This window comes from Funiculus sociatus GB2-C1 (genome assembly GCF_039962115.1).
Lineage (GTDB): Bacteria > Cyanobacteriota > Cyanobacteriia > Cyanobacteriales > FACHB-T130 > Funiculus > Funiculus sociatus.
In genome coordinates this window covers 1-56,596 of sequence record NZ_JAMPKJ010000035.1, presented here as the reverse complement: position 1 = coordinate 56,596, position 56,596 = coordinate 1, and the positions used below count along the sequence as shown (strand labels likewise).

Below are 56,596 nucleotides of genomic sequence, written 5' to 3'. Positions count from 1 at the left end.
GATGTTGCCAGAGACGTTGGCGGCGATTCAGGCGGGGAATGCGCCAAAAGGGGATGTCTTAGGAACCGCGAGACTGGCGGGAATTATGGCAGCAAAACAGACTTCAGGGCTAATCCCCCTGTGCCATCCCTTACCCATCAGTAAAGTAGAAGTGCATCTGACACCAGACCCCCAACTGCCGGGATATCAGATTCGGGCAGAAGTCGTAACAAAAGCTGAAACAGGCGTGGAAATGGAAGCCCTGACAGCAGTTTCCGTCGCCGCGCTTACACTGTACGACATGGCAAAAGCCCTGGAAAAGGGGATGATAATTGAATCAATTCGCCTAGTGAGTAAAACTGGCGGCAAGTCGGGAGATTATCAACGTCCGGAAGATGCCACTTAGAGCTTTAAAATGAAGTTAGTTGTTAGAAATGACAACTCATAACTCCTAACTCAGAACTTCAAATGCCTCCTCGTTGGCCTCGCAAACCCGACCGTAACGACCCCGCCTATCGTCGCCTTGATGACCGGATGAATTTTGCTATGCACGTAGCGATTTTTGCCGCCTGTAATTCTGGCTTGTGGTTTTTCCACAATTTGCAGAATGCTACATGGCCTTGGGCTAAATGGGTGACAGGAATCTGGGCAACGGTCATATTGATTCACATGATTTATATCTTTGGAGTGGCAGATTACTCCACTCCTGTAGTCGAATCTGTAGCCGCAACTCCTCAAGGGTTCCAACCAAAACCCAAAGAGAAGACAAAAAAAACAACCAAGAAAACTACCAAAAGATAGACCATAGGTTCTGCTTTTCGTTGATGCAAACTCCGAGGGGATCGATTGCAATTAAGGCAAGTAGATTCCCATTCACAAAAAGAGAGTAGATGTTATGGCTAAAGCGAACACCAGCGAAGCAATCGAAGCACTCGCCGCTGAAATTGGCGAAAACATTTACATTGACATTGCTAAATGGCATCTCTATTTACGGGATGCTCATTTGCACAGTGTCTTGGCAGAACAGCTGTATCCCATGCTGGTTAATGATTCCTTACAAGAAGACCGGGTGCTGCAAGTTCTGGAAAATATCCCCGTGAAGTTAGGCGGAGGAAAACGGGAAGTTCCTCTGATAGACTTGCTGCCTATGCAGTGCCAAGTTAATTTGATGGATCTTTTAGAAGAGTATCAGCGCAACTTTTAAAAAGTTGTTAAATAAGAGCTTTGCCGTTGGCATCTGGGTGAGATAAATTGCGATCGCGCACGGGCGATCGCATAGTCTTCTCTCAGGGTAGGGCTACACTTGTTTATTGGCTCAAAAGCGCCATCAGTAACGGCTTTCTTCAATAGCGAGAGGTTTTTAAGGATTTGCGACGATAAGCGTATTGACCATGAATATTGACAAGATAAGGCATTAGATAGGTAAGAGATCCGGCAATCCAGCGATCGCGAGTCATTTCTCCTCGGAAGAAGGCAAGACCGTGATTGATCAAAAATAAAACAGAGCCTACGAATAGAGCAGTCCGTAAGCCTGTCGGGATCAATTCTTTGTCAAATAGACTGGCTAGATATCCTTTGAAGGCCTTCATTGGTTGCCTTTGTTATTAAGCTAACGAGCCAAGTTTCAAGACTCATCTCGGCTTAATATTTAGATATCACACCTTCCTGCCAGACTTTGGTAGTGTTGCATACGGTTGAGTGAGTGCGTTTGCTTCACGCCCCCTTGCCATCTTTATCTCACAAAGCGCTGGCGAATGCGGGAGACAAAAATATCCACTTCTGGCAAATTCAGCCGCGTGGCAAATAAGGCATAAACCCCTAAGCCGACTAATCCAGCTAAACTTAGCTGCAACAACTGCAACAGCAAACTGTTGCTGCCTAAAAATTCCTGAAAACCCCGACTAACGCCCCAGGTAGCTAACCCAGCCACAAAGCTAGCGCCAGTTAAACTGAGGATAGGTAAGCACCACTCCCGCCAAGGTAAGCCGTGAAGCTTGCGATCTAACAACCACACCAGCGCTATTGTTGAAGTAATATTCACCCCCACCGTTGCCAGAATCAAACCGGGTGCGCCGAAACGTTGGACAAGAATATAGTCGAGTATGGCATTCAGAAAGATATTCACGATACTGATGCGAAACGGTGTTTCGCCATCCCCCAAAGCATAAAAGACGCGCACCAGCACGTCACGCGCCAAGTAGACAAACATCCCAATGCTGTAAGCAATTAGCACTGAGGAAACTAGCTGGGATGCCCTTTGGTCGAAAGCATAACGCTCATAAACCACGCGCACAATTGGCACTGCCAGAGTTACCATTAAGGCACTCAAAGGCAGCATGGTAACGGCAGTGAGGAGTATTCCCTGACGAATTCGCGCCTTGAGTTCAGTCCAATTTTCCGGGGCAGCCAGCCGCGAAAATATGGGCAGTAGCGGCACTAAAATTACATTGGAAATAATTCCCAGCGGCGTTTGCACTAAAAGCCCTGCATAGGTCATGGCTGCTGCTGCTTGGGGAATATAAGAAGCGAAAAATAAATCGGTGTAGAGGTTAATTTGCAGCATTCCAGAGGAAAGGGTTGCTGGCCCCATCACCTTGAGGACATCCTTAACTCCAGGCTGGTGCCAGTCAAAGCGCAGGCGTAATGTGCCCAAGCCAGCCCGCCATTGTGCCGACAGCTGGATTAACCACTGTAAGATCGCACCAGCAAGGGTTCCCCCAGCTAAAACTAATCCTCCTAGCTTGGCGTATTGGGGGGCGTTGATTTGGTCGCCGAGTTGCAGCGCTAAGATGCCGAGTCCGCCAATGACTGTAATGCTGGAGAATAAGGGACTAACGGAGGGCAACCAGTACATATCAGCGGCGTTGAGGGTGCCAAAGCCAATGCCGATGAGTCCAGCAAGGATTGCCATCGGAGCCATTATCTGTAATTGATCGATGGCGATCGCTTTCACTTGTATCCCGTAGGCTGTCTCGCTTAAACCCGGTGCGACCAGGTTAATGAAGACTCCGGCAAATACAATTAAAACGATGGTGACGATGAAGAGTATCCCTCCCACCAGTGTTGTAATGGTTTCCACCAAAGGTGCGGCTTCCGATTTGTCGCGCTTGGCTAAGACGCTGACAATGGCACTATGAAAAGGGCCATTGATGCCGCCCAGTAAGATCAACAAAAAGCCAGGGATGACATAGGCGTAGTTGTAGGCATCGGCGGTGACACCCACACCAAAAGCAGCTGCGATCGCTTGCTGGCGCACTAACCCAAAAACTTTACTAATCAGTGTGGCAATTGCCACAATCCCAGCAATTCCAGCTAGGGAACGAGCGGTTTTTTGCTTTTCAGTCACAAATGCTTAAAGATACCTCAAGAGACTCATTTTATTTAAACGCAAAGAATGCAAAGGTTAACGGTTTAGGTAGCAAAGGTTTGTCTGACTCTGCGATCGCCTAAGATTACCTTTGCGTTACTCTGCATTAAAAAACTACTATGGATTGGCTTTACCAATATCCAACTCTGTATCCGGGTGTCCTACTCAAACGTTATAAGCGGTTTTTTGCCGATATTGAGCTGGCGACTGGGGAAGTAATCACCGCCCACTGTCCTAATACTGGCCCAATGACGGCGGTTTCTACGCCTGGGAGTCCGGTGCAGGTGTCCTTCAGTGATAATCCTAACCGCAAGTTGCCTTATACCTGGGAAATGATTCAGGTTTGCGATACTGAACCAGCCTGGGTAGGAGTGAATACAGCTTTGCCAAATCGGGTGATTAAGTTGGCGTTGGAGAAGTTCCTGTTTCCATTAGGTAAATACAGTCTAATTCGCTTTGAAGTACCTTACGGGAAAGAGAAAAGCCGGGTAGATTTTTTGCTGACTGGCGATGAGTCTGACAGACCGATTTATCTGGAAGTCAAAAGTACAACTTGGGCGCAAGGTAAACTGGTGCTATTTCCCGATACGGTCACGACGAGGGGACAAAAGCACCTGCGAGAACTAACGGCGCTAATTCCCCAAGCGCGGGCGGTGATGCTTTATTTTATTAATCGTGGCGACTGTAACCAGTTTGCGCCCGGAGACATTGCCGATCCTTTGTATGGGGAGTTGTTGCGCGATGCTGTTTCCTTGGGCTTGGAGGTGTTACCTTGCCGTTTTGAAATTAACCCAGAGGGAATTCGCTACTTGGGGTTAGCTGATTTTATCCCATCAATGCCCAGCCCTGTCTAATTGTCGCTAAAAGAACATTACGAGGAGGAGTACCCTAGCTTAAGATAGGGAGGCGATCGCCCAAACGCAAAAATAAGCAAGCGCGATCGCGCTCTATAGGTTTAGGGTAAATAATCAGTGGAGCTGAAAAACGTTATTATTGCTCACAAAGCGGGAGATCCCCTAAGCCGCAGTTGGGCAGAAAAATGCGCTAGGCAACTGGAAAAACGCAATTGCCATGTTTTAATGGGGCCAAGTGGGGCGAAGGATAATCCCTATCCGGTTTTTTTGGCTTCCGCAATGCACCGCATCGATCTGGCGCTGGTGCTGGGTGGTGACGGGACAGCATTGGCAGCAGTTCGGCATCTATCTCCAGAGAGAATCCCTATTTTAGCGGTGAATGTCGGGGGACATCTGGGATTTTTAACTCAGCCATTTGAGGAATTTCAAGACACTGAGAGGGTTTGGGACAGGTTAGAGGAAGATCGCTATGCTATCGAACGCCGGATGATGTTGCAGGCGGCGTTATTTGAGGGCGATCGCACGAATATGGAACCGGTGAGCGATCGCTTCCTCGCACTGAATGAAATGTGCATCAAACCCGCCTCCGCCGACCGCATGATTACCTCGATATTAGAAATGGAAATTGACGGCGAGGTGGTCGATCAATATCAAGGGGATGGGCTGATTGTCGCAACGCCCACTGGTTCCACCTGCTACACCATCTCTGCAAACGGCCCCATCGTCCATTCTGGCATGGAAGCTATTACCGTCACCCCAATCTGCCCTTTGAGTCTCTCCAGTCGCCCAATTGTCATCCCCTCCGGTTCTGTGGTGAGCGTCTGGCCTTTAGCTGACTACGAATTAAACACTAAACTATGGATGGATGGGGTGATGGCAACTGCAATTTGGCCCGGACAGCGGGTAGACATCCGCATGGCAAATTGTCTGGCTAAGTTTATTATTTTGCGCGAAAACTATTCCTATTACCAAACGTTACGAGAAAAACTCCAGTGGGCAGGAGCTAGGATTCGGTATAGTAACAATCACCGCAATTAAATTATTGTGGCGTTTGTAAAAGCAGAAATAGGAATAGTGAATCGCTTTCACTCCATACAAACTGCATCAGCCTCTACCTCAATTAACATTGCCGGCTCAACGAGGGATTTTACTTCTATCATCGTTGAAGCTGGAGGATTTTCTCCAAAAAATTCTTTGTGCGCCTCACCAAATTCTCTCCAGCGAGAAATGTCTGTGACATACATCCGAGTTCGCACAACACAGCTACAATCAGTACCCAGATCCTGCAAGGCTTTTTGGATTATTTCAAAGCAGCGCTTTGCTTGAGCATATGCATTTTCTGGAGCAAACACTGCACCAATCTCATCGACAGGCGCAGTGCCAGAAACATAAATGATATTTCCTACTTTTACAGCGCGACAGTAGCCGACTTGGGACTCCCAAGAAGCTCCAGAAAACACCCGATGGACTTGCATACTCAGGCACTCCTAACGCTGATTAGCCAATTTTACCTGTAATAACGTTGCTCGATCCACGAACGCACCTCAGCTTCTGAGCCAAGATAGCTAGAGCGACCACTAACAGGATCGTAAGCACGCCAATAAGTATGTCCGTGACCATCAGAAACCTGCCAAACACGCAATTCTGAAGTGTTAACAAGGAATCTGACAAAGCCTTGCCAAATTCTATTTAGAGTCAATAACACCGCTGAGGTTTTCATAACTAAAGTACCGAATCAGAGTAATTATCAGAGTACGATTGGCAGTAACTAACGTACTTCATCCGCCTGAGTTACCCGATTGGATGATTTTTGACTAATTCCAAGATTGGGTTAAACTTGGGAAACCGGGATGCTGCTACTTCAAAATATCTATCAATAGATAGATTGACCAACATAGAAAATATTTATGCGAAATTTGAGCCTGCCTAAGACTTGGTTTGGTTTTTTTCTTATCCTCGTGTTGGTACTCGGCGTTTTTTTTCGCTTTGTTAATCTGGACAAAAAAGTTTATTGGCACGATGAAGCTTATACTTCATTGCGAATTTCTGGCTATACCAGTGCAGAAGTGAATCAGCAACTCTTTAATGGTCAAGTAATTGGCATCGAAGATTTACAAAAGTATCAGCGCCCTAATTCTGAAAAAGGCTTAATTGATACTATTAAAGCTTTGGCAATCGATGATGCTCAACATCCGCCACTTTATTACATATTAGTAAGATTTTGGGTGCAGTTGTTTGGTAATTCGGTAGCAGTCACGAGAAGCTTGTCGGTGCTGTTTAGCTTGCTGGTATTCCCTTGTGTCTATTGGCTATGCCTAGAATTATTTGAGTCGCCGCTAGTGGGATGGATAGCGATCGCTCTAATTGCTGTCTCACCTTTCCATGTTTTGTACGCCCAGGAAGCGCGGGAATATAGCCTATGGACCGTGACTATTTTGTTATCAAGTGCTACATTGCTGCGAGCTTTGCGACTAACCACAGAAGATGGAAATAAAACTTACCATATTCGGGCATGGGGAATTTATGCCGCAACTTTAGCATTAAGTATCTATACATTCCCATTTTCTGTATTTGTGGGAATCGGACATGGAATTTATGTAATTGTAATTGAAGGCTTCCGCTTTACTAAAACAGTAGCTGCCTTCGTACTAGCATCCCTAACGGCGGTGCTATTGTTTTCTCCGTGGTTGGTAATTGCGATCGCTACTTGGTCGGAAACAGGAGCAAACTGGACGGCTGTACCCATTCCCTTAATAGCTTGGCTAAAAACGTGGGGAATTCACATTAATCGTGCTTTTATTTTAACCCAAGGCGACTTTGGCTTTGATACTCTATTAACCTATTTAACCTTACCTATTTTTTTAATTTTGGTTAGCTACTCAATTTATTTTATCTGCAAAAATACCAAAAAGGAAGTTTGGTTATTTGTCCTAACTTTGATGGGAACCTTAACTTTAGCTTTAGTGCTTCCGGATTTAATTTTAGGAGGACAACGCTCAACTTCTAGTCGGTATATAGTCCCTTTTTATTTGGGTATTCAGCTATCAATTGCTTATCTACTTGCCACTGGGGTTACATCAGCTAGATTTTTAGAACAAAAATTTTGGCAGATAGTGATGGCTGCACTGATTTGGGCAGGTGTTGTTTCTTGTGCAATTAATTCTCAAGCTGAGACGGCTTGGAATAAAGTAGTTAGCTATCACAATTATCAAGTTTCAGAAATAGTCAATGAAGCAAAGGCTCCTCTTTTAATTACGAATTCTTTTGGGATTAATTTCGGTAATTCCCTAGCTCTTAGCTATCTATTGGAGGAAAAAGTACGCCTTATGGTAGTTCCTGGTAATAAACAGCCAGACTTTATGAATATTCCTAATATTCCTCAAGGTTTTAGCGATGTGTTTTTATTAAATCTTTCGGAGCAATTTCAGGAGAAAATCAAGAAAGAGTCAAATTTTAAAATAGAGCCTCTTTACAATGACAATTTTCTCTGGCTCTCAAAACTGGTAAAACCCTAAACTTTAGAGACAGCGATCGCGCTTATTCCTCGATTTCTATCAAACAACACTCGCGGACGCAGCAAAATTTTGAAAATTAGCAACAGAGAACTAATTTCACCGGGCGTATCCCGACGCTTCCACTGACCAGGACGGCAAAACAACATTTCTACTAATCGCCGATGTTCAGAGAGACTCAACTGCTCAAATGTCACTTGCACTGTAGGAAATTCATCAGTGAAACCAGTAGAAATAATTTGTCCTTCTAGATATATTTCTTCCTCCATAATTGCCAGCGTTACGGGCAATGGTTCATTTGAAGAAATCGGTGGCAATTGGGTCATAATTACTTGAGCACCAGCTTCTGAAATTATCTTAGTAATTCCCCAATAATTCTGCCCTGCCACATTTATCTGCACCACTCGCCTCAAATCAAACCATTCATACAGATCGGGTTTGGGAACATCCAGCAAGATTAACAACGTGATGCCAATCATCAGCAAATTATAACCACTCCAAACCCAACCCAAGTTGATACCTTTGTATACCTCAGCTGTGCCATTAGTCATCATGCACATTCCCAAATTCCGCCACAAACTGACCGATGTTGCTAGGAATAAGATAATCAAAGGCCATGCTAAACGCCAGTTGAAAGCATAGCGATCGCGTGATATCCCTTTTGGCGTTACTTTAAAGCCTTTTGAGAAGGGATTTAGCATTACTTGAAATACAGTCAGTGCTAGGGGGAAACACAGCACTAAAGTATAAATATCCGATAACAAAGCTGAGCGCGAACGGTAATTTAGCCAGGAGAAAACAGACAGTTGCACCACATAGTAAGGTACAAAGAAATACAACAATTCAGCAGATGTAGCCCGGATGGGAATAACGCCTAAAAATGAATAGGCTAATGGCATCAACAGAAAATAGACCCGCGCCCAACTGGTGAACCAATGCAGCAATCCTTCTGAATGAGCCAGTCTTTGTAAGGGGCTTAGTCCGGGAATTGTTAACGGATTCGACTCAATAAAAAATCCTTGTAAAGTACCCCGCGCCCATCGCAGCCTCTGGGTAGCATGAGCAGCAATATTTTCTGCGGCTAATCCGGCACTCAATTTTTCATCTAAATAAATTAATCGGTAGCCTTGGGCAGATAAACGAATTCCTGTAAAGTAATCTTCACTGAGGGAATCTGTTACAAAACCACCAGCTTCTTCCAAAGCGCTGCGTCTGACAATAAAAGAAGTACCAGAACAAATTACGCTGCCTGCTGCATCCCGAATTGGCTGAATTTGCCGATAAAAAACTTCTTCTTCTGGTGTTAAAATGTGTTCTAAGCCTAAATTATGGGCAATCGGATCAGAATTATAAAAGCTTTGAGGTGTCTGTACCAGGGCAACTTTTTCATCTTGAAAGAAGCCTACCGTCCGGGTAAGAAAGTTTTTAGTGGGAATAAAATCAGCATCGAATACAACAATTAGTTCGGCTTTGGTTTGAGGAAAGGCATGATTGAGATTTCCCGCTTTAGCATGACTATTATCTGCTCTTGTTTTATACTCGCATCCCAGTTCTTCAGCCAATTGTTGCATTTCTGGGCGCTTAGTATCATCGAGCAAATAAATCTTTTTGTTGGCATAATCTAAAGCTTGGCAGCCTATGATTGTGCGCCGTAAAATAAAAACTGATTCGTTGTAAGTGGGAATGAAAATATCTACAAATGGTGTAAAAGTGCCGTTGAGGACATTCTTAGAAAGCTGGTCAGCTTCTTTCCTTCGGTCTTTCACGTTTAGCATCAAAAACAACTGAATAATGCTACTAGCTAGCATTAACATTTCCATGCCAAATAACCCCAGGCTAAAAATACCATTTAGGGGATCAGCAAGATTCAGGGTAGAAAGCGATCGCCAGACAATATACCGACCCGTCAGCCCCAGCAAAATTCCCACCACAAAAAACCGCGATTTGGCATTAGGTAGCGGGGAAATTTTCATCACTGTTAAGACAGTAAGCAGCAAAGCAATCGTGGGAACTAGCAGATATTTGCCAGCAACCATTGGCGCTTCCACCCACATAGGCGGCTTTTCTTGCCATTTTTGTAGTTCGGCAAACAGGTAACTAATCGTCCCTTCACCAGCAAACCATGCCGCAGCGATCGCGCCCGCAAAAGCAACAATCCCCACCATGATTAGCGTTGCGACCCGAAGCCGAAACACGCGCTTCAGAATACGGCGCTTTGACATTTGCTTATTAATCTGTGAAGTCGTCATTCCTGTTAATTCCTCAAAGTTATGTTGGTATTCAATTTTTCTAAATTAATCTCCCAATAGTCTGAATAAATTAAATTTAACTTGGCTATCAAATTGGATTGTAACTCAATATATTTTTGGTTTCGGTGTAATGGTTGCATACAAGCCGCTTCAAACAATCCACGGACAGGATTAGAATGTTAGAGAACTAACATATACTAAAAAAAATAGTAGGTTGGACTGGTATTAGCAACGTTACATATAATAATAGTTTTTTTCACCCATGTGTCAATAGAGCAAAAAATGATAAGGGGCTGAAATCATTACTAAGTCTTACATGGACTCAAACTAATACTATGTTAATCTCTAGTTATAGCAATCCCATTTAACTTGTGAACGAGTATTCTGCTTGTAGGGACACGGCAACGCCTTGTCCCTACAGGGTTTCACGAATCATTTAGGATTGCTATAGCAGATATATATTTAAGCGTTTTCCCGCCAATTTCTCAGGAAAAACTCATCTTTCGATGTCAACATTAAGGGTAGATTGTCAGTAAAAATGATGTAGAGGAAGATGAGGTTATGAAGTTGAAGATAGCAATAGTGTGTGCCGTTGCCCTTTTGACTGTTGGCTGTACCAAAGAGGTAAGTTCCAATCAAGCAACTACCCAAGCTGAGGCATCAATAACCCCAGAAGCTAAGTCAGTTGCACAAGTACCCCTATTTGGAAAGTTTGTAGCGGCAGAACACCCTACTATGGGAATGGTTAGCGTGGTGACAGAAAATGGGAAAAACTATATAGAGTTAGATGAAGCTTTTAAAACCAGTAATGGCCCGGATTTATTTGTTATCTTGCATCGTTCCAAAAAACCGCCAGTATCAGGTATAAAAGAAGAAGATTATGTAAGCATTGGTCGCTTGCAAAAAGTGAGCGGTACTCAACGCTATGCTATCCCTGCTAATGTAAATCCCGCAGACTTTCGTTCAGTGGCGATTTGGTGTCGCCAATTCAATGCTACTTTTGGTTTTGCTTTGTTGAGTAGCTAGTGAATTAACCCATACTGAGGTTGTTATGGAAATTGCAGATTGGACAGCTTTAATTCATCCCGCGATCGCAGTTACATTCGTCTTCCCGCTGATTGGCATTGTCGTTCACTTCGCTTGGCAAACTCGTCAACGCCGTTTGCAAAATAAAGAAGGGAAAAGCAAAATTTCTCCAGTTGTTGGTAAAGAACACGTTCAAATCGGGAAATGGCTTTCAGCTGCGGTAGTTGGAGTTGCTTTGATAGGACTTGCTTACCCAATCTTTGGACATATTTTGGAAAATAATATTGGAAGCAAAAACCCTTTTCAAGTTGTTTTCATCGTACTAATGTTTGCAGCTACTATTGCCTCGTTAATATTCCTATACAAAGCAAGACAGCGACTTTGGCGAGGAGTTTTTGCTACTTTAACAGGTGCAGGTTTAGTTATTCTGGGGTTCCAAGAAGGCGTTTTTCGACGAGATAATGAGTGGTACTGGTCGCACTATTACATCGGCATTGCAGCTGCAATGTTGATGATTTTCTCGTTAGCAATTATTGAGGATATCTATAAAGACAAATCAAATCGCTGGCGCAATGTTCACATCATTTTGAACTGCATCGCACTTTTACTATTTCTAGGACAAGGTATGACCGGGACGCGAGACTTGCTAGAAATTCCTTTAAGCTGGCAGAAACCTACCATCTATCAGTGTGATTTTGCTAATAAAACTTGTCCTCCTCCTGCACCACCGAAAAGTTAATATTTAAACGCAATTCTCTTGTTCCCATCATAGAATTTCACTTTATATTGGCAATAAATGGATCTGTTGCGGATATAAAGTGAAATTCTATAAAAAAAACAAATGACGGGATTAATTACCTTTAAAGGATGTTTTAATAAGATTTACGCATTTTTGGGTAGGAGAGTCTGCGCTTGCTACAGAGAAAGCGATCGCGCCTAAAACTCCTAGTCCCAGCACCAAGAGAACTTGGCATAAATAGCGATCGCTACCAAGGCAAAAAATATGTCTATCAGCTTAAATATAAAGTCTCGTAAGGCGCTATTGCTTTTTTAACTTATGTTTACAGGTATGATTTTGGGCGATCGCTATTAATTTTTCATCCAACTCGCTATTACATTCCTGTCCGGTAAAGAAAATTATACCCGCATGAGCAGCCGCCGTCAGTTTATCGAAACAGTTGCCAAAAGCGCGATCGCTACCCTCATAGCTTCTCCCTTAAAATCAGGAAAAGCCGCAACTCCCCCAATTTTAAAACCCGCCCGTTTAAAACCCGGTTCTATTGTGGGAATTGTCAGTCCCGCTAGTGCAACATTTCTCCGGGAAGAACTCGATATCGTCATAGATGTAGTGCGGGGACTGGGAATGGTTCCCAAACTTGCTCCCCATATCCTCGACAGATATGGTTATTTAGGGGGCAAAGATAAAGACCGCGCCGCAGACATTAATCAGTTTTTTGCTGACCCGAAAGTAACAGCTATTCTCCCAATGCGTGGCGGCTGGGGTTGCAGTCGGATACTACCATACTTAGATTACCAACTCATCCGCAAAAATGCCAAAATTATTGTCGGTTTCAGCGATATCACAGCGTTAATTTTGGGAATTAACGCTAAAACTAACTTAGTTACATTTCACGGCCCCAACGGTTTGACATCTTGGCGAACAAAACAAACTGATTCTTTCCGCCGCGTCTTAGAATCTGCCGAAACCGTGACTTTTCAAAACCTAAAAGATGACGGCGATGAAAATCGATTGATGCAGCTAAAATATCGCCAACAAACTATAACACCCGGTCGAGCGCAAGGCAAGCTTATTGGCGGCAATCTTTCAGTTTTTTCTGGAATTGTGGGTTCTCCTTATATGCCCGATTTGAATGGTGCTATCTTATTTTTAGAAGAAATTAATGAAAATATTTACCGCATCGACCGTTTGATGACTCACCTAAAAATTGCCGGAGTATTTAATAAATTAGCTGGTTTTATTTTCGGGCAGTGTAAAGGATGTTCACCTGATGCTGATTATGGTTCTCTCACCCTTGAAGAAGTAGTTTGGGATCATATTCAACCATTAGGAATTCCCTCTTGGTACGGCGCGATGATTGGTCACATTGAACCGATAGTTACGCTTCCTATTGGTTTAGATGTGGAGATTGATGCCACTGCTGGCACTATTAGAATGTTAGAACCAGCGGTGGTTTAAATGGCTATCGTGAAAACCTTAAATTGCGTTGGCTAACTCTTTAAATTTACTTATTTTAAATGTATTTTTCTTCAAAAGTATGACATCATTGCAATCTGCGGTTTTTTCACATTATGCGCCAGGTATTTACTCTGTCCGTTTCAACAAAATACCCTTCAGTCCCGCAGCTTTTGCTCCCTGATAATCTTCCTGATGACTGTCGCCAATGTGCCATACGTCCTCAGCTTTTGCCTGATGTTTTTGCAACGCGACGGCGAAAATCTGTGGATCGGGTTTAGCAGCACCAACCTCAGAGCAAATAGTTACGGAAGTGAAATATTGTATCAAATTTAAAGATTGCAAAACCGAATAAATCCGAGAATCGAAATTTGACACCACACCCAGTTCAATTCCCATTTTGCGCCACTTTTCCAAGGATGCAGGGACATCTGAATAAACAAACCAAGGTTCAGGGGTGGAAAAGTGGTTGTAGAGTTCGTCAAAAAAACTGGCAAAATTGGAAAACTTTTCGAGAACACCAGCTTTGTGAAAAGTGGAAAGTGCGATCGCACGCCACCAATCAGACTCGCAATCGGGAATTTTTTGGGGTTCTGTACCTGGAAAAACTGGCGGCGGCGAAGCTTTAAAACTCTCGTAGAAAGCTTTTTGCAAGTCTTCTGGCGACACTTCCACACCAAACCGACGCGCGATCGCGCCATACACCTCGCCTATACTACCCCGCACCCCAAACATAGTGCCAACAGCATCGACAAAAATCACTTTGGGACGCTTCCGGCTATTTTCGTTTTCCATCTCTAGATTGCAAACCCTACAACACCACCCAGTATATTCATTATCATGTCATCGAGCGTATCCCAATAGGAAGCTGCAAACTGCCTATTCAGAATGAAGCCATAGCGCGATCGCCAGATATTAAGGCAAACTCATTGAGGTTTCTGAGTAAACAAACTAACCCCATGATAAAAATTAGATTTTGCCTCCAGTTCAAGCTTCTCCAGCTATTTTGATAAACTGGCAAATGCTCAAACAAAATGCTCTAGGCGATTCAGCAATAACCAAGAGTAAGGGATGACATTTTTATCAATCATCCATTTTATCCGAGTTTCAAATATCGGATAATTTTAATGGTACTTAAATAAACTTTTTGTTCTTTATTGCTTCTAATTTAATCAATTTAAAAATAAACAATAACCCAAAGCCTATAATAACTAAAAACAGCTTAGGAAATACCGCTAAATACAACCCTATAAAAAATGCGGTCTATAAAAGCCATAACCCGTCTTCTTAAAAAATTTAAGCATTTTTTGCTGATTAATAAGCAAGTCAAAATATGGTGGTTAATACCCAACTTATAACTATAGCAATTCAAGGCTTGTTACGATACATCTGTAGGGACATGGCATTGCCATGTCCCTACAAAACGTCGCAATTTTCGAGATTTTCTTGGATTGTATGAAACCACCTTGCTTCTGAAGATCCAACCGGGGCTTGGCAGGGGGCTGAAAGCTACTTAGACAAAAAATCAACCAAAGGTTGAGTAATCCAATTCAAGCCGACTTTCAGCTGATGATTTAGCGATGGCATCCGATACAGATAGGCAAGACGGCGAAGAATGTAAGCCGGAGTACCATCCAGTTTGATTCCCAAACCTGTCAGCGTGGCGTTATCGGTTCCCAACGTCATCATCTCCCCTAATTGCTGATAGCGGAAGGGAAGCAAAGGACGACCGCTCAGCGATGCCCAAATATTCCAGGCGGCAAAATCAGACTGCTGGAACGCAGACTGCGCCGTTGCTGGGATAGCTTGTCCCGTGACATCGTGACAATCCGCAAGGTCGCCGAGAGCAAAGATATCTGGATGGTCAACCAGTTGCAGAGTCGGCGTAGTCGTCAATTGACCGCGTTGATTTTGTTTGACAGGGAGGCTTCGCACCGCATCCGCCATGCCCACTCCCACCGTCCACAGCACCAAATCCACCGGAATTGGGTCTACCTGTCCTTTATAGACCAGCGAGATTGTTGTCGGTGACATCGACTCAACCGACGTATCCAAATCAATCCAAACACCTCGGTCTTCTAAAGCTTTCCGCGCTGCATCCCGGTTAAAGTCGGTTGAAGTTCGCAGAATCATATCGCTTAGTTCAATCAAGCGTATCCTACCGCGATCGCCAAGACGGTCAGCCAACTTACAAGCCAACTCTACCCCGCAGTAACCAGCACCCGCGATCGCTATGCGAATCTTATCAGCTTCCGACTCTTCCAAAATTCTCAGGCGTTCTTCCAGACGATAGGCATCAGCCATAGTGCGGAAACCAAAAGCATACTCAGCAGCTCCCGGTACCATGTCTAGGGGAGTTTCCCCACCCAACGCCAACACCAAGCGATCGTAGGCAAAATCTTGACCATCGTGCAAATGTACTAGATGTTCCTCGATATCAATTCCAGCCACGACACCCTGACAGAAGCGTACACCCGTGTTAGCCAGAATTTCTTGAAACGGTGGGGCAATTTCCCAGGTTTGCAGTTCCCCGGTAAGCAGTTCATACAGTAGCGGCGTGAACAAAAAGCGGTCATCCCGATCGACTAAGACAATTTCGGGACGTTCCGACCTTTCCCACGGCAGTTCGCTCAAGCGCAGAGCGGTGTAAAGACCACCAAAGCCGCCACCGAGTATACAGATACGTGCAGGTTGCTGGGTCATAGTTGGATGCGCGGACACTTCTAGCTGGGCAACTACTTTCAGTCTACTGATTCTGCCGTTCTATAGCCATCAGCCAGGGATCTAAATATTTCCCCTCGTGGAGTTTATCTAATTGTGTCAGCCTTCTCACATTCGGCGAATGGCGATTTCGTCTTTTTGAAGGAGAGTAAATGCGCCGCTCATTCTTGACTCCCCTGTTCAGGTCTAAACTCTGCGATCGCTTCTATCTTACCCACAATATTACTGTTGAACTGAGGCAAATCCTCCGCAGGTATCCAATACTCCTGATGTTGAGAACTCCCCACAGTCTGCACCTCGTACCGCACCATAAATTCCGTTTTCACCTGAAATTTGGTGACATAGCCAACATAGCCAGAAGCTGCGTCTTTTGTGTTCCAATCTCTGGCAATTTGCACAGCATAAGCCTCCGTTAGTACCGGATAAAAGATTGGTTGATAGGGAAGCCGAGGCGGAAACTCAGTGTAGCCGCTTTCTGCGACCAAATCCCACTCTTTTTGTCCAACCGGACGAAATAGAACTCTAGTCTCATTCATCTGTCAATCTCAGGATTAATTCCCATTGCACGTAATTGTTCAGCTAAACGTTCAGCTCGTTGTTGTTGTTTAGCCGCCTCTTCTTCAGGAATCGGCACTAACATCCCCTTAAATCCCTACTTACCAAGTCACGCGATCGCGTAATTTTTCCAACAAACTTGGGCCAACTCCTGGCACTTGATCCAAATCTTGTAACGAAGTAAAAGGTTTCTGTTGACGCGCCTCAATAATACGCCCAGCCAGCTTTGGCCCAACACCCGGCAAAGCCTCTATTTCTTCTATACTTGCTGTATTGAGATTAACTTTTTGAGTAATTTGATTTTCGCTTTTTTCAGATAGTTTAGAAGCTGGAATAATTCCAGTTTTTCCCTCACCCCCAGCTCCTCTCCCAGAACGGGAGAGGGGAGAAGGAGTTACAATGGGTTGCGCTCCTGAAGCATTTTTTACGGGACGACATTGTTTTTCCTGAGCATTTATTTTTTGTAAAATCCTATCAGGAACACCCAACAGTGCATTAGCATAAAGACGCTCAAACTCGCGATTGTAATGAGCAGCAACCGTCTGGCTTTGAATTACCAAAACCGTCTCATCATTGCCAGTATTGGCAGCATCTGACCAATTGTGAGAACCTGTAATTACAGCTTTTCCATCCACAACCCCGAATTTATGATGCAATAAATCTCCCTTTGACAGCAGTGGTACGCCAACAGTTTTAATCGGCTCTTGCCAAGGGCGATTCTCGGCTTCATACTTGCAAGAATTGCTCAAAGCAACGCCCATCATATCTAAGGCTTCGCTGTAGGGACGATAGATAAAATCTGGGTCAATTAAAGCGCGGATCTGCACGCCTTTTTGATGGTCGGCTTCCAAAATATTAACCAGACGCTGATCTGAAAAAACAAACAAAGCTATATCAACAGATTGGGCAGACGTATTTAAAATTTTGCCAATTAAGCCATTACTACTTTGAGTCCAAGGTTGTGTAGTCGAGGTTGGAGAAAACTGGACGGTGACAGTAGTATCTAAAAGGTTGACTTGTTGCGGTGGTCGAAACGTCTTTTTGACACCAAACTTACTATCAGCGTTTCCTCCTGGCCCATCTCCCCACATTAAGTTAAACTCTTGGGTAAAAATGGATGCTACTTCAGGACTATCAATTTTTAGTAAGTTATTAGCATTTCCCAAACTGCTAGGTGCGGAAAAATCTCCATGAATGTCGCTAGAAGTGAAATTTGCTGAAGTAACAATTACATTTGTGCCATCAACAACGACAAACTTGTGGTGCATCAGGCTGCTGCCTTTGGAACCGTCAGCAGTATCATCAATTATGGGAATACCAGCGTTGCGTAAAATTACCAAGGCATCTCCTTGATTAATTTCCGCACTCGTGAGTTGATTATCCGCGTTTCGGTCTACTAGCTGGCGAAATTCGTTATAACGTTGGCGTTCTCTTGGCGGTAGTTTCGCCACCTCAGCAGCGGTAAAACTACTCAAAGGGCGACTGTAGATATTTTCCAAAATCACCCGCACTTTCACCCCCGCCTGCTTGCGTTCCACCAACGAAGAGGCAATTTTAGGCAAACGCAACTCCTGTACCGCTACATCGACTGTGGATTTAGCAGCAGCGATCGCATCCACAATATGATGCTCTAAGTCATCTCCCGGTCGTTTTTGCAGTCGGTAAGGCTCAATGTATTCTGATGTAGCTGCGTGGTTGAAGTATACCTGAACAAACGGATCTTGAGGCAGGGGCTTAAGGATGGGATTTTGCGACTGCACCCGCCCACAGGCGGCGAGAGTCAGCGCGAGGAGGAATACATACCCCAAACGGATTTTAGTCAGGGAAAAGAGATTCACGGTGAGATGCTGGCTAACAGGCCGCAGTTTTATTACGTCGTGAAAACATAATTTTCGCTCATCCACCTACACAATAAACTCACGTATTAAAAGGTTTCATAACTTTTTGACCCAAAAAACGAAAACCGTTCTCAGAAACTCGCCCTTCTTGCATTAACATAAACTGCAAGCGGATAAAATTCATATTTTGTCCAACCGCCTTCACGGCGGAGAGTTTCCACAGGGTAGCAGCATTGTGGGGGTGGGGTGCCAAAAGCCACGCCACTATTTTTTTATGACAACAAGAAAAAAGACTTTTCCGTGCGGTCACAAGGGCTATGGGCAAATCTGTCATCGGTGCGCCTCTGAACGCGCCACTTGGGTTCAAAAAAAACAGGAAAAACAGCAGTGGGAGGAAACCTTCGCCGACGACCCCATTGATTTAAGACACCTTCCAGCTCATTTGGTGGTAAAGGCGCGTACCATCATTGCTAGATTGGAAAATACCCGGAACTATACAGAATTTAAGGGAAAGCGGCTACGCCACAACCGCACGATCATCAGTATTCCCTTAAGCCGCGACTACCGGATGATTTGCCGCGACTGCGGTAGCAGACTGGTACCGGAAGAAGTTATGTCCCACGAAGAATATAACGTCTGCAAACCGGGCGGATAGAGTCTGGTTAACTGTTCGTTGTTCAGGCTTTTGGCGCTATATGCTGAAAGTGTAGGAAGCCTGTCGCTTGAGCAACCATGCAAGTTTACCTGGATTATAGTGCCACCACGCCCACTCGCCCGGAGGCGATCGCAACCATGCAGCAAGTTCTTACCCAACATTGGGGGAATCCTTCTAGCTTGCACGAGTGGGGACAACGGGCAGCAACCGAACTGGAACAAGCAAGAATGCAGGTTGCGGGATTAATTAACGCACCTTCCTCAGAGGCGATTATCTTCACTTCTGGCGGCACTGAGGCAGACAATTTGGCAATTATGGGGGTTGCCCGCAGCTATAGATCGCCTCAGCATATGATTATCTCCAGCATTGAGCATTCAGCTGTGGCAGAACCAGCGCGGTTACTAGAATTATGGGGTTGGGAGGTGACGCGCTTGCCAGTGGATACTAAAGGCAGAGTGAATCCCAGAGACTTAGAATTAGCGCTACAACCCAATACAGTCTTGGTTTCGGTAATTTACGGTCAAAGCGAAGTTGGTACGCTACAACCGATTGCGGAACTTTCACAAATTGCCCGTTCCCAAGGCGTTCTGTTCCACACCGATGCTGTGCAGGTCGCTGGACGGTTGCCCATAGATGTGCGGCAGCTACCCGTGGATATGCTATCTCTCTCCAGCCATAAAATTTATGGCCCTCAAGGTGTTGGGGGGCTTTATGTGCGTCCTGGTGTGGAGTTAGTACCCTTGTTGTGCGGTGGCGGACAAGAATTAAAGTTGCGTTCCGGGACGCAGGCTGTACCAATTATTGCTGGTTTTGGTGTGGCAGCAGAACTGGCAGCGCAAGAATTGGCAACGGAAACATTAAGATTGGTAAAATTACGCGATCGCCTCTTCTCCCTCTTATCTGACAGCCCCCACCTCATCCCCACTGGCGACAGACTGCATCGCCTACCGCATCACGTCAGCTTCACCGTCACTGGCGGAATCACCGGAAAGACCCTCGTGCGCCAGATGAACCTCGCTGGAATTGCCATCAGTGCTGGCGCAGCCTGTCACAGCGGTAAACTCAGCCCTAGCCCCGTGCTGCTGGCAATGGGCTACAGCGATGCAGCTGCTTTAGGAGGAATTCGACTCACTCTGGGACGCGATACCACCGAAGCTGATGTAGACTGGGCGGCGATGGTGCTAAAGCAAGTTTTGGAAAGATTGATCCCACCAGCTATTAAGTTTCAGTCACAGAAGGTTTTAAGTTTAGAATTTTGAATGCTGACAACTCACCCACGGGCGAGTTTATTAAACATATTTGTGAGATAACAGATAATTTGGTAAAACCCGCCCCTACAATCAAAATTTTTCCAGATGGCAGAACTTCCCAAAACTCTAGAAGAAGCGATCGCCCAATCCCGCGAAGCTACCAAAGCCGCGATCGCCAATGGTTACACCAGGCTAAAAGTTGAGTTAGTCTTCCCAGAACTCAAAATTATGCCTGTAGCTTGGCAATTTATCCCAGTTTTTGAAGACATAGGTTCTGGGCTAAAAGTTTTCTTCCCTGACGCTGGTGCAGCTGCTCTGGCTCGTCGCGACTGGCCAGAGGTGCCTTTTAAAATACAAGATATTGGCACCAGCAAAAGCTCCCTAGAAGATAAAATTCAGCCAGAAGACAAGATTATATTGTTGGTTGAGCCTTCCTCGGTAGAAGTCCTGCAAGTCGAGAAGCTGTGCGAATACGCCGGAGATCGTCCCGTTGTCATGCTCAACCCCCGTTTAGAAGATCCCTCTATCGTGGGGATTGGCTATGCAGCGCGACAATTGCGCGATCGCTTCCTCATCTCCCTGGAGTCTTGCTACTACCTGCGATCTCTAGAAGGTGCTGCCATACTTCGTTGCTATCCTCAATCTTGGCAAGTCTGGCTGGAAACTAGCGACGATTACAAGCTGATTGCTGAAGTCTCCGAAAGACCAGTTGGGGAAGAACTCGATCAAATTATCGCTCAGGCTACAGGCACCAGCACTGGCACCAGCGACACCCCAGCACCAAAAAAATCTGGATTGTTTACCAATTTACAACGATTCATCCGCGCCCTGAGTCGTTAAAAAGAATTAAAAATGAAGAATGCTCCATTTTTAATTTGAGCGCGTCCTGCTGGTTTCGCTTGATAAAGTGCAGCTTCAGTCTTAAGCACGACGACTAAAGTCGCGTCTAAACAAACAAAGCCTGCCAACGCAAGCTAGTAATATCAAGCTTTTGCATTGGCAAGCTTTGTTGTTCCAGCATCGAGGCTTCTAGCCTGTGGGTTATATTTGCAAAAATGGGATGCTCCCGCAGCGTTGCTAGGGACGGTTCTATTAGCAAATAAATTCATAAAAAATAATCTATAAATAGCCGACTTAATTAAACATAACTTGTGACAAATATATCCATTACTCATTATCATATGAAAACTAAGTTACCTTTATTTCTGTGGTATTAAATCTAATAATTTGATATAAACGCGATCGCATCTGGTTGTCTCCACGCCCTCGGCTTCTTTGTAACCGCTATTTTCATAAAGTTTAACTGCCTGTTGGAGAACGCTGGCAGTTTCCACCCAAATTTCTTGAAAACCAAGGGATGCGATCACTTTCTCCAATTGATGCAACAAATACTTCCCTAACCCTTGCCCTCGCACCTCTGGCAACAAATACATCTTGCGTATTTCTACCGCTTTTTCTCCCCGATGTACCGGATAATAAGCAGCAGTTCCCACCACACGCCCAAGTCTTTCCACTACCCAAAATTCACCCCCAGCATCGAGATAAAATTTTTCTACCTCCAGCACATCCCTGTCTGCTCCCTCTGGCTCCCAAGGCAAGCCATACTCAGTTAATACTGAATGGATAACATCAGCTGCGGCTGCGCGATCGCTTTCTTCCCAACTCCGAATCAAAAAATTACCATATTGTATTTTCATGCCCGTTTTCAACCATTGAAACTACAAAGAATTATCAAAAAAGTCAAGTTCTTGTAACACCATACTCTCTGATAGTTTATTCTTAATAATGAGAATATAACCTAATATTATTTATCTTAAATATACTTATAGAAAATAAGTTCTGAAGCATTAGTAACCCCTCTTTGTCGGAAAAAGGGACTGTTCTTGTCAGGTTTTTAACTATGAATTCTCGGTTCTGGGTGCAGAGTTTCCAACAACTCACTTTCGGCAACAGCTAATTCTTCCAGCCGCTCTTTAACAACATCACGTTCAAAGTAAGTATTAGCCAGCACCCAATAAACGCCATAATGACGAGCCTCAGATGCCATCAAACTGCGATAAAACTTGGCTAGATCGGGATCTGGAGAGTGATTAGCAAGTAATCCCAGCCGTTCGTGAGAGCGAGCCTCAATTAAACCAGAAACAAGCAGAGAATCCAACAATCGCTGAGGTTCCTGGGGACGAATTTGCGCCTTCATTCCAGCACCATAGGGAGGAGCCGAGAGGTGTCCCAGAGGGATTTGGCGGCGTTCTAGCCACTGATTGACTTGCTCAAAGTGTTCTAGTTCTTCACGAGCGATCGCTGTCAACATCCGCACCATCTGAGTATTAGAAGGGTAGCGAAACATCAAATTCAAAGCTACGCCAGCAGCTTTTCGTTCGCAGTGGGAATGGTCTAACAGGATCGTGTCCAAGTTAGCGATCGCCATCTTCACCCAAGCCTGACTGGTTGGTTGCTTCAAAGCGACTATCGTTGGCGGCGTTACTGAAGAGGCGCTAAGCTCAGAATTTTTGGAAATTTCTAACATTCAAGCAAAAGCCAGAGGATTTTAGTCTGAATTTTGTCCCCAGTGGGCAGCTCAGACATATTTGTTCATCCGCAAGGGATATGCCAAACCCTTAAATATGCTACTAAGGCTAGGCAAGATATGATTGAACTGTAGTCTACCATACTTACAATCTGGGAAGTACCGCCATTTAAAGGAATTGAAAATTATACATTATAAATTAAAGTGTGTCTTTTTTGATTTTTAATTTTTAGGCAGGCATTCCATACTTCAGGCTGTGCATCACCTTAATAATAGTCGGCACTATCCAGTGTTGTGAGAAATCGGAAGTTAGGAAAAGCAAAATGACCCACCGTCGCATTGTGATAGGTGATGTGCATGGCCACTACGACGGCCTAATGAGATTATTAGAAGCGATCGCGCCTTCTGATGAAGATTCAGTTTATTTTTTGGGGGACTTAATAGATCGGGGGACTCAGAGCGCTCAGGTTGTGAAATTTGTCAAGCAAAGTTCCTACCACTGCCTCCTGGGAAACCACGAGCAAATGTTAATAGACGTATTGGGCGATGGAGAAGTATATGGCCCAGCCCTGCAAGGATGGCTGTATAGTGGCGGACACGCCACCGTCAACAGTTATGGCGAAGCTGGCATTCCCCAAGGAGATATAGACTGGATGCGAAGCTTGCCAACACACCTAGACTTAGGCGACATCTGGTTAGTTCACGCAGGCGTTCATCCGCAAATCCCTCTCGAAAAGCAAAGCGCTGAAGAATTTTGTTGGATTCGGGAAGAATTCCACAGTATAGCTAAACCATACTTCCCTGATAAACTGATCATCACAGGTCACACCATCACCTTCACCTTGCCTGGGGTGACACCAGGGAAATTAGCCCAAGGAAATGGCTGGCTAGACATTGATACTGGTGCCTACCACCAAAAAAGCGGCTGGTTGACAGGCTTGGATATCACCAACAACCTTGTATATCAAGTCAACGTCTTGCGCGGTCGCGTTCGCAAACTCTCACTATCAGAAGCCGTAACGCGAATCGATCCATCACAGGTGGGTAGAATGCGTCGCCATATGCTTAGACCATAAGGCAAAAAGGCAATCCTTTCAAAGGATTGCCTTTTTAAAGAGTTTGTCTTTTAGGGAAGGGCGCGGATGTTCCTCTTGTAAGCCAACTCATCTAGCCCCTCGCCCACATTGGCAGTCGCCGGGTCGATGACACGTTCCAAAGCGTTAATTCTGTCCTGTGTCCCCGGATGGGTACTCAAGAAATTAGGCACCGAGCCGCCTCGGAGTAGCTTTTCCATAAAACCTACCATCCCTGCGGGGGCATAGCCTGCATTTGTTAAGGTTTCCAGACCCTTTTGATCAGCCTCAAATTCATCTTTGCGACTGTTCGGACGGCGCAGAGCTAGATCCACACCAATCTGCACCGCCAAATTGCGGTCTAAGCCAGCAGCAGCCGCCACACCGCGAGCGATCGCAGTTTGGCGCATTTGCTCCAACGCATGACGGGAAGCAATATGGCCGATTTCGTGAGCTAAGACACCTGCCAGCTGAGCTTCATTATCTGCCGCCTTTAGTAAGCCAGTATGGATGTAGACAAAGCCCCCCATCGTAGCAAAAGCATTAACGCTTTTATCGTTAACTACCTGAAAAGTATAAGGAATATCCGGGCGATCGCTACTACTAGCCAGCCGCTGACCAATCTCATTTACATAGCGCGTTATTTGCGGATTACGATACAAGCGAATTTCTCTAGTCACCAGTTGTTCATTAATTGACCGACCAATCTGAACTTCCTGTCTATCAGAAACATTCGACATCTGAATCACCTGAACGCCGCGCAAAATCAGGTCTAACCAGGGTATCGCTTGCCCTGGTTGCGGCAAACCTACCCAAATAAACAGCGCCATCACCGCTGACAGCAACGGGTATAACCAGCGGCGATTTGCCTGACGATAAAAAAACGATAACGGATTCAACTTCATAGCCAATACGCGCAAGAATAATTCAAACAGCTGCAATCAAAGACTCTGGAATCCAAGACGCAAAGCAGCAAGTCTTGGTTGCCTTTCTAGGATTCCCCTGGCAGATAGTTTTCCAACTTTTGTTCAAAAAAAGAGATTTTTTGCCTAAATAGCCAATATAAGAGCGTTAAGTTTTAACAATAAATATAATCATTGGATTTATCCTTGATCCTGCCGTTAACTCAACATCATCAAAATGCGATCGCTTAAGCCTTGCCAGATTCCTACGCAATATTACGTAGACAAGCATTTTTCCGAAAAGCAAATTAAGCGATTATGCCGATGAAGTACCAGGCAGGCTCACAGAAAATTTAGATAGTATCTATATCGTCACGTTTAATATATGCAAGCTCAAGAGCATTTAACATCGGTAAGTATTGGTCAATTAGTTGAGCATTTATTAATTACTCGTAAAATCACTCGCGCTGACCAACGGCGGCTGATGTCCACACTGTTATCGAAAACAGCTTTAAACGCCGAAGAGCAAGCTCAAGTAAATCGAGTCCTTGACAAGCTAAAAAATGGATGGTTGCGCGTAGTAGAGTAAATAATCCTCTTTTTTTTAGCAGATTTACTTATCCAGTCAGCCACACCACTTCCTGACGACACTCATGTTACTCTGACAAAAGACTACCGGATCGTGACTCATCTAGCTTGCGATCTATAGAGTTAGATGTTATTTTCCACCAGTCTTTTAGCTAGAGCCAGGACATTTCTGCATGAAGATTTTGGATTCTCAAGGTCGCTTATTCGGCAAGGTAAGCATTTTAGATGTTGCTGCTGCCTTAGTGATTCTCTCAGTTATTGTCGGGATCTTCTTCTTCCCCGGCACCTCCGGTTCGGTTGCTCAAGTCGGCGTTACCACAAAACCAGTAGAAGTAGATGCCATTGTTCGGGGTTTGAACGTCCTAGACCCGCAAGGATTAATGGAACAGTTTGAGAAAGACAAAAAAGTAAATATTATCATCCGCAATCAACCCGCCGGACAGATGGAGATTAAATCCGTCAAACTCCTACCACGAACAGTGGTTGTGCCGCAACCAGATGGTTCTGTCAAAGCCTTAGCCGATCCTAGACAAGATTCTTTCAGCACCGATATGCTAATGAATTTTGCTACAAAAGGGCAAACTACTAAAGATGGTCTAGTCATAGGCGGCACCAAAGTTAAAATTGGCATGCCCCTAGAACTTGACGGTTCAGATTACAACTTTAACGTCACTGTGATTGATATCCGGTTGAAAGGCTAAAAGAAGGGAATCATGGCTAATTGGTCAAGAATGCAGTTAGCCATGATTCCATTAGCCATTAAGCAATTTCAAAAATCGCCGGATTAAGCCAATTGTCACCGCAGGCATTTCTAACTGGGGTGTCAGTCCCACATCATCCAGAGGTTGAAAAACCTTGATGGCTTGCGGATTCAAGGCTGCAAGCCGCCTGCCAATATCAGGGCCTGTAAACTGAGATTTTTCGCCCCACATGATGGCAGTAGGCACGTTTAGCTGCCCAATGTACAGTGAAAGATCGAAGCATAAATCCCCCCGCACAAAAGAAAGCGCTGCATATTCAGCATTTGGTTCCAGGGCAGATTCCAGATAGGCGTTGACAATTTCTTCGTAAACGCGATCGCTCTGAGCAAATTGGCGTTGTTCTAAGAAACTGCGGATACCGCCACTGGTAGCAACGCCAGTGCTGTAAATTAATTTATCTAGAATTGGTGTGCTGACCAGTTGGGCAAAGAAACTGCGCGTGTAATTTTCGCCAAAGTCAGACAAACCAGCGGCTGTCGTCAAAATCAGGGACTTAAATAAATCGGGACGAGCGATCGCAGCTCTAATTGTAAAGGCAGCAGAGAGCGAAGACGCAATTACAGGCGTTGCGCTATCACAAGTCAGCTCCAGAAACTCGATAATCGTGTTGATGTAGTCATCTATTTGGTAATTCCGGGCTGGATGATCGGATCTACCCCAACCAATTAAGTCTGGTGCTAAAACTCGATACTCAGTCGCAAAAGCTGGGTAGACTTTCGACCACTCATAAGCGGACGACCCCCCACCAAAGCCATGCAGGAAAACCAATGTGGGCAACTCTTTCAAGCTGGTGGCAGCTGTTGACTGCCACGGTTCCCCCTCGTTAGTGTAGTACACCATTCTTCCCAACGAGGTGACAACTGAGTGCTGTTCAAATCCTGGTGGCTGAATCATGGGACAAACCTCCTATCTACTGCCATCATCGCCGATTTAGGTCTACCAAAACCTCTGGCTCTGGAATGGTGATTAGTCATGAAGAACTTCCCCGATCCACACAGCCGATAGAAATGCCAAGAAACTCTAAAACCAAACCTCGTCTGTTTAAAGATTTGGTAAGTGGTTCTCTCACCCGAAAAATAGCCGTATTGGGTAAAAAAACTAATAGCGCCTTGGTTTGACATTTGTGGGAGTTCGGAGACATCCGCTAGATAACGGATGCGAAACCGGAAAAAATCAGAGATAATTTTAACGGTAGGGGGTAAAACCCATCACCCCATTTTTCCGTACTTATGTAAACTTTCAGCTACGCTTAAACGAGCAGCCATCAGCAAACGTTGAGGAATGGAACATTTGCCATCATTTCCGGATCAGACAGTTTAAAGTGCGGAATCTTTCGACTGGCCCAAGAAGCATTAATTGGGATGGCAATATAAAAAATGCTTTGGGAGTCAAGGAGGCTGGATGAACACGAGGAGAGTTGGTAGTTTAAGGTCGTCGCTTCCATTGAAAAGCCAGAAAGAAATCATCGTCCAGTGTCCAGTGCTAGATGCAGTTAAAGGCGATCCGGTTGTTGAAAAAGGGCGTTTACATAGTGTTATGGCAAAGCAATACAGTCCTGTGTGTGATGAAGTGGGCGAGTTTGAAGCATCAGCGACAGCGGATTTTCTCAACGCTGCTACCGTTGTCGCTTCTGCTGGCGCAAAGCCGTTAGAGTCTGATTTCGGCTTTCCGGTAAAAAAACCTACCTGCGTTCGCCTCAACATGGAAGATTTGACATGCTTTGAAGTAGTGGAACGTCAGTTTAAACAATGGGGAGTCACCTTTAGAAACGCGATCGCTCTCCAACCCTCAAACCCTGCCTTTCCCGTTCACTCTGGCACCACAGTCCTCATGGGTGCGCCGAAAAACGGCTTGATAGAAGTGTTTTTCGAGTATCCAGTACGCTTTGTCAGCGGCTTTACCACCAGTTCTCAGCGAACTATTTTATCTGCCTTTGACGCCCAAGATAAACTGCTCGCCCGCACCGAGATACCTGGGCCAAATCTCGCCGGAACTGACTCCCCAATCCCTCCCAACACGCTTCTGAGCGTAAACGTACCAGATATCAGTCGGATTAGTTTCTACGCCTTTGACGGTCAGCTAACCGTCGATGACTTAAGCTTTGGCTTCTAAGAAATAAGTTAGCGTTCCCACGTTTGAACCTTCCACTGAGAAAAAACTTATCGAGAGAGCCAGTAGGTTAGATATAATCTATCTGACTTAAGCAGGAAATCTCCGTGGCACAGGCGTCTAAATGGCGGCAGCAAATCGCTAACCTCCTTGAAAGCTCGTCGCACAAACCATCAAAGTTGACACTTTTCCAGCGGTTTCCTCAAGCAAGGTTGTCGCAAGGAGGCTGGCTGCTGGCGATCGCATTTATGTTGGCAATGCTTTTCTGGAACTGGAAGCTTCTGCTGGCTACCTGCGCTGGTGTGTTGGTAATGTTGCTGGTTTACTTGATGCAGGAATGGGACTGGCAAGTACACTGGTCAAGTCTACAAAGGTTTTTTAGCGGCTCCAACCGTCAATTAACTCTGGCAGTTGGTAGCGGCGGACTTGCCAGCTTCAGCACCTACATGGCTGCTTCCATCTGGGTAGACTCAGATAGCCCCTGGATTGCAACTGGTGCGATTCTTCAAGGCTTAGGCACCCTGTTTACCCTCATTTTGTTGGTGTGGCAAATTATTAGTCGTCAAGTGAATCGCGAAGAAGGTAATCTGAACCATCTGTTAACGGAACTAACACAGGTTGACCCCCTGAAGCGTTTGCTTGCAGTTCGTCAACTGAGCGCTTTAGTAACAGATGCTCGGTTAGAGCGTGATCGCAAACGTACCATCGCAGAATATTTTCGCCTGATGTTGAGTCGAGAGCCGGAAGCTGTCATCCGCGACGCAATTCTTGATGGTCTGCAAGAGCTGGAATCACAGCAGCTAACTAAAGCCAGTCAGCCGTTAAAGATACCCATCACTGTGAAAAGCTCTGCCAGAAAATTAAGAATTAAAAATTGACCGGATGTGCAACTTTTTCTTAGCTCCCCAATTGGCCCTTGGGTTGGGAGTATCGCACTATAAAGAAAGTTGCACATGGCGTACATGGGAGATGCTTCACTTTTAATTTTCAAACTTGGGTTCAGCTTTTTCCACTGAAGCATCGTTGATTCCCAAAGTTAGCTCTAAAGGTGTCTGGGAAGGATATGCCTTCACAACCTCCCGATAAACATCGTAATTCGTCGGCAACGTCACCGTCTGGTTGCCAGAGCGATAGGTGATCTGGTAATCCACATCTCGCAACAGACCAGGTGTACTTGTCTGTTCGCCTGGTTGTTGTCGCTGTTCAATTTCATCCAGCGTCGGTTGTGGCGGGAGAGCAGCCCACCAAAGTTCCCGCTCATCAGGGCCAATAACCGCTCCTTCTGGTTTCTCGCCATTGCGGTTGAGCAAAGAAGTAGAGCCAAAAGTTTCTATTCGCTCTAGATTGCGGCTGGGATTAGTAAAGTAGTGAACTTTCCAAGTGAAAGTAGTCCGCGCTGTTGCTTCATACTGGTTGGTAGTTACAGTGCTGCACCCAGTAAGAGCAACCAAAAGAAAAAATCGCGTGACGGTGGCAAAAATTTGCTTTTGTTGTAAAAATTGACCTTTAAGACTCACTGTATGCTGACACCAATTTAAAAGACTAAATGCAGCTGGCTCCGCTATTTCCTATTGTGTACCGAATTCTTCAGCCTGCCTTTCCTAACTGTCTGTGGTCGGGTGCTGCAAATTCAAAAGCGATCGCTCTCACCTTTGATGATGGCCCCCATCCTCAGTACACCAGAGAGCTGTTACAAGTGCTAGACCGCTACAGCATCACTGCTAGTTTTTTCTGGCTCGGTGCCTGTGTCAACCGTTACCCAACAGTTGCTAAAGAAGTCTACGACCGGGGCCACTGGATTGGATTACACGGATACGATCATCGCGCCTTTCCTAAACTCAGCCCAACGGAACTCCAGCAAAGTATAGAACAAACCCAACAAGCAATCCAAAAAGCTTGTCAACTAGATCCACGCTACATCCGAGATATCCGGCCCCCCAACGGTTTGTTTACACCACAAACCTTAGATTTATTGCACCAGTGGAACTATCGACCTGTCATGTGGAGCGTCGTCCCGGAAGACTGGGTGCGTCCAGGTATTTCCCTGGTCGTAGAGCGGGTGCTACGGCAAGTTCGTAATGGTTCAGTGATTGTTCTGCACGATGGCTACTACGGTGGACAAGACGTAGCCCAAACCACTAGCCAGCTAATTCCCCAACTATTGCAGCAAGGATACCAGTTTGTCACCATTGATTTTTTGTGGCAACAAGCCAAATTGAGTGGTCAATGCGGATTTTGCAATATATATTGATGTTTTAGATGTCACATTTAGTCCCAGTTGATTAGAATGACTGAATAGAATTCAGCCATTTGTCTCAACCGCTGACCTATAAAGCTTAATAGTATGGAGTTATATTTGAGCTTAACGTAAGATAAAAGGACAATTTCTCGTAGTTTTGGCTTGCACGTTCATTACTGCTTAGTGCTATTGTCGCCAATCCTTTGACGCTGGAAAAGCGGGCAATTGATAGAAAGGCAGCGAAAAACTGGCTTGTTTTCTCAAGAAAGCGAGTAAGTAAGAGCAAATCCTGTAAAAATTAGTTCAAGGAGATGGGCTGCATGATGGGTGCATCAATTCCAATTGCATTATCCATTTGTAAAAGCTCGCCAGACATTAATTTCATATTTGCAGGATTAAATAATCAAAAAACGTGCAATTTTTGTAAGAGAGGCTACAATCGGAAAGGTCTTGAACATATCCAGCATTAACACCTACCCCAACGCTTTTAAGTTCGCCCTGGCGTTGCGAGGAATGTATTCTCTCTTTCTCTCACCTAGTCAGTGAGCAACCTTTGAATGCTGGCAAACTATACCACTGACTAACTTGTTTGTAGATTAACCACACCATCTTCTGGTCTTTAACTGAAGGAGCATGAGGAATTAGGCATGACCCAGGCCAACGACGTACTCGAAATCATCATTCAGCCTGACAGCGAAATGTTAGAGCTATTAATTGACGAAGAAGCAGATCGAGATGAAGAATTTGTAGACGTGGCACCGGATGAAGAAGACGGTAAGCCTGGTAAGGTAGCCAGATCCCGTCGTCGGGTGCAAACTAAAAAGAAGCACTATACAGAGGATTCGATTCGCCTATATTTACAAGAAATTGGTCGGATTCGCCTGCTACGCGCCGACGAAGAAATTGAACTTGCTCGGAAAATTGCAGATTTGCTGGAATTGGAGCGTTTGCGCCAGCAATTGATCGAAAATTTAGAGCGGGAACCCCAAGATATAGAGTGGGCTGAAGGGGTACTGAAATCTGAGCGAGTCTGGGAACAACTTACTACTCAGTTAGGAAGAGAACCAGAACAAGAAGAGTGGTCTAAAGAGGTTAAAAAGCGCCTACCAGCGTTTCGACATCGCCTCTATGTAGGTCGCCGCGCTAAGGACAAAATGGTGCAGTCAAACCTGCGTTTGGTGGTTTCGATTGCCAAGAAATATATGAATCGCGGGTTATCTTTCCAAGACTTGATTCAGGAAGGCAGTCTGGGATTGATTCGCGCCGCTGAGAAATTCGACCACGAGAAAGGCTACAAGTTTTCAACTTACGCTACATGGTGGATTCGTCAGGCAATAACCAGAGCGATCGCTGACCAATCCCGCACTATCCGCCTACCCGTTCACCTCTACGAAACCATTTCTCGCATCAAGAAAACCACCAAACTCCTTTCTCAGGAAATGGGCCGCAAACCCACCGAAGAAGAAATTGCTACGAGAATGGAGATGACGATTGAGAAACTGCGTTTCATCGCTAAATCTGCCCAATTGCCGATATCCTTAGAAACGCCAATCGGCAAAGAAGAAGATTCGCGACTGGGAGACTTCATCGAAGCTGATGGTGAAACCCCAGAAGATCAAGTTTCCAAAAATTTGCTCCGGGAAGACTTAGAAAGCGTCCTCGATACTCTCAGCCCCCGCGAACGCGACGTTTTACGTCTGCGCTACGGCTTAGATGATGGACGCATGAAGACCCTCGAAGAAATCGGTCAAATCTTCAACGTCACCCGCGAACGAATCCGTCAAATCGAAGCGAAAGCCCTCCGCAAGTTGCGCCACCCCAACCGCAACAGCATTCTCAAAGAATACATTCGCTAAACAATAGCTTTGAGCAAATAGGGTGGGCATTGCCCACCCTATTTGCTCAAAGCTATTGTTGTGTCTAGAATCAGAATGATGCTCTTGAAAAAAGCAGAGTGTAAAACTACTTCATAGTGCTTTGTGTTTTCTGATTATTTTTACTTTTTGTCAATCCTTTTTTTCCGCCCTTGGGCTGCACCTTCCAAGAGATAGCGGTCTTTGATGAGATTGGATATGAGAAGCGTGATTTAACTTCGGTTCACTTGTGGACTAAGCAGAACTCCACCAAGGGGGTAGATACAACACCCGTCCAGATATCCTCAATTACTGTACTAAGTAGTCGTCCATCATAGATATTCCACACTGAGGATGAGTTTTTATATGTAAACAGAACCTGGTTCGTGCCAGGTTTGAAATTGCGAAACGACCATGCGCCACCATCTTTGACATAAACCACAAACCAAAGTTCGCTGTTAACCCAGAAAAACCTCCCCTTCAGGAAAAAGGTTAAACTCTCTCCAGGCATAGCTAACGGAAAATCAAATTCTTGAGGTACATTGGTTTTATTGACGGCCGGACCCTCTGGCGGTATTACTTGCTCATCTGTTCCAAGAAATGTAGGCAGCAACAAAAAGAGTAGGAAGCGACGGGGGGTTGGCGTATTGTTGGTGATGCGAATCCCAAACTCCACAGGAGTAGTAGCATCAGGCTGCATTGCCGGAATAGGCAATATACGCTTTGGCATCACGGTTTCAAAGCAGATTCCATCAATTTCAACTGCATTGCTGTCAAAAGATTTTCCTGATGTCATGTCTACTGCTCTCTCAATTCCCACATCTTCATGCGCCGTCAAACCTCTAGGCACATGGCTTATTGCTATTGTCCCCAAAAAAAATAGAGCAAAAGTTAAACCTATCGCTAAGAAGTGACGCATGGGATATAGCGTTTCTCAGTTGGGTGGAATATATCACGGTTCTGAGGTTCGGGCCAGCAAGGTTAGGGACGTGGCATTGCCATGTCCCTACAGATGTATTGCACCTAACCCTTGAATTGCTATATTTTCTAAAGTTTTAGATGGGGAAAACGTTTTCAAGTAAGTCTTTGGGGACTATACGCCCCATAGCCATTATGTAAAGCGCTTTAGAGGTTTTATGAATTTGTTTAAGGCGCGATCGCTCTTTTTTTCCTAACAATAACTCTACAGATATTCAAAAACACCATACTTTATAAAAAAGCTGGATATTTCCGAAGAAACACCCAGCGAATTGAGATTGACCGAGGTTAAAAAGACTGAAAAATTACATCAAGCCCCAGAAGTGAAGTACACCTTGACCACTGGTGAGTTCAATAATTACAGCAGCGAGGAATCCAATCATCGCCAGACGACCGTTCCAGTTTTCAGCTTGAGGGGTAAAGCCAACCTTCGTTACATCGTTGCGATCTTGAGTTTGCATAGTTTTATACTGACTGAAATAAAATTTGGCTACATTATGCAAATTAATGTAACTAAAGATCCGCGATCGCGCAACAATCTGATCCGCTTGCGGATGAAAATTGACTTTGGTGCGAAAATATAAGGCACTTGGGCTTGCTTCCGTCACACTCTTGCAAAATGATATGTCGCTAACCGCCGCCAAAGTGCTAAGCGATCGCTTAGATAATTATTATCAGCAGATCGCAGCAGTCATTCTCAACCGTCAAAATCCGATAACCGGGCTATTACCCGCCAGTACCGCCATTAACGCCCACGGCGACTATACCGACGCTTGGGTGCGAGACAACGTTTATAGCATTCTCGCGGTTTGGGGATTGGCGCTGGCTTACCGCAAAGTTGATGAAGATGGGGGACGTACCTACGAACTAGAACAAAGCGTCGTCAAGCTGATGCGGGGGCTGTTGTTCTGCATGATGCGCCAAAGCCATAAAGTAGAAAGTTTTAAACAAAGCCAATCTCTGCTAGACTGCCTGCACGCCAAATACAACACCAGTTCTGGCGATGTTGTCGTCGGCGATGACGCTTGGGGACACTTGCAATTAGATGCTACCTCCCTGTTTTTGCTGATGCTGGCGCAGATGACAGCATCCGGGTTACACATCATCTACTGCATAGATGAAGTTAACTTCGTGCAAAATCTGGTGTATTACATTGGTCGCGCATACCGAACACCCGATTATGGAATTTGGGAACGAGGAAATAAAATTAATCGGGGGAATCCAGAACTGAACGCAAGTTCAGTGGGAATGGCAAAAGCCGCCTTAGAAGCAATTAGCGGGCTGGATTTATTCGGGGTACGCGGTTCTCAGGCTTCGGTTATCCACGTCTTACCTGATGAAATTGCTCGCGCCCGGATGACGCTGAAATCCTTACTGCCAAGGGAATCCAGCTCAAAAGAAGTTGATGCGGCATTGTTGAGTGTAATTAGTTTCCCAGCCTTTGCGGTGGAAAATCTGGAACTGGTGGAACGCACCCGCCAGAAAATTATTGACAAGCTGGAAGGACGCTACGGCTGCAAACGCTTTTTGCGAGATGGACACCAAACCGTTTTGGAAGATACCAGCCGCTTACACTACGAACCTTGGGAATTGCAACAGTTTGAGCATATTGAGTGCGAATGGCCGTTATTTTTCACTTATTTGGTGCTGGATGGCTTGTTTCACAGAGACACAGAACAAGTTAAAGACTACCAAGAGTGTCTTGAGTCTCTGTTAATTGAACAGGAAGGTTTGGGGCTGCTACCTGAACTGTATTATGTGCCGAGAGAGAAAATAGAGGCGGAAAGGTTAAATCCTCACAGCCAGACACGTTTACCTAACGAAAATATTCCCTTGGTATGGGCGCAAAGCTTGTATTTATTGGGGCAAATGTTGAGTGAAGGTTTGGTCGCAGTGGGAGATATTGACCCACTGGGACGGCATTTAACCATGAATCGCAATCAAGACCCATTGGTGCAAATTGCCCTCTTAGCTGAAGATGAGGATTTACAGGCAAAATTGCAAGTTCAGGGCATTGCTACCCAAACACCAACGCAGGTGGAACCGATTCAGGTACGTCAAGCAACCGACTTGTCGGGGGTTTTTACTCAAATTGGTCGGAACGATAAACTGGGACTCACTGGCAGACCTGTAAGGCGGTTGCGGAGTTTAACGACATCGCGGATTTTTCGCGTCCGAGGTGAGACGATTGTCTTTTTACCGTCGTTTTTGGATCAACAGCAATTTTATCTGACGCTGGATTATCATTTCCTGGTGGCTGAAATTCAAAGCGAACTGGCGTATATTCAGCGGAATTGGTCTGAGTTGGGTCGTCCGACGATGACGCTATTGCTAACTCATGCGATGCTGGAAACTGGCTCTGAGGCCTTGCTGGAGTTGATGCAGGAGCTAAAAGACGGTCTTTGCAATGGTGTCCGGGTAAAATTGGGGCGGTTGAATCAGCTGATGCTGACGGCGGGAACTCAAAGAATCGATTTTCTGCACGATTTTGAGTTTAGTCAGTCTCCAGTTCAAGATGCAGCTTTGCAATGCTACTACCTAGCTAGCCTTCCTGAGAAAAATGGTCCGTTGAACCATACTCAAGAATTTATGCTGGAGTGTGAAACGAATTTAGGATTATTACTCGACCGTCTGCGGGAGACAAATAATATCTACGAGCAAGTTGAGTGGTTGCATACCTTGGTGCGGTTGCGGGGGTTGGATTTTGACACAGGGTTCGGAGGCCCTGGCGTGCGGGTGACGGTGGCAGATTTGCTAGATGAAGTTTACGCTAAGGCTGGTATTTCTGGGGCTTCACCTTATTGGACGGTGGTGCGTCATGCGGCTGGGTTGCTGGATAAGGTGGATATCAGCTTGTCGGATGCGGTGACTGATATTCTGGTGCGGGGTAAGCAAATTACGGTGGGGAAGGCGTATAGTGAGGCATCGTTGATGACGCGCCCGATGTCCTATACAGAGATTATGGATAAGATTCGGGAGTTTTGTAGGGAAGATATACGCGATCGCGTCCTTACTCAAGAAATCCTAATCTATCTCGGTCAACTGATCAAGTCGGAACCCCAATTATTTAACGGTTTGTTGACGCTGCGAGTCGGATATCTAATTCTACTTTTAACTAGCGAATTAGCTCACGAGTTGCAAACATCTCAAGATGAAGCTTACGAAAATTTGATGCAATTAAGTCCGTTTGAAGTTAGGATGCGTCTGCGTCAAGTTTTGGCTGGATACGAAGGGATGAATCAAGTGTTGCTAAGCCAAGAATCTTTGCACATTAAACAGCAGGAGAAGGATATTGACTGGGCGGTGTCAATAGTGGAACAAGATGAAGTAGAAGCACCCGCTGCTGGTGGTTGGTTGCGACAGCGACAGTTAGATGGGGCGTTAAATCGGGTTCCGAAAGATTTTTATCCCAGCGTTTGGCGATTACTGAAACACTGTAAGGGTTTGGTGATTGGCGATAAGTTAGAACGCCGCAACCGTTTGGATAGCCAGATGATTTTGTCAGAAATGACACCAGGAGAGAAGAATTTTGCTCTGCGGGTGGAACATTTGCTAAATAAGATACAGGTGCCGGAATACCGTAAGGTTAATATTGAGGCGTTGATGGAGTTGGATGCGATCGCGATCGCTAACCCCGGTTTACAAATTGCCGAATATATTGTGCTAGATGTGCTAATTGGTCATGCTGTCCGATTAGCTTGGCTAGAAAAGTTTCCGGAACACGCCGACCGTTACGATGAGTACAAAGCCGCCGCTTGGCGTGCATTTTATGGAACTTCTCCCCAGGAATGCGCCACTTTTATTGTGAAGGCGTTTAGATTCTTGACTCAATTTGGACAGGTTAGTGCTGCTTAAGAGTCATTTATCATTAGTAACTTGTGGAGTGGTTTAGATTTTTTACAGGAATGAACCGCGCAGGCTTCGCTAACGCGGTTCATAAAAAAAGGTAGAGACGTCATGAAAACGTCTCTACAATCACAAATCAAATTCAAATAACCCGGAATAGCTAATGGCTAACAACTAATAGCAAATTTGGCATCTTTCGGCATACTTTCAAATGTCATCTTCTTAGCTTTGTCTCGAATAGATTTGAGGGTTAAGCGAATTGCCCATGAAGATAAGGAAGGGTTATTTTCTATTTCATTTATCAGGGCGTTTAAATCGGTAAGCACTTCCTCTGTAAACTCGTTGTTAGTTGGTTGCATGAGTGGAAATTGTAAGTTTGGGAAACCTTGAATAAAGGACATCAGTTAGTTTTTAAAAACAAACTGGCGAATAGTTGAGCCATTCATCTGAACTGGACAAAAGCGAAATCTTATAATTATCTCTACACTCTAGTTGGCTTAGGATTACGGAAACTTCTATAAATTCGTCAACTTCAAGATTTACGCACTCTTCAAACGATAAGGCAAGATGAAGATAGGCGAGAGTTTCCATTTGTTTTACCCTGATTTTTTTAGCTGGTAAGTGTATTTAAGCGAAAATAATTTTTGAAATGTTGTAGTAGCTGACCACTTAGTTGAACGTCACGGCGAACCTTGGCTGTAATGCCGTTTTATCAAGGGTGATAGCCACTAAACTGTAGACACTGTGAGAATTGGCTGAGGTGCTTATGTTTCAAGCCACTCGTAGACGGTTGGCTTTTTGGTATACAGCTGTAACAGCTGTGTTGCTGCTGCTATTTGCCACTGGTGTCTATATGTATGTCCGCAGCACCTTGATTGAGCGCGTGGATGACACCCTCAATCATGTGGTAGAAGTTGTACAGCGAAGTCTCGTAATTGAAAGTGTCGCGCCCGACAAACTTAGCGTTAACGTCGAGGCGAGTTTTCCCAACAATGCGGACACAGTTGAAGACGACCACATCGACCTAGAATGGTTTAGCCCCAACGGTGAATTACGCTGGTCAACTTTATCCGAACCGCTAGATATTCCCATCCATCTCAATCGCACTGGTGAAACCGTCAAAGTGGTAAGGGGTTCAGGGGAGCAAGGAGAAACTCTTAACTCAAAACTCAAAACTCAAAACTCAGAACAAACAGGCGAGACACCTGTGCTACGCACTCAATACTCACCACTCCTGCTGCGACAGGTGACGGAACGAGTGGAAATCGGGAGACAGGTACTGGGATATCTGCGCGTCAGCCATCCTTGGTTTGAGGTTGCTAAGCCGACTCGCCTGCTGATGGTCGATTTGATTTTTGGCACGGTGCTAATGTTGATTTCTGTTGCAGCTAGCGGCTGGTGGCTTTCTGGGTTGGCAATGGAACCAGTGCGAGAGTCTTATCAACGTCTCAAACAATTTACAGCTGACGCTTCTCACGAACTGAGAAACCCAATTGCCATGATTCAAACCAATGTCCAGGTGGCGCTAGCTGACCCTGACTTGGTAGAAGCACAGGGCGAGGCACCTCTACATTACCGACAACAGTTGAAAGTTGTAGAACGACTTACCCGGCGGTTGGGGCGTTTGGTGGATGATTTGCTGTTTCTGGCGCGGCAAGATAGCGGTATGGTGCAACGCAATTGGGTGTCAGTTCCCCTGGATGCCCTATTGATGGAGGTGATAGAAGAACAACAGCTAGTTGCATCTGAAAAGGGTATCAAACTATCTTTAGATTTGGCACTGGGGAATGGGGACTGGGGACTGGGGGAATCTGCCCAATCCGCAATTCCCAATAATCCAAAATCAGGCGATGTTTTGGAAAGAATAAATTTCCCCAAAAATCCCTTCAAAATCCAAAATCCAACATTGGATGTAGAGGGCGATTGGGATCAATTGGCGCGTCTGTTTACAAATTTGGTTAGTAACGCGGTGCAATACACTCCGGCGGGTGGTCAAGTTGATGTCGAATTGCAATATATAGAAAAAGGCGATGGCGAACGCATCTCTACTAGACGCTACGGGATACCCCAGCTACAAGTGACCGTCAGCGATACTGGCACCGGTATCCCAGAGTCGGCACTACCCCACATCTTTGACCGATTTTATCGGGTTGATCCAGCCCGGACTCACTCTAGTGGGAATTCCACAACAACCGGGTCGGGATTGGGGTTAGCGATCGCTCAGGCAATTGTCGAAAATCACCACGGTTACATCCAAGTCGCTAGTATTCTCCATCAAGGCACAACCGTGACAGTAACCCTACCCGCCCCTAGAGAAGAATAACAATAAACTATCAAACAACTTCTCCCATTCAGCCTTTATTCCTCATCCTGCCCATTACTCTCCTAAAGAAATGCTACCCGTGGCAGATGCGGGGATCGTGCTTAACCTATTAATTTCTAAAAGGTGTGGATAAGGAATTTATCCCCATTCAATTAGCCAAAAATTGCGCTTGAAACTCTTGGGAGTTTCAATAGCTCACTGCTGTATGCGTACATTTTTTGGCAAATAGCATTTTTTACTAGATTCAATTTATCAGGAGTTTCTGATGACCATACCTTTAAGAGAAGATATTGCCTACATCTTACTCAAAAAAATCCACGAAGGTGACAACGAACCCGGTAAACATGAAGTGTCTTTTACAGCATCAGATTTTGCCGGAAGACAAGTTACAGAAACCGACCTATTAGGTCACTTGGATTATTTAAATCAAAAGCAGTATATCGATGCCGAATTTACTGGCAATGCCTATGGAAATCAGGAGGATACTTCGGATGTAGTTAACCCGAAAGAGTTCGACTTTCGGATTGCCAACACCTACGATCCTTCAGATGGTTTAGCACCTCATTTGATTAAATTTAAGAGTGCAAGGCTGACAGAAAGAGGGCAACGTCTGCTAGAAAAAATGGAGGAGAAGCCGCCTGAGTCTCTTAATGAAGGCCCGGTAGTTCCTATTGCTACAAAGGATATGCCCTTTCTGGAAAAAGTCATGTTCCGGGGCGAATTGGAAGATATTTTTGATGCCAGAGATATCACTGAGGTTGTGTTCCGCACAATGCGGGATATGATGACCAACGAAGCTGTAGACCGGGTGACTGAAGAATTACATGAAGAAGCGCTACCCACAGAAGATAAAGCGCTGCAAAATGAAGTTGCGGATCTTTGGGTAGATACTAATCCCATTGTCCATTTCTTAAGTCGGATTCGTCCACCTTTGATTATTAAGTCCGATACTTTTCTATTTCGGATTCGTCAAGAAGCTGGTTTGCCACAAGGCGTAGAACCAGAAATGGCAATCAAGGCTGTCTTCTCGGCGACTAAAGATGACTTGTCGCCAGAACGGATTAAGGAAATTTCCGACTTTCTTCCCGACAAAATAAAGGAAATGTGGGAGCAAGCATAGGGTGAAATAAGGGCTAAAGAAAGATTTTATTCATCTTTCTTTAGCCAGATGCAAGGGGAAAGAAATAAATATTTGAGACTTAAAAAATAAAAAGATAAAATATAGGCAACAGCCAATTTTTTTTAATTCAGTTAACAGAGGCATAAAGTATGATTCGGCAAAATCAGCCAATCAAAAAAACCATTGGGTTAATGGGGGCTATCTGTGGAAGTCTAATTATTGGCTTACCAGCACTCGCCCAAATGAACCCCACTCCCGGCAATATTAACCAAGCGCCGGATAGTAGCGATCGCATGATGCAGAATACAGGCGATCGCGATACCATAAACCAATCAGTCCAACCCACAGGGCGCGTTTCACCGCTTAACCCTTGTCCGAGTGTCTTTTACGAACCCCAACACGTCCAGCGCGGCATTCGTCCCCCAGAGGGTTGTCCGGCTGTCTTGCCCGGAACACAACCAGTACCGCAGCAGCCAGTATCTCCCAGTTCCAACGCTATACCTGAAAGCGGCGGACAAGAAACTACACCAGCACCAGAACAGCTACAATCTCCCGCTTCCAGAGTTATCCCCATGAACGGGATGGTAAGTGTCAAGCTGGTGAATCAAACTGGCGATCCTATTACTTATCAAGTGATTGGCGATACCACTCAGCGACAGCTACAAGGCAGATCCGATGCCACCCTCCAAGGTTTGAAAACACCCGTGAATATCACCTTCCAACGCCCGGATGGGGCATTACTGAGGGTAGTTCCTCAAGCATCCTCTGAACCGGGAGTATTGGAGGTGAATTTACAGGAAACAACGGATCTAAGCGTTGACAAAAATGCCATGACCATTCAAGAAAGTGGATCTGTTTTCTTGAACTAAAAAGTAAGAATTCTCGTTTCTAGGCTGAGGCTGGAAACGCAAGTGATGACAAACCTAACCCCCAACTCCTGAAGGGTTTGGGGGTTAGGTAAAACGATTTATTTTCAAGCAGGCTGATGTTTTATTTGGCGCGGGTAAAACGGATTTGCGCCAAATCGTTGATTAAAAACGCTTCTTGCTGCTGATCCCCTAAAGAACGAGCCAAAATAATCGCCCGTTCGTAAAAAGTCTGAGCCGTTGGGTTGTTGCCGCTTGCCTGGTAAAGTTGAGCTAATAACGCCAGTGTTCTGAGTTCTTGACGCAGATTTTGCGATTCTTGGGCAAGGGTTAAGCGTTGGTCGAGTAATTCAAAGGCAACCGGATATTGCCTAAGTCTGCTGTAGATTGCCACTTGACCATCAATGGCGCGGATCTGAGTTGAGCGATCGCGTGTTTGTCTGCCTAATCGCTGCGCCGCACGGTAGGCTAGTAAAGAATCGCGATATTTCTCAGTCGCTAGATAAGCATCTCCCAAATTATTTTGTGTATTTGCCTCGCCTAGCGGATCGTCACCCCGCCGCCGGAAAATTAAAGCTTCTTCGTAACGTTTAATCGCCTGATAATAATCTCCAGCACTAGCTGTTGCCAAACCAAGATTACTCAGCGATAGCCCTTCACCAGGTAGGCTTTTGATGCTTTGGGCAATTCTTGCCGCTTCTGAAAAGCTGACTATAGCAGCATCTACGGCACTTCGTTGCAGCAGCACCGTCCCCAAATTATTTAAACCATAAATTTGACCTTGGAAATCTTGCCTGTCACGAGCAACCGCCAAGCGTCTTCTGAGAGCATCTTCTGCTTCGATGTAGCGCCCTAATTTACCATAGGTGATGCCGAGAAAATCGTATGTAAGACCGATTGCCTCCTTGTCGCCAATTCTCTGATAAAGTTCTAAAGCCTGTAACCAGTAGGGAATGGCTTTTTCCAAATTGCCTTTCTGCTCCTCCTGTCCCCCCAGTCGGAGCAGTGCGTCAGCATCTTCCCTGTCAGTGGTTTGAGTGCCGTTGTTTAAGGGAATGGTGAGTTGTTGGTCAATACTGACAGCTTTGGCAGCTTTAGGGGCGCTGAAAAAGAAAGCAACAAGTAACAAGTAAAAACTAACAAGTAATAAATTCCGGCTTTCAGTTTTAATTAACCCATCTTTCCCTAGTCCCTTACCCACAGATGGCAAATCCTCCTCTTCGTTGCCATTCTGCCTCAGAATAGATTCTGAGGCTAATAGGTTAAGTTTGTTAAAACGGATTGACTTTAAGAAATTTTTAGTCGGTTTTAACTGATATCTTGCAGCATTCTCAACTGGGCGGTTGAAACCGCGTCTAGACAGATAAAACCTGCCTGCATGGGCTTCAAAACCTTCGACTTGTCTTAAGTCCGGCTGCGCGGACTTGGTTTGTATAGCTGCGATTTCTAATCGCCAAGGCTTATTGGTGCAAGATGTCTGTTTTAACCGAATTGCTCTATTAGGCTGGGGTTTTAACCCCAAGCTGACTGCCGATAACCATCCCCGCTCCCTATAACTCATACCTGGTAGCTCCTCTCGCCTTTGCTTGCTTGTCTATCCCCCGACAGATAAATTGCGCGAATATCTTCTGGTAATGATGCTTCTAATAGTTGATAACCTTCAGTTAGCTTGATTCGCACCGCCGCCGGAGAAATTGCCTCTCCTTCCGCCTGTAAATAAGCAGCAATTCGCGTATCGCTCCAGTTGAAAGTCTGCGCCATCAAAACCATCAACCTCAGCATCGGCGGAAATCGCTCTAAAGCTTGTTCTACATAACACCACAGCGGTGGAGAAGCAGCTTGTAGGTTGTAATGAATTGCTTCTACAGGCGGCAATTCTGCCTGGTTGATACAAACAGCCGTGATATTAATTAGCCAGTTCTGGAAAGTTAGCAACCCAGTCCCGGTAACGTCGCGCAAATCCAAACCGCCTAGCTCAAAGTAAATGTGCCGCCAGGTGAGGGCAAATAGATAATCTGCCTGTACAGGCGATCGCGCTAAATGCTGAATCAACGTATATACAATCGAACTGTAGCGACAGAAAATCGCGGTGAAAAAGCGTCCCTGTTCAGGATGACGCTGAAACAAGGTGAGTAATTCCTGATCGCTGTAATGAAACAGCGATTTGACAATCGGATGATTGCTTTCCGGAAAATGAGGAATCTGCACAATAAGAGAGCTTAGTTGCCAGGAGTGTGAAATCGGCACCGACGATTCTAATATATCCTGATGTGTTGGCAGATGCGATCGCTTCAGGATCGCATCTGCCAACACACGAGTAGACAAGCGAGCGCTATTTGCCCTTTTTTAAGTATTGCTGGTTTATTTTAGACCTTATACCTAAATTCAAGTATAATTTTGCCCGGACAGCGGTCTAAATCCCTATTAGGGATTGAAATTTTGATACAATAAGCTACCCTAAAAGAGTATCCTCTGAGTTCTCAAAAATTTACACTGTGCAGAACAGTAACAGCAATTTTGTGAACTCTCATTGGGTTGGCAAGCGCCTCGTAAGTTCATGATTCTAGCGGTTAGTATTATTCCTTCTGTGCTGAACATCTTTTATTTAGGGTCTTTCTTTCCGGAATTGCCTCTAGACGGTCTTTTGTCCACACAAGGCATTATGGTGATGCTATTGGTAGCCTACGCGGGTGCCATGTGGATGTTCCTCACTAGCGCCCCGAAAGTCCACACCATCATGGTGTCCGACTTAGATATGGCGCGAGAGTTGTACGAAGGCTTGCTAGATTTGCCCGTAGCAGAAGTGCCACTGCACTATTACTACAACTACGAGCAAACCCTGGGCGCTACCGCCATCGATCCTCTTTACCTCTCACCGACTTTGGGAGGCACCGCTACCCAAAAGTTTAGCGGTAACGATGGTTTGTGGTATCAGCTGAAAAAGAATACTCAGCTACACATCATCTCTGGCGCAAGTTTGGGCAGAAAAAATCAGCAACGCCACGTATGTTTTGACCACGACTGTTTAGAGATGGTGCTGCTGCGAGTACAAATTCGCGGTGTCAAGCACAAAATTCGCCGCGACAAGCCACTGAATTTCTTGGTGAAGGATCTCGAAGGTCGCGTGATTGAAATGGCGGAAGTGTCGAATTAATTATTTTGACGTTCCATTATCCATAATTTTTCGTCACCCCACCCCGTTCTTAGGGTGGGGTGACAGGGCTTGTGGCTCACTTCACATGGTCAAAGCCGTATTTTTCCTTAATAAAGGAGTTGTAGTATTGACCAATTGACGGTGCGCTCTTTAAAGCTTGATAGACGCTATCAGGTACATCGTGATAGTTGTAGATACTTCCATTGTCGAATTCGAGGCGGAGTGTTTTAGTTTCTGAGTGATAGTCAAAGGCTTTAATAAAGCTGCTGTTTGACTTCAGGAGAGGGAATGCGATCGCATCCCGAATACTCGCACAATCTGTCAGCACCATCACCAAGCGGTCAATTCCAATCCCTAAACCACCCGTAGGCGGCATTCCATACTCCAACGCCGTTAGGAAATCCTCATCCACGCCTTGCGCTTCCAAGTCTCCCGCCGCCTTCCGCGCCGCTTGCGCCTCCAAACGTTCGCGCTGATCGATTGGATCTGTCAACTCCGAGAAACTATTCGCCGTCTCTCGTCCTACGATAAACAACTCAAACCGTTCCACCAAACCAGGCTTAGAGCGATGTGGCTTAGCCAGGGGCGAAATTTCTACAGGAAAATCTAGCACAAAAGTCGGCTGAATCAAATTAGCTTCGCACTTTTGCTCAAAAGCTTCGTTGAGAAGTTTCCCAATAGATTCGCATTCTTGCACATTCTCAATCCCTGCCTGAGTAGCTGCTGCTTTTGCCTCCTCCAGAGATTGAAAAGAGTTAAAATCTAACCCTGTCTTTTCCTGAACCAAGTCGTGCATTGTCACCCTACGCCAAGGTGGTGTGAAGTCAATCGCCTCACCCTGGTAGGTAATTTCCAGCGTATTCAGCACCTCTTGAGCAACGGTGGTAATAATCCCCTCCGTCAGCGCCATCATATCGTGATAATCGGCGTAAGCTTGGTAAACCTCAATCGTCGTAAATTCCGGATTGTGGCGAGTCGAAACCCCCTCATTCCGAAAAATCCGCCCCAACTCAAACACCTTCTCAAACCCACCTACAATCAGCCGCTTCAGATGGAGTTCTGTGGCAATCCGCAGATACAACTCCATATCCAGGGTATTGTGATAGGTGATGAAAGGACGCGCATCAGCACCGCCAGCTTCACTCTGCAACACTGGCGTTTCAATTTCAATGAAACCCAACTCATCCAAATACCGACGAATCCCAGCCGTAATCTTAGCGCGACGGCGGAAAGTTTCCCGCACCTCCGGATTTACGATCAAATCCACATAACGCTGACGATACCGCTTCTCCACATCCGTAAGTCCGTGCCACTGATCCGGTAAAGGCAACAGAGACTTGGTAAGTATCGCGTACTCTTTAACGTAGACAGATAATTCGCCCTTTTCCGTGCGTTTAATTGTCCCCTTGGCTCCCAGAATATCCCCCATATCTGTCAGCTGCTTGACTGTGTTAAAAGCATCTGGGACATCCGCCATCCCTTCTTCGATTCTTTTCTTCTCCAGGTACAGCTGAATTGTGCCAGTTTCGTCTTGCAAGGCAAAGAAAGCAAGCTTACCGAACACGCGCCGCGCCATGATGCGCCCAGCAACGGCTACTTCTACGTCAACTTCTTCGCCGCTGGACAAATCTGCGTATTTTTCCTGCAATTGAGCTGCATGGTGGGTAGTTTCCCACTTGTAAGCGTAGGGATTCAGCCCTAACTGCTTGAGTTGTTCGACTTTCTCTAACCGCGTAGCGCGGATATCTTCTAAGGACATGATTAGGAACTTCTAGGGGCAATCTCTGATTTTAGGATGCTCTGGGCAAGTATGTTAACTATTGTGACTCGATTTGAGCAATTCATCAGGGTCAACGCCCCTTTAAGCCATCCACTAATTATCCTGAATGGCTGGGAGCAAGAGTTGTTTGTGACTTCTTACGACTAGCAGTAGTGGATTTTGCCTTGGGCTTTGAGGTTGTCAAGTTGTCCCACTTTTCCACTGTTGGCTTATATAACCAACTATCCAGCTTTGAGTCCTCAACATACCCTCTCAACTCTGGATCGGGCCAAATATGAAGCCGATCAATACACCCTATATCTTTGGCAGCTGCCTCAATTTCTTCCCATTGGGTTTTGAAGCGTTCCGCCCATGAGTTTTTAGTCATAATTGAATTGGCAAATTCTAAACCTGCTGCTACCATCCGTTTTCCATTAGTTCCACGAGCATTGATGGGTTCCCAAAAGATAACTTCTGGCTCAAATTGCATGATTTTTTCAAAATATCTTTTAAAATCATCTAAAGCCATTTTGGGAGGAGTAGGAGCAACTGCAACATACAACCGACACCCAGCTTGATGACCTTTGAGTAAAGCTTTATAGCGTTCAGAAGGCGGAGGTGCTTGAGGTTCAATTTGGCGACTAAGTTCATCATCCAGGTATGGGAGGCTCATCCCAACAATCACGTTGGGATGTTTGAGAATGTCGAGGTCATTTACCCACAACGGACTACGAGTTAGAATTCTGACTCGTTTGTTATGTCTCAATAGAGCCTGAACAGCACCACGAGTTACATTTGCAGTCTGCTTGTTTTGATATGGATCTGTGCCTGAACAGAGTAGAACCACACCTCTACCTTCTCGTGTCTCATGCCAAGACTTCTTACGACTGAGGGTTTTCTCTAGTTGCTCAGGTATCTCTTCACGAACAAAAAGATACTGTCCCCAGTCCATCTGAGGATCGCTTACTCCTTTTTCCCGCAGCTCTGCTTGCCTAGTCCTAATTGCGGGAGTTGAAGGTACATAACAAAAAGTGCATCCATGTAAACAACCTGATGCTACATTAATTACATAGTCACACAGCCCTTTTTTGTTAAGCGCACTTTGCTGAAGTGGATTAGCTATCTTTTCTGTTCCTTTGACAATAGACATATTACGTAAACTGGAGTTAGTGATGTGGGATATAGCAACTGTGGTAATTAATGCAATTAATTATGCCTTTAGCCTTTACAAAAATGTGAATTTATATAACTCAACCAAAATTGAGTTGTTAACAAACAAAAATTATATTAGTATCATTATAGTTTATATCGTCCAAAATATTAAATATTACATAATAAAATTTCTATAGCCTACTAAATTGAGCTGTTGACCAACTTGAAAACGAATCGTTTGTTATTTATTGGATAGGTAAATTAAATGAGTAATAAAAAGAAATATGAATGGAGTGCTGATGGAAGCGAACTGCCTACCATACCACTGTATGCTAAAACCAAACATTTGGTTCTACAAGAATATGTCAAAAACTGGATAGAAGTTCTTTGCGGACATGGGAGACACGGGGTAAAAAAAGTCACATTAGTAGACGGTTTTTGTGGTGGAGGTATGTACAAAGATGGCGAGCAACTCTGGGAAGGCTCTGCTATTAGAATGATCAGGATGGTTGAGGAAGGATTAAAAAATGTTCAACAAAGAAAGCCTTGGCATCAATTGGATGCAGAATATATATTTATAGATAACAACAAGGAACATACATCTTGTTTAGAATTACAAATTAAGAAAGCAGGTTTAGAGGAATATTTATACTCTGGCAAATGCAAAATTATTACTAATGAATTTGAGAAAGAGCTAGACAGATGTATTGATAAAGTGAAATTAAGAAGAGGATACTCTTTCTTTTTTTTAGATCCTTTTGGATTAGATGTTACTCCAGAGATTGTAAAACCAATAATTTCAATAGGTAGGTCAGAAGTACTTTTTACACATATGCTTTCAGGTCTAGTAAGAATATTGTCTAGAAAAGATAGAATACATAAAAAGACTTTTCAAGATTTTGAAGTAGATGAATACTACAAAGATTTAGCGGATCAAAGTGATTTCCTTACAAAACAAGGCTATTTAAGAAATCAAGGATTATTGTTATACAGGAAAGAAGGTGATGTAGAATATGCGTGGACTTTCGCAATCATGAATAGTCTCAAGAATGTTTTGTATTACTTAATTCATCTATCCAGTAATCCAACAGCATTGGAGGTTATGAAAAAAACCCTTGTTAAATATAACAATTTAGAATACCAATATCACTATGGAGTTTACGGTTTGGGTTTCCGGGAATTGGATTACTTTGATAAAAACTTAAGTACATATAATATTAAAGAAGCTAATATAGAAACTTGTATGAATAAATTGAGAGAACAATTTATGAAAATTTTAGCTCAAAATGAAGATGGGATATCCTTTGAACAACTTCGACTAAAGACAATCCAAGAAAATCCAGCTACTATAGAACACTATTTTGATGTGTTGCATCAACTAAAACTAGAAAAAGAAGTAAAAGTTGTTCGAGAAAAAAAGATAACGACATCAAAAAAGATTGAGTCCAAAGACATAATTATAAGGGCAAAAGATAAACCACTATGGATTCCAGGCTTACCATATAAGTTTAGTAATGAAAAATAAGGCTTATATCAAGAAGATTTGTGAGGAATCACTATCAGTAATTTGAGCCATGAATTGCCTCTTGACACACCAGAATTACAAACTGATATTCGGATATTAGACGCGATCGCATTCTCCCCCACTTCACCAGATAAACGCGATCGCACCCTTCCGACCAAGCATCACTAGAAACATTAGTGATACTGTTGGTGATGCAGAAAAAGTAACTGGTCAGATGGCTAAACTGGTTCCTGGTGAGGGTGCTGTTGCAACTTATGGTGAATTAAACAAGGCGAGACGTAGAGATGATAACCTCACAGCGCATCACATTCCGGCCGATGCGTTTATGAAAGCAAAAGTGTCTGGTTATACCAGAAATAAGGGGATTTCGATATGGATGGAGCAGCCGTATCCGGGAGCAGGTGGTCGTCATCGCCAGACTTTATCTTATGGATCGTCTCCCGACTTGAGCCTTTCTCCAAGACAGGCTCTTGCTCGTGAAGTGTGGGATGTACGATCGATTTATCGCCAACAAGGACTTTATACGCCTGATATTCGGCGTAGCTTACAGCAGGTCATCAATCAAAATAAATTAACTTGGATAGGTACTTTTAATAAAGTGAGGAATATAAGATGAGCGATAATAACTTGATTGAAATTATGAAAGCTAATAGATTTATGCGATCGCGTGCCGAGGTCGTAGCTTTTGATGAAGCTATGGCTCAACTTGCCAAGCATCCGAAAAATGAATATTTGCCAGAATTGCATCTAGTTTTAGACGATGAGTGCGAGCATCACGAGGTTATGTATGGCCTAATCCATTTTCTGGAGTCTTTTGATGCAAAGGAACAGTTTCAAACACTTATTGATGTTATTCCTGAGCTAATTCTCCGTGCGCCAGAGTGGACAAAAACTCTTCATTACGGAATTCTAAATGATGATTCGTCTTGTGCTTTATATAAAGAGATTTTGCATTCAACTAACTCCAAAAATCGGGATGTTGTCTATCAGGTTCTTAAAGAAATTGCAGCATCGGAATCTCCGCCTCTGTCCTCACACGCTGAGTTTGTTTTGAGCGAAAGTGCAACTCTGGTTAATTAACTGAAGTTAAAGCGCGATCGCATTCTTTTTGCTAGACAAGTATAAGTGGATATGCAAAATAAATTACACATTAAATGCTATTCAAAGCCTTATGTAGCAACGCCAGGTTGTGTAATTTATTCTGCACAGGTACTTACCACTTAAATCGAATAACTTTTGTAACTGCTATCTAAATAAACACGCTCACTGAAATCAGCTTTTTACGGCTGTACTATCACCTTGGCATTGTGAATCTTAGTCTGTTAGTAATCTGGCGAATGTGTTCCTTGTCGGCATGCAACATAAAGTAACTGTCGTCTGTCCCGTTCAGGCGAATCGAATTCGGATAGCGGACAATGAGCGTTGCCATTCTTTCCAGTGCCTTGTCTTGGTCAGCCGAAGGCAAAATTAAACACGCTGGACGACCCTGGATTTGCAACTGCTGCACCTGGGGACGAGTACCATAGGGAATTAGTCTATGATTCCGTGCTTCATTATTACAAACATCCTGTATAGTTGACGGCGGCGGTGTCAACAGCCCCGTTACGTGGAAAAATCCATCAGCACCACTGAAGCGTTCTCGGTTTTCATAGCCCGGAGTAGGTTGCCAATTGCTGGGGTAGCTAAAAGTAACACCATAGGTAGAATTAGTGTACCGCTGTGTACTTGCACGGCGTTTAGATGGAACTTGCTTTTGGCTGACTGATGGGGAAAGCTGCTTCAAGGAAACTTCTGGAGCAACGCTAGGAACTGCTTGACTGCTACCTGGGGAGAGTATGTCGCCTAGTGGCACGAAGGCTACAACTCCTAGGACAAACAATAGAGAATATCGAGAAACAATGTTTTTCATGGATTTTCTTGAAAGACTATATAGGGCTTACACAAACGGCAAAAAATCGCGCTTTTTTTTCAAGGACTGTTTAGTTATTCAACAATTTCTGTGAATTTGAACAATCCCCAACTATTTAACTGATAAATTCCGCTCGCGTTTACCTATATCCGGTAATTATTAGGACGGTAGCCTTAGAAATTCTGTTTCCTCAAATTTATTCAGGACTTATGCAGTTGCCGTGAACTAAAGTTCCGGCTCAAAGCTTAAACCCATTGAAATGGGTTTGTTTGAGGTTTTTTAGTCAGTTGAAACTGACTTAGGCTTTGGGCCAGGAAATTGATTTCCTTCCAGTGGGTAAGTCCTATTATTGAAAAAATTGAATTAGATAATTGGAACCAGGAACTAGGAAGCGAGTGTATCTAGGTGAAATTAAGATTAAGACTGCGCCTCATCCTCAGCAGAGTCATCCAAATACAGCCTGATAAACTCCTCCGCAGCGACCAGATCGATCTTCTGAAGCGCCTTCCAAATCTCAAGCATCGTCTCAGCCACGGGATCTCTCACTTCACTCACCCAGCGGCTTACATTTGATCGCCGAATCCCCATTGTCATTGCCAGACGATTTTGGCTGATGTTATGGGTATCCAATACCTTTCTAAGTGCTTTGCCTGCTTTTCCCATAACTTTGATCGTCTCAGAGGTTCACGCTCTAGTAAATGTTTCCTTTTGGATACGATTAGTGTAAGATAGATGGTAACTAATAGGAAACAGTGCGTCTGAACCGCAAAATTGCCATGTCCCTGCTTCGTAGCCGCATCAACCCGCAAACTTTTGTCATCACCCTGAGACAACTTGCCAAACACCTCAACATTGACTCCAGACGCATCCTAAATTGGGAAAAGTGGCAACACGTCCTCTGGGTACATATCGAAGGTAGAGGCGGCTACTTCGTCAGCTATCGCACCTTGGAACAGTGGATAACCGCTTGCTGCGACTTGCTGCGCTGTTGTCCTAATTTGGAAGCACTGGCAGTCATGTGGTCAGCTATTCAAAAAGAAGCCAAGCGGTACACTGAAGAAGGTTTAGAACGACTAGAGCAAGTTTGGCAGCAAAGGCAAGTTTGCATGAAGATGACAGGCAAGATGTCTTACAAAGATGTGAAGACAGTTTAACTTAACTGAAAGCCTAAAAATCTACTCCTCGCTTTAAGTCAACGCCTCTGTCAGCATAATGCTTGTGGCAAATCATTTCCGAGTGGACGCTGGCCAGATCAAAATAAGCTGGTGTATTCAAACAACGTCCGGTGATGATCACTTCTGTGTCGCGGGGTTTGCGTAACAAAGCTTCTACTATCGGCTGTTGCGGCAATAATTCTAAGTCAACTGTGGGATTGAGTTCGTCGAGGATGATAGTCTTGTACAAACCAGACGCGATCGCAGTCCGGGCAATATCCCAGCCTCGTTCTGCTTCCACATAGTCTAGCTCTTGCTGTTGTCCCCGCCAGACAATTGCATCCCGCCCGCAGCGCTGATGATCTACCAGGTTCGGATATGATTGTCGCAAAGCAGCGATCGCGGCATCCTCAGTATAGCCAGTACCACCCTTGAGCCACTGCATAATCAGGACTCGGTGCGAAGTATCCTGACTAATCCCGCGTCCAATTCCCTGCAACGCTTTGCCTAGCGCACTGGTAGACTTCCCTTTACCAGCACCCGTGTAGATTTCAATTCCAGAAATCGAATTTTCCTCAGATGCAGGGTGTTTGTGAGGCTTCATTTCCGAGTGCAAATCGGCAATATCTAGCAGTTGTTGCGGCGCGGCTCTACCTGTGACAATGATTTCTAACTCTTGGGGTTTATGCTTGAGAGTCTGCACGACTTCATCAACATTCAGCAAACCTAAGTCTAGAACCGGGTTCAGTTCGTCCAGAACCAGGACAGAATAGAGGTCAGATGCTAGAGCGCCTTTTGCCACATCCCAGCCGCGTTCCGCCTCCTGTCTGTCAAAGCGCGTAATTTCCTCTTTGGTAAAAAATTCTGCTCGTCCCGTGCGAACCTGGTCAATCAGGTGCGGGAAACCTTGCTGTAAAGCTGCGATCGCGCCATCTTCATCATAGGCGCGTCCCGGCCCTTTGAGAAACCGCAACAGCAGCACTCGCGTTGCCAAATCTGTATTAATACCTAGCCCAATTGAACGCAAAACGACACCCAGCGCCGCTTGCGATTTCCCCTTCCCGGCTCCATCATAAACATGAATCTGCCCAACAATACGCTCAGAACGTGCTTGCGCCGTGCGAATGCCAATCCCCGTTCTGTTCATAATTCTCATGAAATCTCAGCTGCCACAAATTGATAACGATAGCAGATTAGAAGTTTAAATTGAAAAGGAGCAAGGCACAAGACGTTACAGGAGTTAAGCTGTTGTGTATCCAACGCCGTATAAATCTACACTAGGAATAAGTAGTCCGTTGGTGGTGCTTTTCTTCCCCTGTGTCAGTGAAACCAACACAACAAACAAAAAACGATTTCCACTTTTTGCAACTTTGTTAACTAGAAGTTAGGGAGACAGTCTTATGGGTTCAAATGTTTTCCCCCTGCCTACGATTTTATTTCAATTTCTCTTTTTACTGGTAGCGATCGCTATAGAATCATTCATTCTACATAAAAATCTTAACCTCGGTCGCCAAACCAGCGCTGACTATGCTATGTTGATTAACTTACTCTCAAGTATTGTAGGATGGTGGATTTTCTTTTATGTTTTGCCTTTGCTGCCAGTGGAACTGAGAGCGCAGGTAATTAGTTACATTTTTTTTGATACCTTTTTTACAATCAACCAATCTTCAACATATACAACGCAGCTAATTTTAACAATATTTATTGTTTTCCTGTCTAACTATCTCTTAAAATTAAATTTTTTACAACTAATTCAATTTTTAATTGAGCCACCTAAACCCACTACATCTGAACCCCAAGAAAGGAAGTTGAAAACTATTGCCGATCGTAACGTTAAAATCCAAGAAAGTCCAAATCTAGCAAATATAATGTTTCAAGCAACTTTCTGTAGCTATGGTGTTATTTTAGTTATTATATTTTTGATTCGTTCAGAAATTATATAAGTTTTTAGGTTTTTAGGCATTTTTCAACCTACAAAAATGATTGATGTTAATCTTTTAGTGTAAGGAAATTAGCAATGTTTTGGATCGTAGTAGACATAAAAGATTTTTTTAAATTTTTGCAGTCGCTAATCGAGCCTTTCATACCTTCTCGCGCTTATTCTTGGAAGACACTAATTTATCTAAGTACATTTTCTTGGGTAATGTCTCTTTTGACAACCGATGAAGCGCGAGATTTTATTAGTTTTTGGGGATGGATATTTTTAATTGCTGGGACAAGCTGGGCTAGCACAGAAAACAAAATAAAAATTGGCAATCTGTATCTGAGTCCGTGGATTACGGGTGCCTTAATCTGTACTTTCGTATTTGGCAATCGAACGCCGGAAGAACAAGAGGCGGGCTTGATAATCTGGCCTACATTATCGGCACTGATTGCTATTGGCCCAGATTTTCTTGATCAAGGCATGAAATTAACATTGCCTAAACCAGCAATTCGTCAAAGAGACTTAATTTTGCTTACCAGCAATATACTGATTAGCTGCTGGATTCAATTTTATTTTGTAGCTCAAAATTGGTTGAGTCAATATCCCACCTTAATGTCCGATGACTTTAGCCAAAGTGCTTTTATGTTTAGAATGGAATCTACAGAGCCGATAGCTCCTAGAGGTGCCATAGTTTTAGACTTTATGGAACCACTTTTAAAGCAAGAGTTGGATAATAAACCTTGGTCAGAAGTGGAACGATGGCTGCTGCAACCGCAACCGCGCATAGATGCCCTTAAACAGGAAGCGATCAAAGGGCTTCCTAGTGTTGAGGAAGATTTATGGTGGCAATATACGTCTAAAATATCCTCAATTAACTCAGGCTATAACTTACAATTACTGGCAATTTGGCAAGGGCCGCGATCGCAACCTGAAGTATCTTACATAAACAAGTCTTGTCAGATTACTCAAACCTACGAGCAAGCAGATACTAATTCTGAGGCGACATCCAACGAAACTAGGGGACAAGCAACTGCGATTGCTCAAGTTAGCTGTCAACCAGCCAGTACCTTAAAGAAGAATCAAGCAACCAGAAGTCAAGGGTAATAAAATATAATAAATCGTTGTAGTAAATAAATATTAATTCAAAATAACAATGAATTTAAGTACAGTAAAACCAAGGCAAAGCAATGTGTTTAAAGAAATGATTGGAAGCTTGAAGAGAACCTTGGCGATCGCTACCAAGGCGTTTCGGGAAGTAATACGCGATCGCGTCCTTTATCTCATCGTTTTGTATGCCCTTGTGATGGCAGCAGCGTGGCGATTGCTACCAGAAGTTGCGGCAACAACAGAAGATAAAATGCTTTTAGATGTAGGTCTGGCAGCAATTGATGTACTGGGTTCAATTGTCGCTGTATTTGTTGGCACAGGGCTGATCAACAAAGAAATTGATAAGCGCACAGTCTTGGTGTTAATTCCTAAGCCAATTAGTCGCGCTGAATTTATTATTGGCAAACAACTAGGACTATCAGCAGTGCTGGGTGTCTTAGTAGCACTAATGACAGGAATTTATCTAGTTTTTTTGAGTTTGGCTCAGATTTCGTACCCAGGAGCTAGCATTCTGATTGCCGCGCTATACCTATTTTTTAAGTTATGCTTATTAACTGGTATTGCGTTGATGTTAGGTGTTTTTACTAGCTCCTTGCTAGCTACTTTGCTAACTTTTGGGGTTTATTTAATGGGGCATTCCAGCCGAGATTTGTTAGCACTAGGGAACTTGAGCCGCAATGCCGATATTGAACGCCTAACTCAAGCCCTATATCTGGTATTACCAGACTTATCCAGACTAGACCTAAAAAATCTGGCAGTTTATGGAATTTTGCCTGACTCAATAACACTTTTAAGCAATGCTGTGTATGGCTTGCTGTACACTGTATTAGTCTTGGCGATCGCTATCCTGATTTTTTCAAGGCGTGAATTTTAACTACAGGTGTACAGGTAGTTAAGGCGCGATAGCGAGAGTATAAAACCACTCTTTAATTTTTAGTTTTATTTCAAACCTCTCTCTTGGTAATGTCGCAGCCGCCATTAACACCACAACCAGCCAACCTCCGCCTACTGATAGTGTCAGAATTAAGTCTGGATGTAGAGCTGATTATTAAAAGGCTGAACAAAGCAGCAGTCGCTTTTACCTACGATATTGCCACGACTCCTGCGGCTTGTCAGAAATTATTGCAGGAGCAAATATATGATGCACTATTATTAGTTAATTCCCTGGAAGAAATGAGTATGCAGATACTAAAATTACTCCAGCAATCAAAGCAAGAAATACCCTTAAATTTGTTTAATAGCTCTTTGGAGAATAAGACAGAGGTGAAGTGTATAAAAGCTGAAACCAACCAAATTCACCTATTAGAAAGAATTGCTGACCAGACTGCGATCGCACTCTACAATGCTCAAACCTACAAACGCTTAGAACAGCTAGTCAGAGAGCGCACCCAAGAACTAGAGCAAGAAAAACAACGGGAGCATCCCGGTTTTGCAAGAATATCAAACAGATAGGAGTTCGTTGAGGTAAGCGCAACGTAGTTTGAGCATTTGACTCACATTTTTGGCTAACCACTGCGCTCCAGAAAT

Annotated in this window: 59 protein-coding genes (1 of these 59 cut by a window edge); 33 read left to right on the top strand and 26 right to left on the bottom strand. The window is 44.5% G+C overall.

Translation table 11 applies throughout. The features are described 5' to 3' along the window. The 3 genes from moaC to NDI42_RS16980 all read left to right on the top strand — a co-directional run. Positions 1 to 385, top strand: the 3' portion of a protein-coding gene (gene moaC / locus NDI42_RS16990) for a cyclic pyranopterin monophosphate synthase MoaC (protein ID WP_190453468.1). It extends 125 nt beyond the left edge of the window; only the last 385 of its 510 coding nucleotides appear in the window; its start codon lies beyond the left edge, outside the window; the stop codon is at positions 383 to 385. Between the two features lie 62 nt (positions 386 to 447). After that, the gene (locus NDI42_RS16985; protein ID WP_190453464.1) at positions 448 to 780 is read left to right on the top strand and encodes a 2TM domain-containing protein; all 333 of its coding nucleotides are present in this window, start codon (positions 448 to 450) and stop codon (positions 778 to 780) included. A gap of 94 nt (positions 781 to 874) precedes the next feature. Then, positions 875 to 1,183: a DUF3181 family protein gene (locus NDI42_RS16980; protein ID WP_190453459.1), complete on the top strand. Its 309-nt coding sequence runs from the start codon at positions 875 to 877 to the stop codon at positions 1,181 to 1,183. Here NDI42_RS16980 and NDI42_RS16975 read toward each other — a convergent pair. From NDI42_RS16975 to murJ, 3 genes are all read right to left on the bottom strand, one after another. After that, entirely contained in the window at positions 1,180 to 1,326 is a 147-nt protein-coding gene (locus NDI42_RS16975; protein ID WP_190453456.1) for a hypothetical protein, read from the bottom strand. The two genes, NDI42_RS16980 and NDI42_RS16975, sit on opposite strands and share 4 nt — an antisense overlap. After that, a complete protein-coding gene (gene nrtS, locus NDI42_RS16970; protein ID WP_190453454.1) occupies positions 1,323 to 1,568 on the bottom strand; it encodes a nitrate/nitrite transporter NrtS in 246 nt (81 codons plus the stop codon). Before nrtS ends, NDI42_RS16975 begins: the two co-directional genes overlap by 4 nt. 143 nt (positions 1,569 to 1,711) lie before the next feature. Continuing rightward, positions 1,712 to 3,325, bottom strand: coding sequence for a murein biosynthesis integral membrane protein MurJ (murJ, locus tag NDI42_RS16965; protein ID WP_190453449.1), 1,614 nt, complete (start codon positions 3,323 to 3,325; stop codon positions 1,712 to 1,714). A gap of 140 nt (positions 3,326 to 3,465) precedes the next feature. On the opposite strand from murJ, the gene sfsA reads away from it, so the two are divergent. After that, positions 3,466 to 4,200: a DNA/RNA nuclease SfsA gene (gene sfsA / locus NDI42_RS16960; protein ID WP_190453447.1), complete on the top strand. Its 735-nt coding sequence runs from the start codon at positions 3,466 to 3,468 to the stop codon at positions 4,198 to 4,200. 117 nt (positions 4,201 to 4,317) lie between these two features. Beyond that, positions 4,318 to 5,238, top strand: a complete 921-nt coding sequence (locus tag NDI42_RS16955; RefSeq protein ID WP_190437919.1) for an NAD(+) kinase — start codon at positions 4,318 to 4,320, stop codon at positions 5,236 to 5,238. Positions 5,239 to 5,285: 47 nt separating this feature from the next. Here NDI42_RS16955 and NDI42_RS16950 read toward each other — a convergent pair whose 3' ends face one another. Together NDI42_RS16950 and NDI42_RS16945 are read right to left on the bottom strand one after the other, a co-directional pair. Next, positions 5,286 to 5,675: a RidA family protein gene (locus NDI42_RS16950; RefSeq protein WP_190453444.1), complete on the bottom strand. Its 390-nt coding sequence runs from the start codon at positions 5,673 to 5,675 to the stop codon at positions 5,286 to 5,288. 32 nt (positions 5,676 to 5,707) lie between these two features. Beyond that, positions 5,708 to 5,920, bottom strand: coding sequence for a hypothetical protein (locus NDI42_RS16945; RefSeq protein WP_190453441.1), 213 nt, complete (start codon positions 5,918 to 5,920; stop codon positions 5,708 to 5,710). A gap of 187 nt (positions 5,921 to 6,107) precedes the next feature. On the opposite strand from NDI42_RS16945, the gene NDI42_RS16940 reads away from it, so the two are divergent. Beyond that, complete coding sequence (locus NDI42_RS16940; RefSeq protein WP_190453439.1) at positions 6,108 to 7,715, top strand: glycosyltransferase family 39 protein; 1,608 nt, start codon at positions 6,108 to 6,110, stop codon at positions 7,713 to 7,715. On the opposite strand, the gene NDI42_RS16935 is transcribed toward NDI42_RS16940, so the two are convergent. Then, positions 7,712 to 9,961 (bottom strand): glycosyltransferase, encoded by a 2,250-nt coding sequence (locus NDI42_RS16935; protein ID WP_190453434.1) that lies wholly within the window; start codon positions 9,959 to 9,961, stop codon positions 7,712 to 7,714. The two genes, NDI42_RS16940 and NDI42_RS16935, sit on opposite strands and share 4 nt — an antisense overlap. Before the next feature lie 561 nt (positions 9,962 to 10,522). Here NDI42_RS16935 and NDI42_RS16930 point away from each other — a divergent pair. From NDI42_RS16930 to NDI42_RS16920, 3 genes are all read left to right on the top strand, one after another. Further along, positions 10,523 to 10,987, top strand: a complete 465-nt coding sequence (locus NDI42_RS16930) for a DM13 domain-containing protein (protein ID WP_190453431.1) — start codon at positions 10,523 to 10,525, stop codon at positions 10,985 to 10,987. A 25-nt stretch (positions 10,988 to 11,012) separates the two neighbouring features. After that, positions 11,013 to 11,726 (top strand): DUF4079 domain-containing protein, encoded by a 714-nt coding sequence (locus tag NDI42_RS16925; protein WP_190453428.1) that lies wholly within the window; start codon positions 11,013 to 11,015, stop codon positions 11,724 to 11,726. Between the two features lie 408 nt (positions 11,727 to 12,134). Then, on the top strand, positions 12,135 to 13,184 hold the full coding sequence (locus NDI42_RS16920; protein ID WP_190453425.1) for a S66 peptidase family protein: 1,050 nt from the start codon (positions 12,135 to 12,137) through the stop codon (positions 13,182 to 13,184). 126 nt (positions 13,185 to 13,310) lie between these two features. Here the strand turns inward: NDI42_RS16920 and NDI42_RS16915 are convergent, their stop codons facing one another. The 5 genes from NDI42_RS16915 to NDI42_RS16895 form a co-directional block, all read right to left on the bottom strand. Then, on the bottom strand, positions 13,311 to 13,976 hold the full coding sequence (locus tag NDI42_RS16915) for an HAD-IA family hydrolase (RefSeq protein ID WP_190453422.1): 666 nt from the start codon (positions 13,974 to 13,976) through the stop codon (positions 13,311 to 13,313). Positions 13,977 to 14,690: 714 nt separating this feature from the next. Then, a complete protein-coding gene (locus tag NDI42_RS16910) occupies positions 14,691 to 15,884 on the bottom strand; it encodes an NAD(P)/FAD-dependent oxidoreductase (RefSeq protein ID WP_190453419.1) in 1,194 nt (397 codons plus the stop codon). Between the two features lie 179 nt (positions 15,885 to 16,063). Continuing rightward, on the bottom strand, positions 16,064 to 16,438 hold the full coding sequence (locus NDI42_RS16905) for a hypothetical protein (protein WP_190453416.1): 375 nt from the start codon (positions 16,436 to 16,438) through the stop codon (positions 16,064 to 16,066). Between the two features lie 120 nt (positions 16,439 to 16,558). Beyond that, the gene (locus tag NDI42_RS16900; protein ID WP_190453413.1) at positions 16,559 to 18,295 is read right to left on the bottom strand and encodes a DUF655 domain-containing protein; all 1,737 of its coding nucleotides are present in this window, start codon (positions 18,293 to 18,295) and stop codon (positions 16,559 to 16,561) included. A 79-nt stretch (positions 18,296 to 18,374) separates the two neighbouring features. Next, positions 18,375 to 18,560 (bottom strand): hypothetical protein, encoded by a 186-nt coding sequence (locus NDI42_RS16895; protein ID WP_348231439.1) that lies wholly within the window; start codon positions 18,558 to 18,560, stop codon positions 18,375 to 18,377. A 9-nt stretch (positions 18,561 to 18,569) separates the two neighbouring features. Here NDI42_RS16895 and NDI42_RS16890 point away from each other — a divergent pair, with 9 nt between their 5' ends. The 3 genes from NDI42_RS16890 (at position 18,570) to NDI42_RS16880 (ending at position 21,040) form a co-directional block, all read left to right on the top strand. Further along, positions 18,570 to 18,950 (top strand): DUF7682 family zinc-binding protein, encoded by a 381-nt coding sequence (locus NDI42_RS16890; RefSeq protein WP_190453407.1) that lies wholly within the window; start codon positions 18,570 to 18,572, stop codon positions 18,948 to 18,950. A 77-nt stretch (positions 18,951 to 19,027) separates the two neighbouring features. Beyond that, entirely contained in the window at positions 19,028 to 20,209 is a 1,182-nt protein-coding gene (locus tag NDI42_RS16885) for a cysteine desulfurase family protein (protein ID WP_190453404.1), read from the top strand. A gap of 96 nt (positions 20,210 to 20,305) precedes the next feature. Continuing rightward, the gene (locus NDI42_RS16880; RefSeq protein ID WP_190453401.1) at positions 20,306 to 21,040 is read left to right on the top strand and encodes a DUF1995 family protein; all 735 of its coding nucleotides are present in this window, start codon (positions 20,306 to 20,308) and stop codon (positions 21,038 to 21,040) included. Positions 21,041 to 21,399: 359 nt separating this feature from the next. On the opposite strand, the gene NDI42_RS16875 is transcribed toward NDI42_RS16880, so the two are convergent. Both NDI42_RS16875 and NDI42_RS16870 read right to left on the bottom strand, forming a co-directional pair. Continuing rightward, the gene (locus NDI42_RS16875; RefSeq protein ID WP_190453398.1) at positions 21,400 to 21,897 is read right to left on the bottom strand and encodes a GNAT family N-acetyltransferase; all 498 of its coding nucleotides are present in this window, start codon (positions 21,895 to 21,897) and stop codon (positions 21,400 to 21,402) included. 197 nt (positions 21,898 to 22,094) lie between these two features. Beyond that, positions 22,095 to 22,727, bottom strand: coding sequence for a MiaE family protein (locus NDI42_RS16870; protein WP_190453395.1), 633 nt, complete (start codon positions 22,725 to 22,727; stop codon positions 22,095 to 22,097). A 323-nt stretch (positions 22,728 to 23,050) separates the two neighbouring features. On the opposite strand from NDI42_RS16870, the gene NDI42_RS16865 reads away from it, so the two are divergent. After that, the gene (locus NDI42_RS16865) at positions 23,051 to 23,803 is read left to right on the top strand and encodes a metallophosphoesterase family protein (protein ID WP_190419151.1); all 753 of its coding nucleotides are present in this window, start codon (positions 23,051 to 23,053) and stop codon (positions 23,801 to 23,803) included. Between the two features lie 50 nt (positions 23,804 to 23,853). Here NDI42_RS16865 and NDI42_RS16860 read toward each other — a convergent pair whose 3' ends face one another. Further along, positions 23,854 to 24,705, bottom strand: coding sequence for a M48 family metallopeptidase (locus NDI42_RS16860; RefSeq protein ID WP_190453392.1), 852 nt, complete (start codon positions 24,703 to 24,705; stop codon positions 23,854 to 23,856). Between the two features lie 382 nt (positions 24,706 to 25,087). Here NDI42_RS16860 and NDI42_RS16855 point away from each other — a divergent pair, with 382 nt between their 5' ends. Together NDI42_RS16855 and NDI42_RS16850 are read left to right on the top strand one after the other, a co-directional pair. Beyond that, positions 25,088 to 25,291, top strand: coding sequence for a hypothetical protein (locus NDI42_RS16855; protein ID WP_190453389.1), 204 nt, complete (start codon positions 25,088 to 25,090; stop codon positions 25,289 to 25,291). A gap of 172 nt (positions 25,292 to 25,463) precedes the next feature. Further along, a complete protein-coding gene (locus NDI42_RS16850) occupies positions 25,464 to 25,991 on the top strand; it encodes a DUF4330 domain-containing protein (RefSeq protein WP_190453386.1) in 528 nt (175 codons plus the stop codon). A gap of 51 nt (positions 25,992 to 26,042) precedes the next feature. Here NDI42_RS16850 and NDI42_RS16845 read toward each other — a convergent pair whose 3' ends face one another. Then, complete coding sequence (locus NDI42_RS16845; RefSeq protein WP_190453383.1) at positions 26,043 to 26,945, bottom strand: alpha/beta fold hydrolase; 903 nt, start codon at positions 26,943 to 26,945, stop codon at positions 26,043 to 26,045. Between the two features lie 507 nt (positions 26,946 to 27,452). Between NDI42_RS16845 and NDI42_RS16840 the strand changes: the two genes are divergently transcribed. Beyond that, positions 27,453 to 28,163, top strand: a complete 711-nt coding sequence (locus tag NDI42_RS16840; protein ID WP_199311080.1) for a hypothetical protein — start codon at positions 27,453 to 27,455, stop codon at positions 28,161 to 28,163. A 104-nt stretch (positions 28,164 to 28,267) separates the two neighbouring features. Continuing rightward, a complete protein-coding gene (locus NDI42_RS16835) occupies positions 28,268 to 29,038 on the top strand; it encodes a hypothetical protein (protein ID WP_190453381.1) in 771 nt (256 codons plus the stop codon). A gap of 102 nt (positions 29,039 to 29,140) precedes the next feature. On the opposite strand, the gene NDI42_RS16830 is transcribed toward NDI42_RS16835, so the two are convergent. Continuing rightward, positions 29,141 to 29,641, bottom strand: a complete 501-nt coding sequence (locus tag NDI42_RS16830; RefSeq protein WP_190453503.1) for a hypothetical protein — start codon at positions 29,639 to 29,641, stop codon at positions 29,141 to 29,143. A gap of 65 nt (positions 29,642 to 29,706) precedes the next feature. On the opposite strand from NDI42_RS16830, the gene NDI42_RS16825 reads away from it, so the two are divergent. Together NDI42_RS16825 and rpoD are read left to right on the top strand one after the other, a co-directional pair. Then, the gene (locus NDI42_RS16825) at positions 29,707 to 30,411 is read left to right on the top strand and encodes a polysaccharide deacetylase family protein (protein WP_190448071.1); all 705 of its coding nucleotides are present in this window, start codon (positions 29,707 to 29,709) and stop codon (positions 30,409 to 30,411) included. A gap of 635 nt (positions 30,412 to 31,046) precedes the next feature. Continuing rightward, positions 31,047 to 32,255, top strand: coding sequence for an RNA polymerase sigma factor RpoD (gene rpoD / locus NDI42_RS16820; RefSeq protein ID WP_190419165.1), 1,209 nt, complete (start codon positions 31,047 to 31,049; stop codon positions 32,253 to 32,255). A 241-nt stretch (positions 32,256 to 32,496) separates the two neighbouring features. On the opposite strand, the gene NDI42_RS16815 is transcribed toward rpoD, so the two are convergent. Together NDI42_RS16815 and NDI42_RS16810 are read right to left on the bottom strand one after the other, a co-directional pair. Continuing rightward, the gene (locus NDI42_RS16815; protein ID WP_190453376.1) at positions 32,497 to 33,171 is read right to left on the bottom strand and encodes a hypothetical protein; all 675 of its coding nucleotides are present in this window, start codon (positions 33,169 to 33,171) and stop codon (positions 32,497 to 32,499) included. A gap of 364 nt (positions 33,172 to 33,535) precedes the next feature. Continuing rightward, positions 33,536 to 33,691 carry a chlorophyll a/b-binding protein gene (locus tag NDI42_RS16810; protein WP_190419167.1) on the bottom strand — a complete coding sequence of 52 codons (156 nt, stop codon included), beginning with the start codon at positions 33,689 to 33,691 and terminating at the stop codon, positions 33,536 to 33,538. A gap of 163 nt (positions 33,692 to 33,854) precedes the next feature. Here NDI42_RS16810 and NDI42_RS16805 point away from each other — a divergent pair, with 163 nt between their 5' ends. Further along, positions 33,855 to 37,085 (top strand): glycoside hydrolase family 15 protein, encoded by a 3,231-nt coding sequence (locus NDI42_RS16805; protein WP_190453373.1) that lies wholly within the window; start codon positions 33,855 to 33,857, stop codon positions 37,083 to 37,085. A gap of 158 nt (positions 37,086 to 37,243) precedes the next feature. Here the strand turns inward: NDI42_RS16805 and NDI42_RS16800 are convergent, their stop codons facing one another. After that, positions 37,244 to 37,435, bottom strand: a complete 192-nt coding sequence (locus tag NDI42_RS16800; RefSeq protein ID WP_190453370.1) for a hypothetical protein — start codon at positions 37,433 to 37,435, stop codon at positions 37,244 to 37,246. A gap of 407 nt (positions 37,436 to 37,842) precedes the next feature. On the opposite strand from NDI42_RS16800, the gene NDI42_RS16795 reads away from it, so the two are divergent. The 3 genes from NDI42_RS16795 to NDI42_RS16785 all read left to right on the top strand — a co-directional run bounded on the left by NDI42_RS16795 (position 37,843) and on the right by NDI42_RS16785 (position 41,388). Further along, a complete protein-coding gene (locus NDI42_RS16795; protein WP_190453367.1) occupies positions 37,843 to 39,399 on the top strand; it encodes a sensor histidine kinase in 1,557 nt (518 codons plus the stop codon). 265 nt (positions 39,400 to 39,664) lie between these two features. Continuing rightward, a complete protein-coding gene (locus NDI42_RS16790) occupies positions 39,665 to 40,519 on the top strand; it encodes a DUF2267 domain-containing protein (protein ID WP_190453364.1) in 855 nt (284 codons plus the stop codon). A gap of 149 nt (positions 40,520 to 40,668) precedes the next feature. Beyond that, the gene (locus NDI42_RS16785) at positions 40,669 to 41,388 is read left to right on the top strand and encodes a hypothetical protein (RefSeq protein WP_190453361.1); all 720 of its coding nucleotides are present in this window, start codon (positions 40,669 to 40,671) and stop codon (positions 41,386 to 41,388) included. Between the two features lie 121 nt (positions 41,389 to 41,509). Here the strand turns inward: NDI42_RS16785 and NDI42_RS16780 are convergent, their stop codons facing one another. After that, positions 41,510 to 42,946, bottom strand: coding sequence for a tetratricopeptide repeat protein (locus tag NDI42_RS16780; RefSeq protein ID WP_190453358.1), 1,437 nt, complete (start codon positions 42,944 to 42,946; stop codon positions 41,510 to 41,512). Continuing rightward, entirely contained in the window at positions 42,943 to 43,593 is a 651-nt protein-coding gene (locus NDI42_RS16775) for an RNA polymerase sigma factor (RefSeq protein ID WP_190447654.1), read from the bottom strand. Before NDI42_RS16775 ends, NDI42_RS16780 begins: the two co-directional genes overlap by 4 nt. A gap of 349 nt (positions 43,594 to 43,942) precedes the next feature. On the opposite strand from NDI42_RS16775, the gene NDI42_RS16770 reads away from it, so the two are divergent. Beyond that, positions 43,943 to 44,539 (top strand): glyoxalase-like domain protein, encoded by a 597-nt coding sequence (locus NDI42_RS16770; protein ID WP_190419180.1) that lies wholly within the window; start codon positions 43,943 to 43,945, stop codon positions 44,537 to 44,539. A 76-nt stretch (positions 44,540 to 44,615) separates the two neighbouring features. On the opposite strand, the gene lysS is transcribed toward NDI42_RS16770, so the two are convergent. Both lysS and NDI42_RS16760 read right to left on the bottom strand, forming a co-directional pair. Further along, positions 44,616 to 46,298 carry a lysine--tRNA ligase gene (lysS, locus tag NDI42_RS16765; protein WP_190453318.1) on the bottom strand — a complete coding sequence of 561 codons (1,683 nt, stop codon included), beginning with the start codon at positions 46,296 to 46,298 and terminating at the stop codon, positions 44,616 to 44,618. Between the two features lie 118 nt (positions 46,299 to 46,416). Next, entirely contained in the window at positions 46,417 to 47,448 is a 1,032-nt protein-coding gene (locus NDI42_RS16760) for an SPL family radical SAM protein (protein WP_190453315.1), read from the bottom strand. 267 nt (positions 47,449 to 47,715) lie between these two features. On the opposite strand from NDI42_RS16760, the gene tcmP reads away from it, so the two are divergent. The 4 genes from tcmP to NDI42_RS16740 are packed head-to-tail and all read left to right on the top strand — an operon-like array spanning position 47,716 to position 50,055. Next, positions 47,716 to 48,975, top strand: a complete 1,260-nt coding sequence (tcmP, locus tag NDI42_RS16755) for a three-Cys-motif partner protein TcmP (RefSeq protein WP_190453313.1) — start codon at positions 47,716 to 47,718, stop codon at positions 48,973 to 48,975. Positions 48,976 to 49,017: 42 nt separating this feature from the next. Further along, on the top strand, positions 49,018 to 49,143 hold the full coding sequence (locus NDI42_RS16750) for a hypothetical protein (RefSeq protein ID WP_277876823.1): 126 nt from the start codon (positions 49,018 to 49,020) through the stop codon (positions 49,141 to 49,143). Positions 49,144 to 49,189: 46 nt separating this feature from the next. Further along, complete coding sequence (locus NDI42_RS16745) at positions 49,190 to 49,591, top strand: hypothetical protein (protein WP_199311078.1); 402 nt, start codon at positions 49,190 to 49,192, stop codon at positions 49,589 to 49,591. Then, positions 49,588 to 50,055, top strand: a complete 468-nt coding sequence (locus NDI42_RS16740) for an Imm30 family immunity protein (RefSeq protein ID WP_190453310.1) — start codon at positions 49,588 to 49,590, stop codon at positions 50,053 to 50,055. The genes NDI42_RS16745 and NDI42_RS16740 overlap by 4 nt, the downstream gene beginning before the upstream one ends. A gap of 214 nt (positions 50,056 to 50,269) precedes the next feature. On the opposite strand, the gene NDI42_RS16735 is transcribed toward NDI42_RS16740, so the two are convergent. Then, positions 50,270 to 50,884, bottom strand: coding sequence for a hypothetical protein (locus NDI42_RS16735; RefSeq protein ID WP_190453306.1), 615 nt, complete (start codon positions 50,882 to 50,884; stop codon positions 50,270 to 50,272). A 417-nt stretch (positions 50,885 to 51,301) separates the two neighbouring features. Beyond that, positions 51,302 to 51,547, bottom strand: a complete 246-nt coding sequence (locus NDI42_RS16730; RefSeq protein ID WP_190419191.1) for a helix-turn-helix domain-containing protein — start codon at positions 51,545 to 51,547, stop codon at positions 51,302 to 51,304. An 89-nt stretch (positions 51,548 to 51,636) separates the two neighbouring features. On the opposite strand from NDI42_RS16730, the gene NDI42_RS16725 reads away from it, so the two are divergent. Continuing rightward, entirely contained in the window at positions 51,637 to 52,038 is a 402-nt protein-coding gene (locus tag NDI42_RS16725; protein WP_199311077.1) for a hypothetical protein, read from the top strand. Between the two features lie 13 nt (positions 52,039 to 52,051). On the opposite strand, the gene NDI42_RS16720 is transcribed toward NDI42_RS16725, so the two are convergent. Further along, positions 52,052 to 53,185: a cob(I)yrinic acid a,c-diamide adenosyltransferase gene (locus NDI42_RS16720; RefSeq protein ID WP_190453304.1), complete on the bottom strand. Its 1,134-nt coding sequence runs from the start codon at positions 53,183 to 53,185 to the stop codon at positions 52,052 to 52,054. 253 nt (positions 53,186 to 53,438) lie between these two features. Here NDI42_RS16720 and fraC point away from each other — a divergent pair, with 253 nt between their 5' ends. From fraC to NDI42_RS16700, 4 genes are all read left to right on the top strand, one after another. Next, positions 53,439 to 53,981: a filament integrity protein FraC gene (fraC, locus tag NDI42_RS16715; protein WP_190453301.1), complete on the top strand. Its 543-nt coding sequence runs from the start codon at positions 53,439 to 53,441 to the stop codon at positions 53,979 to 53,981. A gap of 74 nt (positions 53,982 to 54,055) precedes the next feature. Further along, a complete protein-coding gene (locus NDI42_RS16710) occupies positions 54,056 to 55,066 on the top strand; it encodes a DUF5357 family protein (RefSeq protein WP_190453298.1) in 1,011 nt (336 codons plus the stop codon). A 49-nt stretch (positions 55,067 to 55,115) separates the two neighbouring features. Beyond that, positions 55,116 to 55,943, top strand: coding sequence for an ABC transporter permease (locus NDI42_RS16705; RefSeq protein ID WP_431191434.1), 828 nt, complete (start codon positions 55,116 to 55,118; stop codon positions 55,941 to 55,943). A gap of 89 nt (positions 55,944 to 56,032) precedes the next feature. Beyond that, positions 56,033 to 56,521, top strand: a complete 489-nt coding sequence (locus NDI42_RS16700) for a hypothetical protein (protein WP_190453295.1) — start codon at positions 56,033 to 56,035, stop codon at positions 56,519 to 56,521. The last annotated feature ends 75 nt before the right edge of the window (positions 56,522 to 56,596 follow it).

Bases quoted from the DNA above. Each gene is read 5' to 3' on its own strand.
- NDI42_RS16850 (WP_190453386.1), top strand. From the start codon at position 25,464: ATGAAGATTTTGGATTCTCAAGGTCGCTTATTCGGCAAGGTAAGCATT.
- NDI42_RS16885 (WP_190453404.1), top strand. From the start codon at position 19,028: ATGCAAGTTTACCTGGATTATAGTGCCACCACGCCCACTCGCCCGGAG.
- NDI42_RS16980 (WP_190453459.1), top strand. From the start codon at position 875: ATGGCTAAAGCGAACACCAGCGAAGCAATCGAAGCACTCGCCGCTGAA.
- NDI42_RS16700 (WP_190453295.1), top strand. From the start codon at position 56,033: ATGTCGCAGCCGCCATTAACACCACAACCAGCCAACCTCCGCCTACTG.
- NDI42_RS16875 (WP_190453398.1), bottom strand. From the start codon at position 21,897: ATGAAAATACAATATGGTAATTTTTTGATTCGGAGTTGGGAAGAAAGC.
- NDI42_RS16880 (WP_190453401.1), top strand. From the start codon at position 20,306: ATGGCAGAACTTCCCAAAACTCTAGAAGAAGCGATCGCCCAATCCCGC.
- NDI42_RS16720 (WP_190453304.1), bottom strand. From the start codon at position 53,185: ATGAACAGAACGGGGATTGGCATTCGCACGGCGCAAGCACGTTCTGAG.
- NDI42_RS16920 (WP_190453425.1), top strand. From the start codon at position 12,135: ATGAGCAGCCGCCGTCAGTTTATCGAAACAGTTGCCAAAAGCGCGATC.
- NDI42_RS16940 (WP_190453439.1), top strand. From the start codon at position 6,108: ATGCGAAATTTGAGCCTGCCTAAGACTTGGTTTGGTTTTTTTCTTATC.
- NDI42_RS16705 (WP_431191434.1), top strand. From the start codon at position 55,116: ATGAATTTAAGTACAGTAAAACCAAGGCAAAGCAATGTGTTTAAAGAA.
- NDI42_RS16770 (WP_190419180.1), top strand. From the start codon at position 43,943: ATGATTCTAGCGGTTAGTATTATTCCTTCTGTGCTGAACATCTTTTAT.
- rpoD (WP_190419165.1), top strand. From the start codon at position 31,047: ATGACCCAGGCCAACGACGTACTCGAAATCATCATTCAGCCTGACAGC.
- NDI42_RS16805 (WP_190453373.1), top strand. From the start codon at position 33,855: ATGTCGCTAACCGCCGCCAAAGTGCTAAGCGATCGCTTAGATAATTAT.
- lysS (WP_190453318.1), bottom strand. From the start codon at position 46,298: ATGTCCTTAGAAGATATCCGCGCTACGCGGTTAGAGAAAGTCGAACAA.
- NDI42_RS16815 (WP_190453376.1), bottom strand. From the start codon at position 33,171: ATGCGTCACTTCTTAGCGATAGGTTTAACTTTTGCTCTATTTTTTTTG.
- NDI42_RS16785 (WP_190453361.1), top strand. From the start codon at position 40,669: ATGATTCGGCAAAATCAGCCAATCAAAAAAACCATTGGGTTAATGGGG.
- NDI42_RS16925 (WP_190453428.1), top strand. From the start codon at position 11,013: ATGGAAATTGCAGATTGGACAGCTTTAATTCATCCCGCGATCGCAGTT.
- NDI42_RS16855 (WP_190453389.1), top strand. From the start codon at position 25,088: ATGCAAGCTCAAGAGCATTTAACATCGGTAAGTATTGGTCAATTAGTT.
- NDI42_RS16860 (WP_190453392.1), bottom strand. From the start codon at position 24,705: ATGAAGTTGAATCCGTTATCGTTTTTTTATCGTCAGGCAAATCGCCGC.
- NDI42_RS16915 (WP_190453422.1), bottom strand. From the start codon at position 13,976: ATGGAAAACGAAAATAGCCGGAAGCGTCCCAAAGTGATTTTTGTCGAT.
- NDI42_RS16935 (WP_190453434.1), bottom strand. From the start codon at position 9,961: ATGACGACTTCACAGATTAATAAGCAAATGTCAAAGCGCCGTATTCTG.
- NDI42_RS16985 (WP_190453464.1), top strand. From the start codon at position 448: ATGCCTCCTCGTTGGCCTCGCAAACCCGACCGTAACGACCCCGCCTAT.
- NDI42_RS16710 (WP_190453298.1), top strand. From the start codon at position 54,056: ATGTTTTGGATCGTAGTAGACATAAAAGATTTTTTTAAATTTTTGCAG.
- NDI42_RS16735 (WP_190453306.1), bottom strand. From the start codon at position 50,884: ATGAAAAACATTGTTTCTCGATATTCTCTATTGTTTGTCCTAGGAGTT.
- NDI42_RS16740 (WP_190453310.1), top strand. From the start codon at position 49,588: ATGAGCGATAATAACTTGATTGAAATTATGAAAGCTAATAGATTTATG.
- NDI42_RS16890 (WP_190453407.1), top strand. From the start codon at position 18,570: ATGACAACAAGAAAAAAGACTTTTCCGTGCGGTCACAAGGGCTATGGG.
- NDI42_RS16745 (WP_199311078.1), top strand. From the start codon at position 49,190: ATGGCTAAACTGGTTCCTGGTGAGGGTGCTGTTGCAACTTATGGTGAA.
- NDI42_RS16905 (WP_190453416.1), bottom strand. From the start codon at position 16,438: ATGAATGAGACTAGAGTTCTATTTCGTCCGGTTGGACAAAAAGAGTGG.
- NDI42_RS16790 (WP_190453364.1), top strand. From the start codon at position 39,665: ATGACCATACCTTTAAGAGAAGATATTGCCTACATCTTACTCAAAAAA.
- NDI42_RS16795 (WP_190453367.1), top strand. From the start codon at position 37,843: ATGTTTCAAGCCACTCGTAGACGGTTGGCTTTTTGGTATACAGCTGTA.
- NDI42_RS16780 (WP_190453358.1), bottom strand. From the start codon at position 42,946: ATGAGTTATAGGGAGCGGGGATGGTTATCGGCAGTCAGCTTGGGGTTA.
- NDI42_RS16760 (WP_190453315.1), bottom strand. From the start codon at position 47,448: ATGTCTATTGTCAAAGGAACAGAAAAGATAGCTAATCCACTTCAGCAA.
- fraC (WP_190453301.1), top strand. From the start codon at position 53,439: ATGGGTTCAAATGTTTTCCCCCTGCCTACGATTTTATTTCAATTTCTC.
- NDI42_RS16950 (WP_190453444.1), bottom strand. From the start codon at position 5,675: ATGCAAGTCCATCGGGTGTTTTCTGGAGCTTCTTGGGAGTCCCAAGTC.
- NDI42_RS16870 (WP_190453395.1), bottom strand. From the start codon at position 22,727: ATGTTAGAAATTTCCAAAAATTCTGAGCTTAGCGCCTCTTCAGTAACG.
- NDI42_RS16845 (WP_190453383.1), bottom strand. From the start codon at position 26,945: ATGATTCAGCCACCAGGATTTGAACAGCACTCAGTTGTCACCTCGTTG.
- NDI42_RS16730 (WP_190419191.1), bottom strand. From the start codon at position 51,547: ATGGGAAAAGCAGGCAAAGCACTTAGAAAGGTATTGGATACCCATAAC.
- nrtS (WP_190453454.1), bottom strand. From the start codon at position 1,568: ATGAAGGCCTTCAAAGGATATCTAGCCAGTCTATTTGACAAAGAATTG.
- NDI42_RS16800 (WP_190453370.1), bottom strand. From the start codon at position 37,435: ATGCAACCAACTAACAACGAGTTTACAGAGGAAGTGCTTACCGATTTA.
- NDI42_RS16810 (WP_190419167.1), bottom strand. From the start codon at position 33,691: ATGCAAACTCAAGATCGCAACGATGTAACGAAGGTTGGCTTTACCCCT.
- NDI42_RS16865 (WP_190419151.1), top strand. From the start codon at position 23,051: ATGACCCACCGTCGCATTGTGATAGGTGATGTGCATGGCCACTACGAC.
- NDI42_RS16945 (WP_190453441.1), bottom strand. From the start codon at position 5,920: ATGAAAACCTCAGCGGTGTTATTGACTCTAAATAGAATTTGGCAAGGC.
- NDI42_RS16910 (WP_190453419.1), bottom strand. From the start codon at position 15,884: ATGACCCAGCAACCTGCACGTATCTGTATACTCGGTGGCGGCTTTGGT.
- NDI42_RS16930 (WP_190453431.1), top strand. From the start codon at position 10,523: ATGAAGTTGAAGATAGCAATAGTGTGTGCCGTTGCCCTTTTGACTGTT.
- NDI42_RS16840 (WP_199311080.1), top strand. From the start codon at position 27,453: ATGAACACGAGGAGAGTTGGTAGTTTAAGGTCGTCGCTTCCATTGAAA.
- tcmP (WP_190453313.1), top strand. From the start codon at position 47,716: ATGAGTAATAAAAAGAAATATGAATGGAGTGCTGATGGAAGCGAACTG.
- NDI42_RS16825 (WP_190448071.1), top strand. From the start codon at position 29,707: ATGCAGCTGGCTCCGCTATTTCCTATTGTGTACCGAATTCTTCAGCCT.
- sfsA (WP_190453447.1), top strand. From the start codon at position 3,466: ATGGATTGGCTTTACCAATATCCAACTCTGTATCCGGGTGTCCTACTC.